We start from the raw sequence: 56,195 nt of genomic DNA on the forward strand, positions 1-56,195 counted from the left end.
GGGCGAACAGCGGCACCACCGACAGCGGCAGGTAGAAGCCGATCGACGAGCCGAGCATGGACACCAGGCGCAGCAGCAGCGGCCGGGTCACGAGGCGGGGCCGGGCCGGGGCCGGGGCGGGTGCGGCGGGCCGGTAGGTCGTGGTCATGGACATGACGCTATGCGCGAACCGGCACCCTGGTAAGGTCCAGTTCCGTGCCTGTCGAGTGGGCCGGTTCCGGGCCGGGGCTGCTGGTGACCATCGACCGCGGCGGCGGCGCCGGGCTGCGGACGCAGCTGGAAGAGCAGCTGCGGACCGCCATCCGCGCCGGGCGGCTGGCGGCGAACGAGCCGCTGCCGTCCTCCCGCGAACTCGCCCGCGCGTTAGGACTCTCGCGCGGACTGGTGCAGGACTGCTACGCGCAGTTGCAGGCCGAGGGGTACCTCACCAGCCGCCCCGGCTCGGCCACCCGGGTCGCGGCCGGTGTCGTCAGCCCGCACGAAGGCCCGGCCCCGGAGAAGAGCTCCGCCGAGCGGGTCCGGCATCCGGTCGCCGACTTCCAGCACGGCGTCCCCGACCTCGGCCTGGCGCCGCGCGAGGAGTGGGCCTGGGCGGTTCAGAAGACCCTGCGCACCGCCCCCAACGCGGCGTTCGACTACGGCGAGGCGGTCGGCGTCCGCGCGCTGCGCGAGGTCCTGGCCTCCTACCTGGGCCGGGTGCGCGCGGTCGCGGCCGGGCCGGACGACCTCATCGTGTGCGCGGGGATGCAGCAGGCGCTCGGGCTGGTCGTCGGCGCGCTGGCGGCGGCCGGGGTCCGGAGCCTGGCGTTCGAGGACCCGGGCAGCGGCGCGAACGTCACGGACCTTACCGCGGCCGCCGGGATTGCCGCGGTGCCCGTCACCGTCGACGAGTCCGGCCTGGACGTCGGGGCCCTGGCCCGCAGCGGGGCCGGCGCGGTGTTCGTGACCCCCGCGCACCAGTGGCCCACCGGGGTCGTGCTCACCGGGCCGCGGCGGCAGGCGCTCATCGCCTGGTCCCGCGCGACCGGTGGCGTCATCGTCGAGGACGACTACGACGCGGAGTTCCGCTACGACCGCGACCCCGTCGGTTCGCTGCAGGGCCTGGCTCCCGACTGCGTGATCTCCCTGGGTACGGTCAGCAAGTCCCTCGCACCCGCGCTGCGCCTCGGCTGGATCGTCGCACCGCCGCGCCTGCACCCGGCCCTGGCCCGCGGGAAGTGGCGCGCCGACCGGGGCAGCCCGGGCCTGGACCAGCTGGCCCTGGCCGCGCTGCTCGAGTCCGGGCGCTACGACCGGCACCTGCGGCGGGTCCGGGCCGAGTACGCCGCCCGCCGCGAGACGCTCATCGCCGCGCTGCACCGGCACGCGCCGCGCCTGGCGGTCACCGGGCTGGCGGCGGGCTTCCACGCGATCCTGCACTTGCCGCCCGGAACGGACGATGCCGCGGCGGTCGAACGCGCTGTGATCGAGGCCGCGGCCGCGCGTGGCGTGGGTCTGTACGGGATGGCGAAGATGCACGCACAGGCCGTACCCCCGAAGCCGCGTTTGATTGTGGGGTTCGGCAACACTTCCCGCTCGGCGATCGAAGCGGGAATCGAAGCGATCGCCGACCTCCTCAACCCCCCACTCCGGCGGGGCTGAGGAGGCCGGCTCGCATTGCGGTCAGGGCTTCTTCGGGTCCTCGCCGAAGCCGTTGCATTGACGGCCGCCGTTGATGCAGTACGACACCAGATAGGATTGGCGGGCGGCGTCCCAGCCATTCATGAAGTCGTAGTGGAACGTGAAGCTGCCGCCCGAGGCGTAGGCCAGGCCGCCGGTGTCGCCGTTGTGCAGCGGATACGGCAGCTTGATCTCCAGCATCGGCAGCGGGACCGGGTGGTCGGCCGGGCAGACGCCGTTGACCGGCCACGCCATGTGCGACTTGTGGTCGGCGGTGTCCAGGTGCACGCCGTCCCAGCAGCTCGGCGACGTCAGGCGGACCTGCAGCGTCGAGCCGGCCGGGCAAGAGGCCGGGAAGTCGGCGCCCTTGTAGCCGGTGCACTGGTAGTTGCCCTTGAATGCCGCCGTGTTCGGGGCCTTGGCGTCGCCGACGAGGAGCTTGAAGCCGGCCGGGAACGGCTTGACCGTGCGGTAGTCCTTGACGTCGGACTTGTAGTACACGGTCGGCTTGTCGGGCTGCAGCGGCACCCCGCGCTGGAGCAGGGTCGGGAACCAGTACCCGGAGGCGTCCTTCGTGTCCTCGCAGGACGTCGAGCCGCCGACCAGGGACTGCGGGGTGGAGTTCGCGTTCACCGTCGGGTTGCCGATGAACGAGTGGTTGTGGGAGGCGCCCGGCAGGCCGGGGAAGACGATCGGGTCGTCGCTGAGCGTGTGGTTGACGGTGCAGTTGGCGTGCATCTCGTGGTACTGCGCGCGCGGCGGATCGTCCGCGGCGAGCGCCGGTCCGGCCACCGCCACACCCGCGGCCAGGGCCAGCGCGAACGCGGCCGCGACCAGGATTCTGGGCAGGGTGGGTCTGATGCTCATGGTGACTCCTTGGCGGTTGAATCGAGCATCGCTGATAGGTAGTTGCGGACCGTAGCAGCGGTCGTTGACGCCGGGAAAGCGTTTGCCATCGAGTTGCCATGCCAATTCAAGGTCCAAAGTGGACCCGCGTTGATCGACTTGGCAAGTGATGGCAAGCGATTGCCCAAGCCGTCGGGCCGGTCCTACCTTGCTGTCATGCAGCGCAGACTCCTCGCCGTAGCCGCCGCCGCCACGGCACTACTGGCAAGCACACTCGTTGTGATCGGCCGCTCGGCGGAAGCGGCGGACGCGTGCGGTACCACCAATGTCGCTTTGAACCGTCCGGCCACGGCGTCGTCGTCCGAGAACGCGAGCCTCGGCCCCGGCAAGGCGGTGGACGGCTCGGCCACGAGCCGCTGGTCCAGTGCGCACGGCGTCGATCCACAGTGGATCCAGGTCGATCTCGGCAGCACGACGCAGATCTGCCAGGTGTCGCTCACCTGGCAGCGGTCCTACGCGAAGGCGTACCGGGTCGAGGTCTCCGCCGACGGCGTCAGCGGCTGGACCCCGATCTACTCGACGACGACCGGCGCGGGCGGGACGGAGACCCTGGCCGTCAACGGCAGCGGCCGTTTCATCCGGGTGTACGGCACGAGCCGCGCGACCCAATACGGCTACTCCCTCTTCGAGCTCGCCGTTTTCGCCGCCGACACGACGTCACTGCCGGGCGGCGGTGATTTGGGCCCGAACGTGATCCTCTTCGATCCCAGCCAGTCCTCGTCGGCCATTCAGTCGCGGCTCGACCAGGTGTTCACCCAGCAGGAGAAGAACCAGTTCGGGACCGAACGGTACCAGTTCCTCTTCAAGCCCGGCTCATATAGCGGCCTCAATGCGCAGATCGGTTTCTACACGTCGATCAGCGGCCTCGGCCAGAACCCGCAGGACGTGCAGATCCACGGCGACGTCACCGTCGACGCGGGCTGGATGGCCGGCAACGCGACGCAGAACTTCTGGCGCTCGGCCGAGAACCTGTCGGTCTACCCGGTCAACGGCACCGACCGGTGGGCGGTGGCCCAGGCCGCGCCGTTCCGCCGGATGGACGTGCACGGCGGCATGACCCTGGCCAGCCCCAACTGCGGATGGGCGTCCGGGGGGTACATCGCCGACAGCCGGGTGAGCGGCCAGATCAGCCCGTGCTCGCAGCAGCAGTGGTTCACCCGGGACAGCACGATCGGGAGCTGGAAGAGCGCGCTGTGGAACATGGTGTTCTCCGGTGTCCAGGGGGCACCGGCCACCACGTTCCCCTCGCCGGCGTACACGACGGTCAACACGTCGCCGGTGACGCAGGAGAAGCCGTACCTGTACGCGGACGCGGCGGGCGCCTACCGGGTGTTCGTCCCGTCACCGCGGACGAACTCGTCCGGCGCGACGTGGATCAACGGCCAGACTCCCGGCACGTCGCTCCCGCTCAGCCAGTTCTACGTGGCCAAGCCGGGCGTGAGCGCGGCGACGCTCAACCAGGCCGTCGCGCAGGGCCTCAACCTGCTGTTCACGCCCGGTGTGTACCACCTGAGCCAGACGGTCAACGTCAACCGGGCCGGGACCGTGGTCCTGGGTCTGGGCTACGCGACGATCGTGGCCGACAACGGCGCGCTGCCGATGCAGGTCGGTGACGTCGACGGGGTCAAGATCGCGTCGCTGCTGTTCGACGCGGGCCCGACGAACTCCCCGGCGCTGCTGCAGGTCGGCCCGACCGGCGCGTCGGCGAACCACGCGGGTGCCCCGAACCTGATCTCCGACGTGTTCCTGCGCGTCGGTGGCGCGGGCGCGGCGAAGGTCACCAACGCCCTGGTCGTGAACAACAACAACACGATCATCGACCACATCTGGGCCTGGCGGGCCGACCACGGCGCGGGAGCGGGCTGGACGTCCAACCCCTCCGACACCGGGCTGATCGTCAACGGCCAGAACGTGACCGCGTACGGCCTGTTCGTCGAGCACTTCGAGAAGTACAACGTGATCTGGAACGGCAACGGCGGCAAGACCATCTTCTTCCAGAACGAACTGCCCTACGACCCGCCGTCGGCCGCCGCCTGGTCCCACGACGGGATCACCGGCTACGCCGCCTACAAGGTCGCCAACACCGTCACGTCACACGAGGCGTGGGGCATGGGCAGCTACTGCGTCTTCACGACCGATTCGACGATCGCGGCGTACCACGGCTTCGAAGCCCCGGTGAACGCCAACGTCAAGTTCCACGACCTGCTGACCGTCTCCCTCGGGAAGGGCTCGATCACCCACGTCATCAACGACACCGGCGACGCCGCGCTGCCCGACCACGTGACCCCGCACACCGTCGTCAGCTATCCGTAAAATGCCGGGTTAGTGTCTTTTCGCAGCACCCGACGGAGTTGTTTGTCCTCGGCGCGGTGGGGGAAGTCCACCGCGCTGAGGACCGGGGTGTCCTCGCGGCCGGTGCGTCGGTGCCCGAGGGGGGCGAAGAGCGGCGGGCCCGGCACCGGCCGCATCAACCCCGATACCGGCAAACGCCTTGCCCACCCTATTCCGGGATGAGGTCGCGCAGTGCCCGGCGGCTGTCCTCGTCTGAGCCCCACTCGGCGGCCGGCCCGAAGCAGCGTTCGGCGATCAGGCGCAGCAGCGCGAGTTGGGCTGGATCGAGTGGACGGGTCGGCGGGAAGCCGTCCGGGAAGGCCTTCGCGCGCAGCCCGGTGCCCCAGTCGCCGGCGTAGGTGCCCGTCGGCGCGACGGGCAGCAGCACGGTCAGTGCCGCGACGCATCAGCACCGCCATGACCCGCACGCCCCGGTCCGGCGGCGCGAATGTGGCGGGACCGGTGTCAGCGTCCGCGGATCGTCGAGGATGGCGACCACGAACTCCATCGCCGGTGGCGTCGCCGGGTAGACGGTGTCCTGGTGGTGCACCAGGACGTACAGGTCGCTGAGCGCCCGCGCCTGCACTGCGGCATCCCGGCTCAGCAGCGCCGCGAGGATGTCCGGGGTCTGCGGCACCTCCGGGCCCGGCCCGTACGCATGGTCGACCGCTGTCCAGTCGGTCTTCGCTACCAGGTCTTCGGGCCGCATGGAACAAGTATGGGCAGCGGCGCCAAGACCGCCCCCGGCGTGGGCGTCAGCATAGTTTTCGGGCATCGCGGGCATCAGGCGGCATGGATGAGGATCGCACCGCCACGACGTATACGTTCGGCAGTCTGTTCGTGCGCACGGCCGCGGTGCTCGCGGCGTTCGTCGCGCCGGTGGCCTTCGGTATCGCCGGGGCGGCGGGGGTGTTCGGCACCGAGAGTATGTGGCAGCGGGTGGCGTTCGTGCCGCTCGGGCTCGTCGTCGGGCTTGTCTACGGCTACCTGGCCCTGTTCAAGATCGTGTACCGGCTGCGGATCGACGGCGGGCGGCTGTACTGGCGAGCGGTGCTGCGCGGGGGCAGTGCACCGCTCGCCGATGTCCAGCAGGTCGTGCCGCATCCGAAGAACTACACGACCGTGGTCCTGGCCGGCGGGCGGCGGGTCCAGGTCGCCGGCGTCAACGACGTGTGGCCGTTCCTCAACGGGCTGCGGCAGGCGGCGCCGCACGTCGAGATCGAGCAGCCGCTGGGCCTGGTGAAGCCGCGCTGGTTCCAGGCCCGGACCCCGGAGAGCTAAGGCGTGTTTGGAAGTTCGCGAGGTTTGTGGATGAGGTGTATGCAGCCGTTGTCGTGTCGGGGTGTCCTGGCTCGGTTTGACCGTGGGGCCTTGTGGCTCTACGGTGGTGCGCATGGCGGACGGCATGGTGCAGCGGCGGCGTGGGCCGGGCCGGGGTGTGTCGTGGCGCTACGACGGTCCCCGCTCGGTGCTGCGGCTGCCGCTGGATGTGCACGATCCGCGGGTGCGGCGGCATCTGGAGCGGGTGTTCGCGGCCGGGTTTCAGGTGCGCCGGGCGGTGCAGCGTGATGCGGTGGCCCGGCTGGCCGCGTACCGTCGTACGCTCGCCGGTCCGGCTGCGCCCGGTCCGGTGGCGGTGCGGGAACGGGTCGGGTTGACGTTGGGCGGGCTGGAACGCGCCGCCTACCGGCACCTGGACGCGGCCCCGCACCTACGCCGGTATGTCACCAAGGCTCTGGCGATGCATCTGGCCGACGGGGTGTGGCAGCCGGTGGACCGGCACCTGTTCCCCGACACGTCGGGCCGCCGGTCCGGCCGGCCGGGGGTCGGGTCGTGGTGGGATTTCCGGACCATGCCGGGCCGGGCCCGGTCCCGCACCACCGCGCGGAAGTGGGAGACTTGGCGGCTCGTCGGCAGCCTGCCCGGCCACCGCCACGCCTACGACCACGGCGGCCGGCTGCGCCAGCCGCGAGCGCTGCGCCCGGTGGCCGCGACCGGGCACGGCGTGCCGGTGCGGTCCTGGTGGGAGCACGACGGGGCGTTCGCCGTCATCCTCACCGGCACCGGAGACTAGGATTTGGTCCTGCCGGTCCGGCTCCCACAAGGCCCCCGGCCGCCAGCCCGTGGTGGAGCATTACCTCGCCAACCCCGACCGGTGGCACAAAGTTGACGTGGTCCGGTCCCGCGACCCCGGCCGGCCCGGCGGCTGGCGCTACGAAGCCCACTTGAGCATCCTCGGCCCCGGCCACACGTCACCCGCGGTCGCCGCCCGCCGCCACGCCGCGACGGGGTTGCACCGGCGTGGCGGGATCGACGTCAACGTGTCCAGCCTCGCCGTCGTGTCCGTGCCCATCGACCCGGCCGGCCCGGTCGGACTCGTGGCCACCTACCTTGCCAAGACGGGTGCTGACCGGGAGCGGCTGGCGGCGCAGCAGTTGCGGCAGCGCCGACGCAACCGGGCCCTGGACCGCTCCCGCCGCACCAGCAACCCCGCCCAATACCGGCTCTCACCACGCCAGCAACGCCGCGCCGACCGCCGCCACGCAGCCGCTCTGCCACCCGTCACCGTGACCACCCCGGGCGGGCCACGGCTCGCGAACGCGGCCGGAACACCGCGGCAGGCCTACCGCCGCGACACCCTGTCGGATCACTACCGGCACCTACGTGCGCACGCGGCCGCCGCCGGCGTGGCCCGCACCCGATCCGGGCATACCCGCGCCCGCATCGCCGCCGCCGGGATCGTCGCCGTCCACGGCCCGCACCTGACCGTCGAGGACTGTGATCTCAGCACTTGGGCGCGGCGGTGGGGCCGCGGCATCCACGCCTTCACCCCCGGCATGCTGCTCCACGCGATCAGCCACGAGACGCCAAGGTCGCCGAAGTTGCCGGGGGTGGCGGGCTGCAGCGGGCCGGGACCCGGCACACCGCCTGGACCCAGCACTGCCTCTGCGGCACCCGCGTCCCCAAACACTTGCGCCACCGCCGGCACCACTGCCCGGCCTGCGGCCTGACCGGCGACCGGGACCTCACCGCCGCCCTCATCGGCGCCCACACCGTCCTGACCCAACCCGGCACACCCGGTTCCGCGCGGGTCGACTGGGACGCCGCCCACCACACCTTGGCCACCCACGGGGTGGCCGCCATCAACCACGGGCTGCAAGGAGCCCGGACCGAGTCAACCGGACACCACCGCCCCCACCAGCACAACGCTGGTGGACCGCGGCCGCAACGCAGCACCAGCCAACCCACCCGGGACGGCCGGTGCCGGCGTGCTCGGCGAAGTACCGGCACGGTGACCCCGACAACCCCGGACCGCCCCCACACTCAGTGCGGGGCCACACCGGAACGACGAGGACCACGAACCGGACTGTTGCCTAACCCAGACCCAAATCCTGGATTACCGAACAGACCTTAGATCGGCAGGCGGAGCATGGCGTTCTGGCGCTTGCCGCGGAAGACGGCGATCGGCCGCTGCCCCAGGGGGTCGCCGATGTAGGACCAGGGCACCTCAGTGGCGTACCCCTGCAGCAGCTTGAAGTGTTTGTTGGCGCGGCCGGGCTCGCGGGTGAGGGCGAACCAGCCCGCGGCGTAGTTGTGGGCGAGGAACTCGTCCGGGGTCCGAGCCGGGCCGGACGGGAGCAGGTCGGCCATCCGGACGCCCTCCTCGCGGGTGGCGGTGTCGCGGGTCAGGCCGCGGCCCTCCTGCAGGAAGCGCTGGAACTGCACGATGAAGAACAGCGCGGGCAGCGGCGAGCCGGCCGGGGCCTGGGTCAGCCAGGTGCGGACGACCTCGAGGGCCAGCTGGGTCGAGCCGCCCCACATCGGGCCGAGGGCGATCGCCGCGTTGGCCTGGCTGCGCAGGTGGTGCGGCGCGCGGGCCTGCAGCTCCTCGCGGAGGCGGAGGACCTCGGCGGTGTCGAGCTGCTGGCCGCGGGCCATCCGCAGCAGGAACGCCCACGGGGCCGGATCGCGCGGGTCGGCCTGGGCGGCGGCGCGCAGATACCGCTCGGCCTCCGGGAGCGCGGCCCGGAAGGCCTGGAGCCGCTGCGGCTGGGTCTCCCGGGCCACGGCGGCGCCGCGCAGCTCCCAGGCCCGGGCGATCTCGGCGCCGCCGCGCAGGGCGAGAGCGGTCGGGTTGCCGGGCTCGGCGCGTAACCAGTCGTCGAGCCCGGCCGGCACCGCGGTGCCGGTCCGCTCGGTCAGGGTGTCGACGGCGGTCAGCATCCGGTCGAGGCGGTCGTGGGCGCTCGTCAGCCCACCGTTGAGCGCGGCATAGAGGGTTCGCAGGTCACCGCGGGCGGCGGCGTCGCGGACGGCGACCAGCTCGGGGCGGCCGAATGTGCTGTCGATGCGGGACACGGGGGCTCCAACCAGGTGCGGGACGTCGGCTGAAACATGATCACCTACCGCTCCCCGTTTGTCATGTCACCGACATACTCATCGCATCACCGGCAGGCTCCGCGTTCGGCCAGCCAGCCGGTCATGGCGTGGACGCCGTGGGCGATGGCCCGCTCGTCCGGGTCGAACGAGCCGTGGTGCGGGTAGGAGGTGTCGAGCGCCCGGTCGGGGTGGCGGACGCCGAGGTAGGTCCAGGTCCCCGGGAGCCGTTTGAGGAACAGGGCCATGTCCTCGCCGTTGTACGGGTTCGACGCGTGCAGCCGGGTCACGCTGTCGGCGGCGCGGCGCAGATGGCGCTCGACGGCCAGGCCCTCCCGCTCGCCCACGACCATCGCCGGGAACGGGTCGCCGGGGTAGGCGACGGTGCCGGGGGCGGCCAGGCGCTCGATCTCCTGGCGGATGCTGGTGTAGCGCTCCTCGGGCCAGCAGCGGTAGGAGACCCGGACCTGGGCGTCGACCGCCGACGCGTTCATGAAGACGAACTCGGCGATCGGGCTGCCGGGCGTCCGGAGGTACTCCACGAACTGCGCTCGAAGCTCCGGCGTCCGCGGAAACCTGGTCGTGCCGAGCGCGTTGATCGCGGCCGCCACGGACTGGGCGGTCGCGGCGTCGGGCAGCGTCACCAGGGCCCGGTCGAGGCCGGACATCCCGTACCTGGGCATCACCGCGAACTGGCCGGCCGGGAACGGGCCGCAGTGCAGGGCGTGGATTTCGGCCGGCGCGGCCCGGTCGAAGACATGATCGGCGAGCATCGCCGAGGCGCCCGTCAGCGTCTCCTCGCCCGGCTGGAACACGAATACGAACGTGCCCTCCAGGCTCCGGCGGCGACGGGCGAGGGCCTCGGCCACGCCGACGCCGACGGTGGTGTGGATGTCGTGCCCGCAGACATGGGCCGTGTCCGGTCCGCCGTCGATCTGGCCCTGTGCGGGTACCGCATCCATGTCCGCCCGATAGGCGACCGTCCGGCCCTTGCGCGCCCCGCGCAGGACCCCGACGACGCCGTAGCCTCCGACCCCGGTGGTCACGTCGAGGCCGGCGGCGAGCAGGCGCTGCGCGACGACGCCGGAGGTGTACACCTCCTGCCCCGACAGCTCCGGATGAGCGTGCAGATCGCGGCGAAGGTCGATGAGGTCACCGGAGCCGGTGAGATCTCCGGAGCCGTCGAGGTGGAGGCGGCCCGCGAGGGGCAGGAATGCGGCGGCGCCGAGCAGGCCGCGTCGAGTGATAGCCATGCATCACAGGGTCACGAAACGCGCACGCGGACACAGACCCCGTAGCACCCCCTTTACCCGGAGAGGTCAGCCCTACCCCGATGCGCGAGCCAGGCCGACATCGCCCGGACGCCGTGCGCGATGGCCCGCTCGTCCGGGTCGAAGCCGCCGAAGTGCGGGTAGCTCGTCTCGATCGACGCGCGTGGCCGCTGTACCCCCAGGAAGCTGTATGTCCCTGGCAGTCTGTCGAGGAACACGGCGAAGTCGTCGCCGTTGAAGGGGACGGAGGCGTGCAGCCGCAGCACGTCGCCGGGCAGCGACCGGGCGGCGTCGAGGGCGAGGCGTTCGTCGTTGACGACGGCCGGGAACGGGGCGCCGGGGTAGGTGACCGCGGCGGCCCCCGCGAGCCGCTCGATCTGCTGCCGGACGGCGGTGTAGCGCCGCTGCGGCCAGCAGCGGTACGCCACCCGCACCTGCGAGCCGGTCGCGGCCGCGGTCATGTACACGAACTGCGCGAGGGGGCCGTGCTCGATCCGCAGGTCGAGCACGAGCTGCTTGATCTGGTCGGGGCTGCGCAGCGCGGCGACGGTGCCGAGCGCGTTGACCGCGTCGGCCAGGGCCCGCGCGGTCTCGGGGTCGGCCGCGGTGATGGTGGCGTGGTCCTGGCCGGGCAGGCCGTAGCCGGGCAGGACGGCCAGGGTGCCGACCGGGTACGCCATGCAGTGCAGCGCGTGGATCTCGGCCGGCCGGGTACGGTCGAGAAGGTGATCGGCGATCATCGCCGTCGCGCCGGTCAGCGCCTCCTCGCCCGGCTGGAACACGAACACGAACGTGCCCGCGAGGACACGGCGGCGGCGCGCCAGGGCCTCGGCCACGCCGACGCCGACGGTGGTGTGGATGTCGTGCCCGCAGACATGGGCCGTGTCGGGCCCGCCGTTGATCTGAGCCTCCGGGGGTACCGCATCCAGCTCGGCCCGGTAGGCGACGGTCCGGCCGCTGCGGGCGCCGTGCAGCACGCCGACGACACCGTGGCCGCCGATGCCGGTCGCCACGTCGAGGCCGGCCGCCCGCAGCCGCTGCGCGACGACGCCGGCCGTGTACACCTCCTGCCCGGCGAGCTCGGGGTGGGCGTGCAGGTCCCGGCGCAGGGCTATCAGGTCCCCGGGGTCCGCGGAGCGGCCGTGGCCCAGGAACGGGATGAGTGCGGCGCCGAGCACGGCGCGGCGAGAGATCGACATGTCCGTCAGCCTCCCGGACGGCCCCGGCGAGCACAGACCTGCTGACCCCCGGACTCGGGGCCGGGCCAGCCCTACCACCGCGAGCCGGCGGCGAGTCAGCTGCGGGCCCGCGGGTCGGGCATGATGTGAATCATGACGCGTGGAGCCCGGCTGTTGCGACTGGCCGGGCTCGTCGTCCTCGTCGGCGGGGTGGTCGCGGTCGCGGTGTTCGTCGGGCTGCCGGGGCGGGACGAGCTGCGGGCCTGGGCCGACGCGCTCGGCTGGTGGGCGCCGGCGGCGTTCGCCGGGCTGTATGGGGTGGTGTGCCTGTCGCCGCTGCCGAAGACCGTGTTCACCCTGGCCGCGGGGGCGTTGTTCGGGATCGCCGGCGGGCTGGTCGCGGTGGTCGTCGGTGCGCTGCTCGGGGCGGTCATGGCGCTCTACCTGGGGCGGTTGCTGGGCCGGGACGCCGTGCGGTGGCTGGCCGGTGGCCGCCTGGAGGCGGTCGACGCGGTGCTGGCCAGGCACGGCGTGCGGGCGATCCTGGTCGCCCGGCTGATCCCGGTGGTGCCGTTCACCGCGGTCAACTACGTGGCCGGGGTGACCAGTGTGCGGCTGCGGGACTTCCTGGTCGGGACCGCGATCGGCATCCTGCCGGCGACCGCGGCCTACGTGACGGTCGGCGCGTACGGCTGGCAGCCCGGGGCCTGGCCGCTATGGGCGGCCTTGGGCACCCTCGTCGTCCTCACGGCCGGGGGCCTGCTGCTGCAGCGCCGCCGCCGGGCGCACCCCTGAGGTTCAGGAGCGGCGGATGGTGATGTCCCCGTACGAGGTGCGGCCGCGGACCTGGACGGTCTCGTCGGTCGGCTCGGGGCGGGTGGCGTTGTGCAGTTCGTTGCGGACGTGGCCGAAGCCGGTGTTGACTTCCAGCCAGGCGGCGGAGCCGTCGGCGATGCCGATGTCCAGGTCGCCCAGCGCGCTCTCGGTGACGACCGAGCCCCGGATGACCGCGCCCAGGCGCACGTTGCCGAGCGCGGTCTTCGCGTCCACGCCGGAGCCGGCCCGGCCGACCGCGATGCTGCCGTTGGCGTTGCGGATGCGCACGTCACCGGAGACGGCGTCGACCGTGGACTCGCCGTTGGAGTTCTTGACGACCGCGGCCCCCTGCACGGCGCCGAGCTGCACCTTGCCGGTCCCGGTGGCGATCTCGGCATCGCCGGCGACGTCGAGCGCGGTGACGTCCCCGGCGCCCGAGTCGACGCGCAGGGCGCCGGTCTGCTCGACCCAGACGTTGCCGAGGCCGGTCTTGAGCCGGCAGTCGCCGAGCCGCCCGGTGAACCGGTAGTCGCCGAGCTCGAGCTTGCCGGTCACCCCGGAGCCGCTGGGCACCTCGACGACGACGTCGACCGAGCGGGTCGTGCGGGAGAAGTCGAACATCCGCGACTTCGGGCCGGTGATCCGCAGCTCGCCGCCGGTGTGGTCGACCCGCACCAGCCCGGCCGCCTCGACGTCGGAGCGTTCGCCGGGGTCGGTCGGGCGGATCTCGACGTTGGTGGTGGTGCGGTCGGGGGCGGCGGCGATACGCACATGGCCGACGGCGAGCTCGAGGCTGATGGTGATGGGTTCGGGCGTTTCGTACGTGGGCATGATCGTCCTCGCTTCGGGAGGTGGGTGGGTGGGTGTCAGCGGACCCAGCCGGAGAACCGCTGCGGCGTCCGGGTCGGGCCGGCCGCCGGTCCGGGGCGCTGGTCGCGTTGCAGTGCCGCGGCCGCGGCCCGGGCCAGCCAGGCGTTGACCGACCGGCCCTCGCGGGCCGCGGCCTCCTCGATGGCGGCTTTGAGCTGCTCGGGCAGGCGCACGTTGATCCGGGCGGCCGGACCGTCCTCGCCGGGCAGCGGTTCGCTGTCGGACGGGTCCGGCGCGGTGTCGTTCGCGGGCGCGGCCGGCTCGGCCGGTGGCGGGGTGACGACGAAGCTGGGGTCGCGTCCGCGGAGGCGCAGTTCGACGGAGCCGGGAGCCAGGTCCCGGGTGATCTCGTCGGCGGCCGCCGACAGCGTCTCCAGCAGCGTCATCCGGATCGCCGAGTCCAGCGCCCCGGTCAGGCGCTCGACCAGCGCACGCGACTCCTCGCCGCCGGCTTCGGCCAGGCCGGCGAACTCGCGGCCGAGGTGGTGCACGTGTGCCGTCAGATCCATGTGTGCCATCGTGGCACACATATGGCACACAGACAAGCCTTGGTGGCACAACGGCTGTGCCAAAGCGAAACGGCAATCGGGCAACTACTGTGCGTTATGATGCGGGGGCGGGCTCCGGGCGGTGCACGCCACGCGGGCGGTAGCCGAGCTGGTCTGACGCATCGACCAGATCGGCCAGCAGCCAGACGATGGCCAGCCACATCTCGGTGCCCTGCAGACCGGGCTCCGCGCCCGCGCTGAAGCCGAAGCCGCCGGACCAGTGGCCGAGCGCGTCGCGCAGCAGGGTGCGGGCGAGTGCTTCCACTTCGGCGCTGCGGTAGCCCAGCGACCGGGTGAGCCAGAGGGGGTGCGCGATATCGAGGATGTTGCACGCGTTCTGCCGGTCCCGACGGACGATCCGGGGGTCGCGCGCGTGGGCCAGTACCGTGTCCACCACCCGCTCCGGGTAGGGCAGGGGCAGCCCGAACTGCGCGAACGTGCCGCGCGAGGCCCGGTAGAAGCCGTTGACCAGCAGCCGCCGGTCGTCGTGCGGGGCGGTGCCCCACATGCCGGTGCGCGGGTCGGCGTTGCTCAGCAGCCACCCGAGGAGCGCCTCGAACGCCCCCGGCCGCCCTGGCTCGCCGAGGAGCCGGTTGCGATACATCGCGGTGGCCCGCACGTCCACCCAGTCCCCGGCCGTCCAGGGGTTCTCGGCCCAGGGCTGCGCGGCCAGACCGGCCATGACCTGTGCCGGCTCGGCCTCCGCGACGATCCGGATCGGCCCGGGGAGCCGGCTGCCGAGCAGCTCAAGCGCGTAGCCGACACACAGCACGTGGTAGTCGGCGACCTCGAACGGCACCGCCCGCAGCCGCTCGACCTGCACCTCGGCCGGCAGTTGCGGCGGCGCGCCCCCGAGGAGCAGATCGGCGATCTCGACCGCGTCACACTGCGCCCGCACGGTGGGCGCGGCACCGGGCGTGTCGACGAACGACCCTTCCGAAAAACAACGACGCAGCAGTGGTACAGCCTGAGCCCGCGCCCGATCCCCGAACGCCGACAGGTCATCCCTCGCCGGCCGCACCCGCCACTTGATCACCTTGGCCGGATTCCCGCCGACGACGGCACCCGCCGGCACATCGCGCGTGACGACCGCCCCGGCGGCCAGGACCGCCTTGTCACCGACGGTAACCCCGTCCAGCACGACGACATGGGATCCGATCCACACGTCATCGCCGATCCGGATGCCCCGGCTGCTCATCGGCTGCCGGAACACCTCCACGTCCGGGTCCTCGAACCCGTGGTTGAACCCGAGCAGCGAGGCGTGCGCCCCTATGCGCACCGCGTCGCCCAGCTCGACCGTCCCGCGCACGACCGCGTACGGGTTGATCGAGCAGTCCCGGCCGGCCCGCACCGAGTCGCTGACGTAGGCGTACGCGGCGACATAGCCGCCGTCGCCGAGTTCGAGCACCTCGTTGTCGACCGACGCCACCTCGGAGACGAAGCACCGTTCGCCGATGCGATGCCCGCGGCCGCGCAGCTCCTCCTGGTATGCGAGCTGCCGCTCCCGCTCGACCGGCGAAGACTCGGACCAGAACCGCCAGGGTGCGTAGTCGAAGCGCATGCCGATCATCATGGCAAAGCTCAACTCGGCCGCGCGCGTTCCGATGTTTGCGGCCATGAATAGCACCGAGGTCGCGGGCATCTCACTGTGCGCCCTGGAGCTCGTCGCGCTGGCACTGCACGTCCGCGCGGGCACCAGCTCCCGCCGGCCCCCGGCGGCCCGCCGGCCGTACCGGTTCACCGGCGCGGCCCTGGCCCTGCTGGTCGTGGCCGGGATCGGCTTCTCGGTCGCGTTCGGGACCGGGCACAAGGGCTGGGGCCCGGCGACCGTCCTCGCCGTCGTCCCGCGCCTGCTGGTCGTGCCGGTGCTGCTGGCCGGGCTGCTGGCGATGGCGGCCGCGACCCTGGACCGGCCCGCCCGCTGGAAGCTCGCCATGGACATGGCCACCGTGCTCGGCGCGAGCGTGATGCTGATGTGGTATCTGGTGCTCGGCCCGGTCCTGAGCGCCGGCGGCCTGTTCGAGCCGCTGCGGCTGGGCGCGGTGCTGTTCGCGTTCGGCGACCTCGTGCTGATCGTCGGCGTCAGCAGCGTGCTCCTGCGCGGCCCCGCCCCGGCCGCCCGGGCCCCGCTGGCGCTGATGCTGGCCGGGACCGTCGGCTACCTCGTCGTCGACACGGTCTTTCTCTACCAGACGGTGCACGGCACCGGCCCGGACGTGCTGGCCCCGGCCGCGCTGCACCTGCCGGTCCTGCTGATCCTGCTGGCGGCCGTCGTCCGGCCCGGGCCCGCCGCGGCCGGGGCCACCGCCGACCGGCCGCTGCCCGCCACCGCCTGGCTGCCCTACGCCGCCCTCGCCGGCGGCTACGCCCTGCTCCTCGTGGCCGCGGTCAAGACCGGCCTGCACCCCTGGGTCGGCCTGGTCGTCGGCGCGCTCGTCATGACCGGCGGCGTCGCGGCCCGGCAGTTCATCGCGGCCCGGGAGAGCTACACCCTCGGCGTCACCGACAGCCTCACCGGCCTCGCCAACCGCCGCGAGCTGCGCATCGCCCTGCGGGCCGCGGCCGACCGGCAGCGGCGCACCGGCCTGCCGATCGCCGCCCTGGTCCTCGACCTCAACGGGTTCAAGCAGGTCAACGACGACTACGGGCACGTGGTCGGTGACCGGATGCTTGTCGCGTTCGCCGAGATCCTGCGCCGCACCCTGCGCACCGGCGACGTCGCGGCCCGCCTCGGCGGCGACGAGTTCGCCGTCCTGCTCCCGCAGCTGCGCCGCGGCGAGGACGCGATCGCCGTCGCCGAACGGATCCTGGCCGCCTGCCGCACGCCGCTGCTCATCGGCGGCAACACCCTGCACCTGCGGGTGAGCATCGGCATTGCCTGCGCCGACAGCGCGGCCGACGCCCCCGACCTGCCGCACCGGGCCGACCTCGCGATGTACGCGGCGAAGCGTAGCGGCACCCTCGGCTGGGTGCTGTACTCGGCCGAGGCCGAGGAGGCCGACCGGGCCGCCGCCGCCCTCGCCGAGGACCTGACGCGGGCCGTGCCGGAAGGGCAGCTGCGCTTGATGTACCAGCCGATCGTGGCCCTGGCCACCGGCGAGCTCATCGCCGTGGAGTCCCTCGTGCGCTGGCAGCACCCGGTGCACGGGCTGCTCGGCCCGGACCGGTTCATCCCCGCCGCCGAGCGCACCGGCCTCATCAACGCCATCGGCGCCTGGGTGCTGCGCGAGGCCTGCCGCCAGGTGGGGCAGTGGCAGGCCGCGCTGCCGCCGGGGCGCCGGCTGTACGTCAGCGTCAACCTGTCACCGGTCCAGCTGGAGCGCCGGACGCTCGCCGCCGACGTCCTCGCGGTCCTGGACAGCGTCGGCTACGACCCGCGCGACCTCGTCCTGGAGATCACCGAGAGCGCGCTCGTCGACGACCGGTCCGCCGTCCCGCAGCTGGAGGAGCTGCGCACGCACGGGGTCCGGATCGCCCTGGACGACTTCGGCACCGGGTATTCGTCGCTGCGGTACCTCACCCGCCTCCCGGTCGACATCCTCAAGCTCGACCGCTGCTTCGTCAACGAGCTCAACGGCGAGCGGGAGGGCGCCGCGGTCGCCGAGGCCGTCATCCGCCTCAGCCAGATCCTGCACATGGACACGGTCGCCGAGGGCATCGAGAACGAGGCCCAGGCGACCGAGCTGACGCTGCTCGGCTACCGCAACGCCCAGGGCTACCACTACGCCCGCCCGCTCCCGCCGGCCGAGCTCGAGGCCCGGCTGACCGGCTCCTACTCGATCAGTGGCAGCGCCGGGAACGCGTAGTCCTGCCAGATGCGCCGGGACGCCTCCTCCGGGTAGGCGGCGACCTCCGGTGTGATGTCGAACAGCCGCGTGCGGCGCTGCTCCGCGTCGTACTGCGGCCAGCCCGGGTCGCCGGTGACGGCGAACGCCGTCCAGGCGGTGCGCAGCTGCTCGGACAGCGCCTCGGCGTCGGCCCCGGCGTCGCCGAAGAGCATGGCGGGCTGGTTGCCCTCGAGGTTGCCGAAGACGAGGGGCACGTCGAGCCCGTGTGCCGCGCCGAGGCTCGGCGCGGCCCAGGTCAGCTCGTAGAGGTAGGTGCGGCCCCCACCGGCCGCGTGGGCCTCGGCGAGGCGCAGGCTCGGCATGCGGAACAGCCAGTCGCCGTGGACCAGCTCGTACAGCTGCTCCGGGGCCGCGTCCGGGAACGCCTCCCGGTAGCGGGCCTCGCCGTCCGGGCCGGGCGCGAAGATTCGCAGTGCTTCGGCCGCCTGCTCGGCGGTGACCTGGCCGAGCACGCCGGTCAGGGCGCTGAACAGGCGGTGCTCGTCGCGGGTGTGCCCGGCGATCAGCTCGACGGGCCCGCTCGCACCGGCGGCGATCGCCGTGAACGGGTGCGCCGGCAGGACGTCGCCGTCGATGACCGGCGCGAACTGCACCGCGCGGTGACCCACCCGGCCCCACTGCGCGGCCCGCGCGGGCATCTTCCCGGCGACCTCGATCGCGGCCTCGACCAGCAGCTCCGGGTCCACGTCGGCCAGCTGCGCGACCGTCGCGCCCAGGCCCAGCTCGGCGGTGCAGGCGGCGGCGATGTCGGCCGCGAGCTTCGGTGTGAAGAAGGCGCCGGGCACGCTCTGCGCGATGGCCCGCTGGAACAGCCCGGCGGCCCGGGGCATCGCCAGGAGGCAGGCGACCGAGCTGGCGCCGGCCGACTCGCCGAAGACCGTGACCCGGTCCGGGTCGCCGCCGAAGGCGCGGATCTCGTCGCGGACCCACTCGAGCGCGGCGACCTGGTCGAGCAGTCCGCGGTTGGCCGGCGCGCCGGCGATCTGGGCGAAGCCCTCGAACCCGACGCGGTAGTTGAACGTCACCACCACGACGCCGGCCTCGCGGGCCAGGCGGGCGCCGTCGTACTCCGGGTTGCCGGACTTGCCGATCGTGAACCCGCCGCCCTGAATCCAGACCATCACCGGCCGCGCCGCGTCCGGCGAGGGGCTCGCCGTCCACACGTTGACCGTGAGCCAGTCGTCGCCCGCCACCGTCTCGGTGCGGCCGAACGGCGCCGGCTGCGGGGGCGGCGGGCCGAACGAGAACGCCTCGCGCACGCCGTCCCACGGGGCCGCGGGCCGCGGGGCGGCGAAGCGCAGGGCGCCGACGGGCGGCGCGGCGAACGGGATGCCGCGGAACACCGTCACGCCCGCCTCGACCCGGCCGCGCAGCGCACCGGCGGCAGTACGGACTGCTGATGACATGGTGCTGTCTCCTTCAGGTCTCGCGCTGCCCGGCCGCATTGTCGCGCCGACCCGGCCGCGCGAGCCACCGAATTTCGGCTCAGAGATCCAGCACCACGTCCGTCGCCGGGCGGGCACAGCAGACGAGGGTGTTGCCGGCGGCCGGGGGCTCCAGGGGCTCGGGGGAGTAGGTGACCTCGCCCGACAGCAGCGGGGTCTCGCAGGTGTGGCAGACGCCGGTGCGGCAGCTCCAGCGGGTCGGCACGTCGCACGCGTCGGCCAGGTCGAGGAGGCTGCCGGTGGCCGGGAACGGGACGGTGAGGCCGCTGCGGGCGAACGTGACGCGCGGGCCGGTCCCCGGCTCGCCGTCCGGCTCGTGCGGGGGCCGGGCCGGCCGGGCCACCAGGCCGGGGTTGACGGCCGCGCGGGCGGCGAACGCCTCGGTGTGGATGCGGGCCGCGTCCAGGCCGGCCGCGGCGAGCGCCGTGCCCATGTCGGCCATGAACGCGTCGGGGCCGCAGACGTACGCGTCGGCGCAGGACGGCAGCGCCAGCTCGGCCAGCCGGGCGGCGGTCAGGCGGCCCGTCGTCGCGCTGTAGAAGACGTGCACCCTGGCGTTGAGCGCGGCGGCCAGCGCGTGGGCCTCGGCCCGCAGCGGGTGCTCGGCCGGGCTGCGGGCGGCGTGAATCCACCAGACCTCGCGGTTCGCCGGCGCGGCCGCCAGGTGGTGCAGCATCGCCAGGACCGGGGTGAGGCCGATGCCGGCCGAGAGCAGCAGGACCGGGGCGTCGCCGTCGGCGAGGAAGAAGTCGCCGCGGGGCGCGGCCGTGTCCAGCGACGCGCCCGGGCGCACGTCGCCGGTGAGGTAGCGGCTGGCGGGGCCCTCCCGCTTGACGGTGATCCGGTAGGTGTCCTCGCCCGTCGTGGACAGCGAGTAGCTGCGGACCGGGCCGTTGCCGGGCAGACGCAGGGTGAGGTACTGCCCGGGCCGCGCCACCGGCAACGCGGAGCCGGACGGGTCGGCCAGCCGGATCGACGTGACCGACGCGTTCTCCGGCACGACCGCGGCCACCCGCAGCGGCCGGAACCCGGTCCACGCCGGCGGTGGCGTCGCGGCCGCGGTCAGCATGTCCCGGAACGAGCCCTGCCAGCCCGGGCTCAGGGCGGCGATGCCCGTGGCCACGCGCACTCTGGCGAGGTCGGGCTCAGGGAGGTACAACAGGGAATCGGCTTCGGCAATTGACAGCGTGCCGGGGCCCGTCCCGATCCGGACGATGGCGTCGCCGGCCCGGACGCGGCCCTCGCGCAGCACGCGCATGTAGAAGCCGGGGCGGTGGTGACTGACGAGCAGGGCCGCCATCTCCGGCACACCGAGCCGCAGCCCGACGCGGTAGCAGGTCACGCGGGGCTGGGTGACCTCGAACTCGGCTTCGCCGATGCGGTATCGGTCGCCGACGCACACCTCGGCGTCGGGCAGGCCGTCGACGGTCAGGTTCTCGCCGAACTGCCCGTAGTCGTCCGGGGCGAGGCCGAGCCGGTGGTGCCAGTGCCGGTAGGAGTCGAGCTGGTAGACGAGGACGGCCCGCTGCTCGCCGCCGTGCCCCGCGGTGTCGCCCTGCCCGTCGCCGTCGAGGTTGTGCCGCCGGGCCGTGACGGGGCCGCTGACGGGGCGTTTCCAGACGCCGGTGAAGATGGTCCGGCCCTGCCACGGCACGTCCTTCGGCCGCCCGACGTTGACCGACACCAGCGTCGCCATCCGGTCAGCTTGCCATCCCGGGCGCCGGGGCGGCATCGTTCCCACAGAGTGAACGGCGGCCGACCGGATTCGGTGCCACCTGGCATAGTGAGCGGTCGCGATCGATGGAGCCCGCAGACCAGGGGGAGGTGCCGGGGCGTTGATCCGCCTGCTGCTCGTCGACGGTGACCCGCACTCCGCCGTCCCGCTCGCCACCCTGCTGCGGGGCGAGGGCTTCGAGGTCCGGGTGGCGGTCACCGCCGGTGAGGCCGTGCGCACGTTCGACGAGTCCGGCGCCGACCTGGTGCTCCTCGACGGCGGCCTGAGCCTGTGCCGGGCGCTGCGGACCCGCTCGAAGGTCGGGATCATCGTGCTGAGCGGCCGCGACACCGAGGACGACAAGGTGGCCGCGCTGGAGTTCGGCGCCGACGACTACGTGACCCGCCCCTACGGCCAGCGCGAGCTCGTCGCCCGCGTCCGCGCCGTGCTGCGCCGCAGCTCGGGCCGCGGCCGCGGGGCCCGCCCGGCCGTCATCACCGCCGGCCCCGTCCGCCTCGACCCGGCCGCGCACACGGCCAGCATCACGGGCCGCCCGCTCGACCTGCCGTTGAAGGAGTTCCAGCTGCTCGAGGCCCTGGTCCGCAACCCCGGCCGGACCCTGGCCCGCGACCAGCTCCTGGACACCGTCTGGGAGGGCGCGGCCGGCGACAGCAACACGCTCAACGTGCACATCAAGCGCCTCCGGGCCAAGATCGAACCGGACCCGGCGGCGCCGCGGCACCTGGTCACCGTGCGGGGGATCGGCTTCAAGTACCTCCCTTGAGCCCGGCGGCCCGGGGTATGAGCGGGGCATGCAGACGTTCCTGCCGTATCCGGACTTCGCGGCCAGCGCCCGCGTGCTCGACCCGCGCCGGCTCGGCAAGCAGCGGGTCGAGGCGCTGCAGGTGCTGCGCGGCCTCGTCGTGCCCGGCTACGGCTGGCGGCACCATCCGGCGGTGAAGATGTGGGCCGGGTGCGAGGAGGCCCTGGTCCGCTACGGCCTGGAGATGTGCGACGCCTGGACCGCCCGCGGGCACGCCGACACGGTCGCGGCGACCCTGATCGCCTCGCGCGACGGCCCGGCCCGCACCCAGGAACAGCTCGCCCGGGTCGTCGCGCTGCCGGTGTGGCTGGGCCGCGACGACGTGCACCGCAGCCACCGCTCGGCCCTGGTCCGCAAGGACCCCGCGTTCTACGGCCCGCTGTTCCCGGACGCCGACCCGGACGAGCCCTACGTCTGGCCGGCGGCAAGCGCTTGATCGGCGAGCGCTAATCGATCAGTACCGTCCGGAACGTGAGCGAGACCCGCCGCCCGCGCGGCACCACAACCCCGTCCCACCGGTCACCCTTGCGGGCGGCGATCCCGTGCCGCCAGTCATACCGCGCCGCCCCACTGAGCACGAACAAGCTCCCGACCTCGAGCAGCACATCCTCACGGCGCGCCTCCTGGCCGTCACGCGCGGGCAGCGTCATGGTGAGCACGCACGCCGACCCGAGCGACACCGACAGCACGGTCCCCCCGAAACACGGCACGCAGTCGACGTGGGCCGCGATCCCTTGCCCCGGCTGATACTCGTTGACAATCATCTGATCCGGCACGGCGGGCGCATACCCGTCGTCGTGCAGCCGCCGCCCCAGCGCCGCGGCCCACTCGGGCAACGGCCCGAGAAAGAGATCGGCGTCGACCCGCTTGCGCGTGTAGTCGTAGCGGTAGCCGTAATGCTGCACCCGCCGCCGCAGATCCTCCCGCCACGGCTGCCCGTCGATGGTGGCGAGCAACGCCTCCTGCTCACCATCGGCCAGGTATCCGCCAACGTAGCGCAGCCCATCAACGCGACCGGCAACCGCCTGCACATCACCCACGCCGCCACCCTACCCACGCCGGTACTACCTCGGGTCGCCCGTCCACCGCCGGTCAGCGGAGCGGCAGCTCGGCGAACAGGTGGCCGGGGCCGGCGGTCGAGTGGTCGAGGGCGGCACGGCAGGCCGACAACCGCGCAGCCAGCCGCGGAGCATGTCGTTGGAGCCGGGCCAGATCGGTCCGGCTGTCCAGCAGCTGGGCCCAGAGCACGTTGCGTCCCAGTTCGAGCAGCTCAACGGCGAGCCGGGCCCGGTCACCGGCGACCGCCGAGGCCCCGCCGTCGACGGCGAGCGTAGCGCCGTAGGTCTCGAGCAGGTGATACTGGTCGTCCCGGCCGATACCGCGCCACGCGAGCAGCGGCAGCAGGTTGAGCGCGGCGGAGTATGCGCCGATCGCCGCGGCCGGACCCCGGGCCCAGGCGAGGCTGTCGGCCGACAGGCGGGCGGCCACCATCCTCGTCGCCGTCGCTGCCATCGGCATCGCGATGGCGGCCGACCAGCTGGTCACCGCCGCATCCAGGTCGTCGGCCGATCCGGTGCCGAAATGCCGGGCGAAGAGCGACTGGCCGACCAGATCGAGGTACGCGGCGCGATCCGGATGGTCGACCGGCGTGTGCGCCACCGCCTGACGCGCCAGATCGATCGCTTCGTCGAGGGCGGTCCGGCTCCCGGTTCGTCCATGCTGGCACAGCAGAACGGAGCTCAGCGTCGCGAGACTGCCAGCACGCGCCGGATGATCGGCCGGAATCGCCCGCACGCTCTGTCGGGCGGCGTCCGTCGCATGGTCGAGGGCCGACGCGTCGCTGCTGTGAACAGCCCGCGCCAGCAGCGCATCCGCGAGGTTGTACAGGTACGTGGACCGGTCGGGGTGGTCGGCTGCGGTCGCCGCCAGCGCTTCGCGCAGGACGTGGACGGCCTCGTCGAGAGCGGCCACATCGGCGCTGCGCCGGTACCGTTCCCGCAAGACGCTGCTCATGGTGGCCAGGAAGCCGGCGCGGTCAGGGTGGTCGAGCGGGCACTCGGCCGCGGCTCGGCGGATCGCTTCGAGCGCCGCGTCCAGATCGGCCATCGCTGTGAACTGTCCATACCGGACGAGGAGCGCTCCGGCCACGGTCGACAGGCAGACCAGCCGATCGGGCCGGTCGGCTGTGGACGCGAGCACCGCGCCCCGGCTGGCCTCAATCGCTCGATCGAGGTCGGCGCGCCGGCCGGTGCGTTCATGTCGGATCAACAGCGCGGTTGCAAGACTCAAGAGGTATGCGTCTCGCTCCGGGTGGTTTGCGTCCGTGGAATCCACGGCCTGTTGGGCGGTCTCGATGGCGGTCGACAGATCCGTCGTCGCCCCGGTCCGCTCGAACCTGGTCTGGAGTGTGACGCTGAGGCTGGATAGCAGGTCCGCCCGCCCCGGATGGTCCGGCGGTACGACCTCGGCCGCGCGCCGCCCGGCGTCGACAGCCTGGTCCAGATCCACTGTCGACCCGGTTCGCTCGAACCGGACCCGAAGCGACCGCATCAGCGCCAACCAGATACCGGCATCAGCGGGCCGGCCGCTGGTCGCCGTCGTGACGGCGCGCCGCTGGGCGTCCACTGCCTCATCCAGGTCGGCCGGGTCGCCCAGCCGGCCGTATCGCGTCTGCAGCGCGCTGCCGAGCGTCGACAGTCCCACGGCCCAGTCAGCACCCCCGGCCGGGGTGCGGGCGACGGCTTCGCGACCGGCCTCGACCGCCGCAGTGAGATCCGCCAGCCTTCCGACGCGTTCGTATCGGGTCGACAACGCCCGGCTCAGCGTGGTCAGGTAGCCGGCCGACCGGCGATTGCCCGCACCGGCTGTCCGCACCGCCCGCTGAGCGAGATCGATGGCCTCATGGAGGTCGACCAGTGCACCGGCGTGGAGGTATCGGCTCCACAGGAGGACGGCAACGCTGTGCATGCGCTCGGCGGTCGACGAGGACCCGGACGGCGTCGTTGACAGCGCCCGCCGTGCGGCCTCCACCGCCGCGTCAATGTCCGCCGCCGATCTGGTGATCTCATACAGGGATTGCCGGGCACGCGCGGCGTAAGCCCAACGCACCGCGTGGTTCGGATCCGAAATCCCGGTCGCCCCGGCGGCCGATCGCCAAGCCGCCGCGGCGGCACCGATGTCAGCCACGGCGCCCACGAGCCCGTAGCGCCGCTCCAGGGAGGTGGCGAGGTTCGCGTGGCGGAGGGGGTATGCGGCGTCCTCGACCGCGGTGAGCAGCGCCGCCTGCCGGAGGGCCGCGATCGCAGCGTCCAGTGCGCCGGCATCCGATGCCTGCTGGAATCTGTAGCTTTGCGCGACACCGAGGTTCGACAGGCGGCGCCCTCGATTGGGATCGTCTGCTGGGGTGCGGGCCAGACATGCGTCGAAGGCGTCGATGACGCCGTCCAGATCCGTCGGTCGGCCCGTCCGTTGGTAGCGGTCCAGCAACATTCGCTCCACGGCGGCGGGGTCGCCGGCGATGGCGGCCGGCTCCAGCGCGGTAGCCTGCGCCAGAGCCGCACGGACCGTGGAAGGGTCGGTGGGAGCCATCAGGAAAAGCTACTCGCCGTTCGGGCCGCCGGAGGACTTTCGCCGCGGCCCGGGACGATCGTCAAACTTCGACGGACGCCGGCTGAGGCTCGGGTCAGCGCAGGAACGGGGGGAGGGGGGTGGTGTGCAGGACGGTCAGGCTGGCGACGGCTCGGGTCAGGGCTACGTACAGGCGGTTGCGGCCGCGGGGTTCGGCGGCGACGATGGCTGCCGGTTCCACGAGGATGACGTGGTCGTACTCCAGGCCCTTCACCAGGCTCACCGGGATCACGGGGCCCGGCAGCGTTGTGGCCTGCTCGTCGGCGGCTATGACGGCTGTTGTCGCTTCGGGCGGGAGGTCGGCCAGAGCCGCGTGGATCGCGGCCGGCACATCGTCGACCTCGCGGATGGTCAGGGTGCCGCCGGGGCGGTAGGAGCGGGTCGGTTCGATGCCGGGGGCGAGGGCGCGGGCGGCGTAGTCGGCGATCGTCTGTGGCACCCGGTAGCCCGTCGGCAGATCCAGGGTGCGGACCTCGCGTTTGCCCAGGCGGGCCAGGAGGGCCGGCCAGGACCCGGCGGCCAGGGGGTGGGTGGCCTGGCCCAGGTCGCCGACGATCGTCATCGACGCGTACTCGGCGCGGCGGGCGATCATCCGGCACTCCATCGGGGACAGGTCCTGGGCCTCGTCGAGGATGACGTGGAGGTATGGGTCCTCGACGCTGGGCCCGTCGTCCGGCTCGGGCGCCGGGAGCGGGTCGGCCAGGAGGGGGACGTAGCCCTCCTCGCCGTGCGGGTCGTAGCCGTCGGTCCAGCCGGTCACGTGGTGGCCCTCGCGGAGGATCACGGCCTCGGCCCAGCGTTGGGCGGCGCCGATGGCGTCGTTGTCGATGCCGGGGCCGGCCAGGGCCATGGGGGTGGCCAGGCCCGGTGCGTACAGTTCCCAGCCGTCGCGCAGGCCGCACGCCAGCACGAACGTCTCGACCAGGCGGGTGCCGGTGCTCAGCTCCCGCAGCTGCCACTCCGGCGGCGGGGCCTTCGGTGCCACCGGCGGGTCGCCCAGCAGGACGGACAGCTCGTCCAGCAGCGGGATGTCGTCGACGGAGCGGTCCGGGCCGAAGCGCCAGGACAGGACCGCATCCGGGGTCAGGACCGGCCACCACGCGTCCAGGAACGTCAGGAACTCGGGGCGGGCGACGACCTCCTCGGCGTCGAACTCGGTCACGGTGCGGGTTCGCAGCGTCCCGAGCAGTACCGCCGCCGCCGTTTTGCGGGAAGCATTCAACAACGTGCCGTTGCGCTCGCAGCGGGCGCGGATCCGGCGGCGGGCCTCGGCCAGGTCCGGCTCCCGCAGGACGAGCACCTGCCCGGAGTACACCAGCCGCAGTTGCTTCGGCGCCTCGGGCGATGCCTGCCACATCAGGTCCTCGAGCACGGGCCGGATCGACTCGGAGCCCTTGACCGCGGCGATGTCGGCCGGGTCGCGGCGGGTGGCGCAGACGCCGTCGACGAGATCGCCCAGGGCGCGCAGGTGGACGCTGTCCTCGCCGAGGGCCGGCAGGACGCGGGCGATGTAGTCGGTGAAGACCGCCGACGGGCCGACGACGAGGATGCGGCCGCCGGTGAAGCGGGCGCGGTCGGTGTAGAGCAGGTAGGCGGCGCGGTGCAGGGCCACCTGCGTCTTGCCGGTGCCGGGGCCGCCGGTGATGACCGTGACGCCGCGGGCGGGGGCGCGGATCGCGGCGTCCTGCTCGTGCTGGATCGTGGTGACGATGTCGCGCATGTGCGGCCCGCGGGAGCGGCGCAGCGCGGCCAGCAGGGCACCCTCGCCGAGCACCTGGAGCCCTTCGGCGGCGTCCGGGTCGAGCACGTCGTCGTCGAGGTCGAGGACCCGCTGGCCCCGGCAGATGATGACCCTTCGCCGGGCGACACCCAACGGAGCGCCGGGCGTGGCCCGATAAAAGGCTTCGGCGGCCGGCGCGCGCCAATCGATGAGCAAAGGCTCCAGGCCGTCGCGGACGCCGAGTCTTCCGATGTGGTACTGCTCCCCGTCATCGAAGTCCAGACGCCCGAACACCAGGCCCTCCTCCGCGGCGGCCAGGGCGGCCAGCTGCCCGGCGGCGCGATGGACCATGGCGTCGCGCTCCACGAGCCCGGTGAGCGGACCGGCGGCGGCCCGGCGGTGGCCCTCACCCGCGAGCGCGCCCGCCTGGGCCCGTTTCGCGTCGAGGAGCCGGTAGACGTGGTCGACGACCTGTTGTTCGGCAGCGATCTCCCGCATACGCAGATCAGGCACGGTACCCGAGCGTAGGCGCAGCTCAGGGCCGGAAAATCAGCATTCGCGACGATTCGTGCGATGGCTTCGACCGGTACAATGAATCTGAGAGGCGCTGGAGCACGGCCCGGGCCATCCGGTTCGGCCCGGTCACCACGGTGCACGGCACCGGGCAGGCGTGCGTGGCCTCGATGAGCAGCCGGGCCCCCGCGACCGCGAGGACGTCGAGCCCGCGCAGGTCGACCACGAGCTCCTCGTGCGGGTCCAGCTCGGCCAGGACCTGCCAGAGCACGCGGGCGCAGCCGGGGGCGGTGCTCGCGTCGAGCGCGCCGCACACGGTCAGCGTGACGACGCCGTCGGCGGTGCGGGCGACCACACTGCTCGCGACCGGGGCCGGCGGGGACGTGCCGCGGGCCTGCGACCGGCTCATCGCGGCGGCCGCCGCCGACGCGAGGCGGTCCTGCCCCGCCGGCCGGCGGTGCGGTAGAGCAGGGACAGCAGGCCGAGGACCCGGCGGTCGCCGTCGCGCAGCGGATAGGCCTGCGCGGCCCGGAACCCGGCGGCGAGCGTCACGTCGAGCGTCGGCTGCCCCGCGAAGATCGGGCTCGTGGTGACGTCGTCGACGACGACCGGCGCCCCGCCGGCGAGGGCCGCCCCGCACACCGACGGGCAGGTCGCGTCGACGGTCGCGAACGCGTCCACGTATTCGGCCGGCAGCCCGCGGTGCCGGGCGATGCGCAGCACCCGGGTGCCCGGGTCCCGCGCGTAGAGGGCGCAGGCGTCGGCGACCCCGGCCGCGGCGACGATGATCGCGCTGCGGACCGTCGGCCGGTCGGCCAGCACCATGAAGTCGTCGGCGACGAGCGTCTGCGGCTCGGCCGACAGGCGATCGTGGAACACCGTCAGGAGATCGCGGCGGCTGGTCCGCACCTCGGCGTCGATGAGGTCCTGCTGCATCCGGCGCAGCTCCGTCATCGCGACCACCTCGGGTGGGACGGCTTCCGTGCGGCTCACGCTACTCCGGCGGCGTCGGGAGCGCCCGTTGACCATCACCTTCGTGGCGCCAATCGTCAGACGATCCAGTGTGACGTGATGGTGTTTGTTCATAGATCACCATCAACCCTTGCCGTCACCCTTCTTCGATTCCGCGGGGTTCGGCCCCGCTTTCCCGGCCGGTCGGTGCGATGAACGATCGGGCGTGAACGCGCCGGTCGACCGGCCGGCGTTCGTCACGGAGGGGGCGGGCATTGGGGCCCAGAATGCACCGACGTGTGTCCATGGTCGCCGGGTTGTCGGCGACGGTTCTCATCCTCGGCGGGCTGCCCGCCGGCGCGGCACCCCCGGGGGCACCCCGGCCCGCGCACGCCACCGACCGCGCGGCAACCGCGCATCGCACCGGCACCGTCGCGAGTCTCGCTCCTGGCGACGACGACGAAGAGGGCTCCAGCGACATCATGGAGCAGGCCGACCAGTGGAACGAAGCCCGCAGCGCACCCGGAGTCGTCGCGCCCGGTGCCTACTCGGCGGCCTGGGCCCAACTCCAGGCCCTGCCGCGCACGGGCGGGCGGTGGAACGACGAGACGGCGCTGCCGTACAACTCCGACGACCCGCGGTACCGCGACATCAACTCGAACTCCTCGGGCGGGGCCGGCCGGGTGACCGGCCGGGTGGTCGGCATGGCCGCCGACGACCGCGGCTACGTCTACGCCGGCTCGGCCAACGGCGGCGTGTGGCGCTCCTCCACCGGCGGCGGCCGCTGGCAGCCGATCTCCGACAAGCTGCCCGCCCCGGCCACCGGCGACCTGCGCCTCGACGGCCGCGGCCGGCTGTGGTTCGCCACCGGCGAGGCCAACACCAGCGCGACGAGCTTCGTCGGCACCGGCGTGTATGTCCTGGCCGACCCGCGCCACGGCGAGTTCCGCAGCTCCGACCGGGTCGGCGGCACAGAGCTGGAGAACACCACCATCCGGGCCCTGCGCTTCGGCGGCGACACCGTCTGGGCGGCGACCAGCCGCGGCGTGTGGACGCACTCGGTCAGCAACCTGTCCGGGCCGTGGCACCTCGAGTTCGCGCCGAACCCGTCGTTCCTGCCGGGCGGGGCCGACGCCGCCGACGACGACGCGGCGTACAAGAACATCGCCAACGACGTCGCCATCGACCCGCGCGACCCGTCGAAGGTCGTGCTCGCCATCGGCTGGCGCAGCGGCGACGACTACAACGGCTTCTACACCAAGGTCGGCGGCGCCTGGCAGCGCACCACCCTGGCCGGGGCCATCGCCAGCGACCCCGACAACGTCGGCGCGGTCACCTTCACCCGCTCCGCCGACGGCTCGAAGTACTACGCGATCGAGCAGTCCCCGGAGATGCTCAACACGAATCCCGACAGCAACCTGTACGGCGTGTTCGTCTCCGCCAACGGCTCCCCGTTCGGCCCGTGGACGCGGATCGCCGACTACCACAAACTCGCCGCGTCCGGCTCGGCGCTCACCGACGCGGGCTACATGCCCGGCGTCCAGGCCTGGTACAACCAGTTCCTGCAGGTCGACCCCAAGGACCCCCGGCACCTGTACCTCGGCCTCGAGGAGGTCTTCGAGACCAAGGACGCCGGCGCGACCTGGACGACGCCGGGGCCGTACTGGAACTTCCCGTTCCCGTGCTGGAGCATCGACCCGTCGAAGCAGACCGGCGACTGCCACCAGACCGTCCACGCCGACCAGCACGCGGCCGCGGTCGGCAGCAACGGCGGCCAGCCCTACCTGCTCGTCGGCGACGACGGCGGCATCTACCGGCGGCCCGTCAACGGCCGCGCCGACACGACCGGCCACGCCACCGACTGGGCATCGCTCAATGACGGCACCATCGACGTGCTGCAGTACTACTCCGTCGGCGTCGGCGCCGACCGCCAGGGCCACACTCCCGGCGTGGCGATCAGCGGCGGCCTGCAGGACAACGGCGAGTCGATCCTGCGCCCCGGCGATCGGGTCATGGGCTCCAACTTCGGCGGCGACGGCGGCGACACCATCGTCGACCCGGCCAACGGGTGCAACATCGCGGCCGAATACGTGTATCTGGCCCTGTCCGTGACGAACAACTGCGCGGTCAACGACGGCTCCTGGACCACGGACCCGTCGAAGGTCTCCAGCCGCAACATCGCCCCGCCCGACAACGCCCTCGGCTCGGCCGGCGCCCGGTTCATCGCGCCGATCGCGGCCGGCGGCAACGACTGGGTCGCCGGCGGCACCCACGTGTGGATCCAGCACAAAGGCTTCGCCATCCAGTCCGGCGCCGACTGGATCAACGTGTTCGACCTCGGCGCCGGCCACGTCGCCACCGGCGTCGCCATCTCCGGCGGCCAGGTCTACGTCGGCTGGTGCGGCCCCTGCAACAACCAGGGCTTCACCCGCGGCATCGCCGTCGGCCGGGCCGACGGCACCGGCTGGCACCAGCTGGCCCTGCCGGTCGACGGCGTCATCCCCAACCGGTACGTCTCCGGCTTCGACGTCGACCCGGCCAACCCCGACCACGTGTTCGTCGCCATGAACGGGTACTCCCGCAAATGGACCGAAGGCCCCGGCGCCGGCGTCGGGCACATCTTCGAGTCCCGCGACGCGGGCGCACACTGGACCGACATCTCCGCCGACCTCCCCGACATCCCGGCCAACGCCGTGAAGGTCAGCTGGGGCGGCGGCCTGATCGTCGGCACCGACCTCGGCGTGTTCTACCGCCCGCCGGGCCGGACCGGCTGGAAGGTCCTCGGCCGCAACCTGCCGACGACCACGACGATGGAGCTGCGGGTCGGGCCGACGGGGCTGCGGCTCTACGCGGCCACGCACGGGCGCGGCGTGCAGTCGTACGACCTGTGGCAGCTGCTGCTGTTCGGCTGAGCCACGTCATCCGGAACAGCGCCGCCGTCGGTGACGGCGGCGCTGTTCGCTGTGCCGGCCCTGGCGGCCGGTGCCACCCCAGGCCGCGGGCGATGGTTCGGGGTAGCGGTAGGGTGATCAACCGGCGGGAGGTGGGCGATGAGCTGGGTGGGCCGGTGGCGCAAGGGCGACGGTGGCACGTTGCGGGCGATTGATCTGCGTGTGCGGCCCGATTTCCGGCGGACCATCGTCTACGGCGTCCTCGCGCTCGCCTTCCTCGTGACCGGGCACGACATCGGCGGGGTGCACGCGGAGTCGCTGCGCACCCGGCTGCTGGCCTACGGGTGTGCGCTGCTCACGCTGGTGTTCGGGGTGGCGGCCAGCCGGACGGCGGCGCGGGAGGTGCAGCGGATCGCCGTCGCGCGGGCCGGGAACGCGGCCGGGACGCCGTTGCGCCTGTTCGTGCTCCTCGGCGGGTATCTCATCGCGGTGCTCACGGTCTGTGACCTGCTGGGGGTACAGCTGCGGCAGCTGCTCGTCGGCGGGGCGATCACGGGTATCGTCGTCGGGCTCGCGGCGCAGCCGGTGCTCGGCAACCTGTTCGCGGGGCTCGTGCTGCTGTTCGCGCGGCCGTATGTGCCGGGGCAGCAGGTGCGGGTCCTGTCCGGCGCGATCAACGGGCCGCACATCGGTGTCATTGTGTCGGCCGGGCTGCTGTACACGATCCTGGAGACCGAGGACGGGCCGCTGAACATCCCCAACTCGGCCCTGCTCGCGGCGGCCGTCGGGCCCGCGCCGGCGGACGCCGGGCCCGAGGAGGAGAAGCCGGACGAGTCCGTCTCCGACCCCAACGCCGACGGCGCCGCCCTGGCCACCGTGGTCGCGGGGGCCGAGTCGGGCGCGGACCGGAAGCTGCCCGGCACCTGATGAACAGGTACGACGGGGTGGTGCGGTGGGCCCGCGCGCGGCCGCCGACGGTGGTCGACGCGGCACTGGCCGTCGCCACCCTGATCGCGCAGCTGGCGCCGTTCGTGTCCACGGACCGCGACTGGCCCCTGTCCGCGTACCTCGTCTGCGTCGCCGTGTCGCTGCCGGTGATCTGGCGCCGCCGGGCGCCGTTCGCCGTGCTGATGGCGAGCGAGCTGGCCGCCGCGGCCTACGCGTTCGTGCCGGACGGGCCGCGCCAGCCCCTCTGGTACGGGGCGCTCATCGCCATGTTCACCGTCGCCGCGCAGGCGCCGCGCTGGCAGCGGGTCAGCGCCATCGTGATCATCGCGTGGGGCGCGTTCCTGCTCACCGGCTCGTTCGAGACCGCGGCCCGGGGCGCGCTGCTGTGGACGGCCGCCTACGTGATGGGCCGGGCCTGGGCCAACCGCCAGGAGCACCTGCGGACGCTGCGGGAGCGGGCCCGGCACCTCGAGCGGGAGCGGGAGCTGGAGGCCGAGCGGGAACGGTCCCGGATCGCCCGCGACATGCACGACATCCTCGCCCACGCGGTGAGCATCACGATCGCGCAGGCGGAGGCCGGGCCGGTGGCGATGCGACAGGGCCCGGAGCGGACGGAGGCGGCGTTCGCGGCGATCGCCACGGCCGGCCGGGACGCCATGGCGCAGCTGCGCCGCATCCTCGGCGTCCTCGACGACGGCGGTGCGGCCGACCGCGCCCCGCAGCCGACCCTCGCCGGCATCGCGGACCTCGTCGCCCAGGTGTCCCGGGTCGGCACCACCGCGGTCACGCTGACCGTCTCCGGACGGCCCGGCACCGTCGCGCCCGACGCCGAGGTCGCGGCGTACCGGATCGTCCAGGAGGCGCTGACCAACGTGCTCAAGCACGCGGAAGCGGAGACGGTGACGGTGACCCTCGACTGGCCGGACGGTGACCTCGTCGTCACCGTGACCGACGACGGCCGCGGACCCCGGGCCGGCAATCCGGGGCACGGCCTCATCGGCATCCGGGAGCGGGCCGCGTCCGGCGGCGGGTCGGCCGAGGCCGGCCCGGGCCCCGGCGGCCGCGGCTTCCAGGTCACGGCCCGGCTGCCGGCCGCGGCGGCGGAGCTGACGAAAGGGAACGGGGTGACGCGATGACCATCCGGGTCGTGATCGCCGACGATCAGGAACTCATCCGGGGCGCCTTCGCGATGATCCTCGACGCCGAGGACGACATGGAGGTCGTCGCCGAGGCCGCCGACGGCGCCGAGGCCATCGCGGCCGTGCACGCGCACGCCCCCGACGTCCTGGTGCTCGACATCCGCATGCCGGGCATGGACGGCATCGAGGCGACCCGGCGGCTGAGCGGCGAACCGGTGCGGGTGCTCATGCTGACCACGTTCGGCCAGGACGACTACGTGTATGACGCGCTGCGCGCCGGGGCGAGCGGCTTCCTGCTCAAGGACGTCCGCCGGGCCGAGCTGGTGCACGCGGTGCGGGTCGTCGCCGCCGGCGAGTCGCTGCTCGCCCCGTCCGTCACCACCCGGCCGATCGAGACCGCGGTGCGCCGCCGGGCCCCGGCCACCGCCGCCTGGCCCGGCCTGGACCGGCTCACCCCGCGCGAGCGCGAGACCCTCGAACTGCTCGGCCGCGGCCTGACCAACACGGAGATCGCGGCCGCCCTCGTGGTCAGCGAGCACACGGTGAAGACGCACGTCAGCAGCGTGCTGGCCAAGCTCGGCCTGCGGGACCGGGCCCAGGCGGTCGTCGCCGCCTACGAGTCCGGCCTCGTGGTCGCCGGCGGGCCGCCTCCCTCCGCGGAGTGAGACCGGGGCCGCTCGCGCGGCCCATCCAGGTCCACTCGCGGCGGCGATGGCGGCAACCGTCGATTCTTCGATGATCGTGGCGTGAACGCACGCATCGCCCGAATCGTGAGCCTGGCGCTCGTCGCCCTGGCCCTGACCGCCGCCCCGGCCGCCGCCGCACCGGCACCGCCCGCCGTGCCGGCCGACCTGACCACCACCGACGTGGCCATCGCCACCGCTGACGGCAAGACCCTCGCCGGCACCGTCTTCGCCCCGCGCGACACCCCCGGCCCCCTCCCGGGACTGGTCCTGGTGCACGGCTCCGGCAACGGCAAGCGGGCCGGCGTCACCCCGGAGGCGATCGTCTTCGCCCGCCAGGGCATCGCCGTACTCGCCTACGACAAGCGACCGCTCGCCGACCCGGTGTACTCGCTGCTCGCCGACGACGTCATCGCCGCCGCGCAGACCCTGCGCCGCCAGCCCGGCGTGCAGCCGGATACCGTCGGCCTCTGGGGGATCAGCGAGGGCGGCTGGGTCATGCCCATCGCCGCGAGCCGGTCGAAGGACATCGCCTTCCTCGTCCTCGCCTCCGCGCCGGGCCTGTCCCCGCTGCGCGTGCAGAACTGGAACATGCGCAACAAACTCGCCGCGGCCGGGGTCACGTCCGGTGCGCTCACCGACACGCTGTCCAACCGGTTCTACCGGCTCGCCGCCGACGCCGGGCTGTTCGCCGAGGCCGGCCACGACCCGCGCCCGCCGCTGTCGGCGGTCACCCAGCCGGTCCTCGCCGTCTACGGCACCGCCGACACGCAGGTGCCGCCGGCCGAGAGCGCCGCCGTCCTCCGCGAGACGGTCCGCTCGCCGCTGAGCGTCCGGTTCGTCGCGGACGCCGGACACACACTGCGAGTCCTCGATGACTCCGGCATGTTCACCAACGAACTTTTCCGGGGGTACCCCCAGATCGTCGGCGAATGGGTCCGCGCGCTCGGCGCCGGGGCGCCCCTGCCACCGCGCATCGACCCGTCCCCGGCGCAGGCGGCGACCAGCGTGGCGCTGCCGCCCTCGGCCTGGTGGGAGTCCTGGCCGGCGCAGGTGATCGTCCTGGCCGCGCTCCTGGTGGGCTTCCTGTCCTACCCGATCGTCGCCCTCGTCCGCCGGGTCCGCCGCCGTCCGGCCCCCGCCGCCCGCCCGGCCCGCCCGGCCCGCCTCCTGGCCGCCACCGGTGCCGTCGCGGTCGCCGGCTTCGTCGCGTACTTCGTCGCCGTCGCCGACAGCGCCGACTGGCAGGGCATCTCGCCGGGCCCGGTGCTCGGCGGCCGGCCGGTGCTCTGGCTGGCGCTGCAGGCCTTCGCGCTGGTCACCGTCATCGCCACGGCCGTGACGGTCCACGCCTGGCGGACGTCCACCGCCGACCGGTGGCGCCAGGGCTTCCTGCTCGCCGCCGGCGTCCTGTTCCTCCCGTGGGCCCTGTACTGGGGCCTCCTCCTTCCGTAAGCAGCCCTTTTGTGAAAGGCCACCCCATGCGCACCCGGTTCACCGCCCTCACCGGCCCCGCCGTCGCCCTCCTGCCCGTCGCCCTCCTGCCCGTCGCCCTCCTGCCCGTCGCGCTCCTGCCCGTCGCGCTCCTGTCCCTCGCCGCCTGTAGTGAGCAGCAGCAGACCGCGACCCGGACCTACGACGTCACCGGCGCGGTCGGCACCCTGGCCGTCAGCAGCCTCGGCGGCCGGATCACGGTCACGGCCGGCACCGGCGACACGGTCCACGTCACCGAAACCGTCTGCTACACGGGCCCGAAGCCGGCGCCGCAGCACAACCTGGCCGGCTCCGACCTCACGTTCACGTCGGGCTGCCAGGGCCACCACGGCAACTGCGGCGTCGACTACCACCTCGAGGTCCCCGCCGCCGTCCAGGCCACCCTCGACAGCGCCGGCGGCACGATCTCCATCACCGGCCTCGCCGGCGAACTGCACCTCACGTCCGGCGGCGGCGCCGTCGACGCGACCGCCATCACCCCCGCCACGGTCACGGCCCGCACCGGCGGCGGCACCGTCCAGCTGACGTTCGCGAAGTCGCCCGACTCCGTCCAGGTGGACAGCGCCGGCGGCGACGTCACCCTCCGCCTGCCGAGCGACAAGTACAACGTCGACGCCCAGGCCGACGGCGGCACCACCACCGTCAACCTCCCGACCGACACCGCCGCCCCCCACAAGATCGACGTCCACTCCGGCGGCGGCAGCATCGTGCTCAGCGCTTCAGCGTGAGCCGGCCGGCCGTCACTTACACGTGGCCGGCGACGCCTCCGGCCGGGGGCCGCAAGGCGAGGTGCCGCGTGGGGCGAGGTGCCGCGTGGGGCGAGGTGCCGCGTGGGGCGAGGGGCGAGGGGCGAGGGGCGTGCTGCGGGGCGAGGGGCGAGGCGCCGCGTGGGGCGAGGCGCCGCGTGGGGCGAGGTGCTGCGGGGCGAGGTGCGAGGTGTCGCGTGGGGCGAGGTGCGAGGTGCCGCGTGGGGCGAGGTGCGAGGTGCCGCGTGGGACGAGGGGCGAGGTGCTGCGCGGGGCGAGGTGCTGCGGGGCGAGGTGCGAGGTGCCGCGTGGGACGAGGGGCGAGGTGCTGCGCGGGGCGAGGTGCTGCGGGGCGAGGGGCGAGGCGTCGCGTGGGACGAGGGGCGAGGTGCTGCGGGGGCGAGGCGAGGTGCCGCGAAGCGGGGGCCGCGGAGCGGGGGGCGAGGTCAGTCGGTGTCGGTGGCGGCCAGCAGGGCGAGCCGCCGCCCGTCGGCGGTGACGGCGGCGATGCCGATGTCCCACGCGACCCGCTGGAACCATTCGCTCGCCCCCGCGAACCCGTACCACGCGCACGCCCGCACCGCCTCCTCCACCTCCGCGGCCGAAGCCGCCGGCGGCGCACCGGCCAGCGCCGCCACCGAACGCCACGCGGCCAGCCGCCCGTATGCCCCGAACTCCCCGGCGTTGTATGCCCCGCCCGACGACGCCGCGACGAACAGCTGCGCCCACACGTTCTCGGCGGTGCCCGCCCCGACGCCGTCCAGCCCGCGCAGGCACTCGAGCTCCAGCCCGCGCAGCGTGGCCAGGACGGCGCCGGGGCGAAGGGCCGAGCTCAACGAGTACACCCGGGAGAAAATATGGCCGTTCGATTCGTTGGCCCAGTTCTGCACCGCGCCGCCGATGACCGCGGCGAGCTGCTCGGTCGTCGTCTCCTCGGCCGCGGCCGCCTCGCCCACCCCGCCGATCGCCACCGTGCGCTCCGCCGGCCGGCCCCCGCCCCCGCCGCCGAGGCTGTAGCGGTTGACCTCGGGCCGCCCCTCCAGCGGCGTGAGCGACACCGGCAGCCAGGCGAGCGGATGCCCGCCCCACCACGGCTCCCCGCCCCACTCGACGTCCACGGCCGCTCCGCGCAGCACCAGCTCGTGCAGCAGGCAGGCGCGCAGCTCCGGCGGCGAGGTCGTCGCCAGCGCCGCCCGCAGCTCGCCGACGGGATGCCCGGACGCGAGCAGCGCCGCCCCGAACCGCACCGGCCGCCCACCCTGGACCGCCCACAACAGCCGCACCGCGTCCCCGACCGCCCCGGCGGAGAGGGTCAGCACCCGAAGGATCCGATCGAACAGGCTGCGATACTGCCACGGCGCCGACAATCCGCCCGACGAATATCGCCGCCAGAGCCGGACCCCGAGCTCGGCGACGAATGCCGAGTCGCCGGCGGCCATGCGCCGATCTACGAGCTCCCACAACGCGGTGGTGTCCGCCACCTCCGCGATGCCGTCGACGATGTCTTCGAGGTTCTCCCGCACGCCTGGGACAATATCGGCCGGGTACGACACTTTTCCGAACCGTGCGCCGTGTCTACGCGCTGAGCGGGAGTTCGGCGTGCAGGCAGGTGCCGCGGCCCGGTGGGCTGTCGACGGTGAGGGTGCCGCCGAGGGCCTCCACCCGGTCGCGCAGGCCGGTCAGGCCGGTGCCGCGCCGCGGGTCGGCGCCGCCGTGGCCGTCGTCGCTCACGCAGAGGTACAGGCCGCGGTCGTGCACCTCCACGCCGACCGTCGCGACCTCGGCGGCGGCGTGTTTGGCGACGTTCGTCAGGGCCTCGGCGACCACGTAGTAGGCGGCGACCTCGAGGGCGTCCGGGAGCCGCCCGTCGACCCGCACGTCGATGTCCACGGCCACGGCGCTGCGGCGGGCCAGCGCGCGCAGTGCGGGTCGCAGTCCGCCGTCGGTGAGGATCGCCGGGTGTACTCCACGCGAGAGCTCCCGCACCTCCTCCGCCGTCCCGTTCAGGCCGGCCACGATCGCCGAGAGCTGGTGGCGCAGGGCGGCCAGCTCCGGTGGCACGTCGGCCTCGGCCCGGCGGACGTCCAGGGCCAGGCTGATGAGCCGCTGCTGGACGCCGTCGTGCAGGTCGCGTTCGAGCCGGCGGCGGCCCTGGTCGGCGGCGAGGACCAGCCGGGCCCGGGACGCGACCAGGTTGGCGCCCTGCACGAGGGTGACGGCCTGACGGAGCACGACCAGCACGATGACGGCCGACGTCACGGCGGCCACGACGGGGTCGCTCGGCACGTGCAGGATTCGGCGCACGACCAGCAGCGCGCCCATCGCGACGACCGGGAAGTACGGCAGCAGCAGGTGTCCCCAGTGGACCTCGGGCCGCACCGCCGGCGCGGGGGTCTCACCCGGCGGGGTGAGCGCGGCCACGGCGATCAGCGCGAACCCGGCCACGAACCCGGCGTCGGCGAGCGGCGGCATGCCGTCGGCGCCGATGGAGACCTGGTAGGCGAACACGCTGTCGGACAGCGACAGGGCGAACAGCCCGCAGCCGAGCAGGATGAGCTGCGCCCGGTTGGCCGGCGACGAGGCCGCGGCCAGCAGCAGGATGACGATGACGGTGAGCAGCAGGTCACTGAGCGGGTAGGCGATGGCGACCGCGTAGGCGACGGGCCCGGCCGCACGGTCCCGGGCGACCGACCCGAGCACCGTCCCCCAGCTCAGCACGAACAGCGCACCCACGATGATGAGCCCGTCGAGGACCGTCACGGCCCGCCGCGTCATTCCCGGCGGCGACCGGTCGGCGAGCGCCACGAGCGCCGGGATCACGAACACGGGCAGCGCGAGGTACCCGGCGTCGGCCGGCGACGGCGACGGCAGCCCGACCCTGCGGAACAGCTGGTACCACGACCAGATCACCTGCCCGATCGCCCACCCGCCGGCCGCGGCCCCCATCCACACCCGCCACCACCGCTGCCCGCCCCGATACCGGCGGGCGGTGCCCCAGCAGGCCACCGCGGCCGCGACCGCCGCCACCAACTGCCCGATGTCGTCGACGACCACCGACCACCACGGGTCCAGCAGCCCGCTACCGGCCAGCCCGACAACGATCGCGACGAGCACCGCGGCCACCACACCCGGCCGGACCCGTGCAAACGCACACGATAGCCACGGTACTGCGCGGAAAATACTTGCGTCAGGATGTCGAGGACGGCATCCGCGGCTCCGACTGGACGCCGACGCCCGGACGGCGGGCGCACGAACGGAAGGACCGGCATGAAGTACATGCTCATGATGTTCGGCGGCCTGGGAGCCAGCCTGGCCGACCGCAGCCCGGAGTGGATCACGGCCATGCAGACGGACATGATGCGGATGGACCGGGAGCTGCGCGCGGCCGGCGAGGTGGTGGAGAGCCGCCACCTGACCGACCCGACCCGGGCGACGACCGTCCGGTTCGCCGACGGCGCACCGGCCGCGACCGACGGGCCGTTCGCCGAGATCAAGGAGTCGCTGGCCGGCTACTGGATCGTCGAGGCGACGCCGGAGCGGGCGGCCGAGATCGCCGCGCGGGTGGTGGCGATCACGGAGTACCCGATGGAGGTCCGCCGGGTCATGGACGAACCTCCGCCCCAGGACTGACCGGTGCCGGAATCGCTCGAGGACCTGCTGTGCGACCTGGCGCCGCAGGTCCTCGGCGCGCTCGTGCGGCGGCACGGCCAGTTCGACGCCTGCGAGGACGCCGTGCAAGAGGCGCTGCTGGCCGCGGCCGTGCAGTGGCCGGACCGGGGCGTCCCGGACCGGCCGCGGTCCTGGCTGCACACCGTGGCCACCCGAGCCCTGGTCGACCACTGGCGCGCCGACGGCGCCCGTCGCCGCCGGGAGGTCACGGCCGCGCTGGACCCGACCACCGAGCCGCCGCCGCACCCCGACGACACCCTCGCCGTGCTGTTCCTGTGCTGCCACCCGGCCCTGTCGCCGCCATCGCAACTGGCGCTGACCCTGCGGGCGGTCGGCGGCCTCACCACGGCCCAGGTGGCCAGGGCCTTCCTGACCCCGGAAGCGACGATGGCCCAGCGGATCAGCCGGGCCAAGCAGCGCATCCGCGACGACGGCGGACGGTTTGACCGGCCGGCCCGCCTGCCCGTGGTCCTGCACGTCCTGTACCTCATGTTCAACGAGGGGTACACCGACCTGGAGCGCACCGACCTGGCCACCGAGGCCGTGCGGCTGGCCCGGCTCCTGCACCGCTTGCTCCCGGCCGACGGCGAGGTCGCCGGGCTGCTCGCGCTGATGCTGCTGACCGACGCCCGCCGCACCGCCCGCGCCGAGCCGGACGGCTCGCTGATACCCCTGGCCGACCAGGACCGCAGCCGCTGGGACCGGGTCGCCATCGCCGAGGGGCAGGCGCTGCTGGCCGCCGTCCTCGGTGCCACCCCGATCGGGCAGTACCAGATCCAGGCCGCGATCGCCGCCCTGCACGACGAGGCCGTCACCGCCGCGGACACGGACTGGCCGCAGATCCTCGCCCTCTACGACGTCCTCGGCCGCGTCGCCCCGGGGCCGCTCGTCACCCTCAGCCGGGCCGTCGCCGTGGCAATGGTCCACGGCCCCGCCGCGGCTCTGGCCGAGCTGGGCACCCTGGACGCCGACGGCCGGCTCGCGCATACCCATCGCCTGGAGGCCGTCCGCGCCCACCTGCTCGAACAGGCCGGCCGCCACGAGGCCGCCCGGGCCTGCTACCTGCGCGCGGCCCGGATGACGGCCAGCCTCCCCGAACAGCGCTACCTCACCCGCCGCGCCGCCCGCCTGTCCAACTCCGGCGTCGGCCGGTGATCACCTGAGGCCTCCGCGGGTGCGGAGCGGAATGCCTGGCGGTAGGCCTGGGGGCTGGTGCCGACGACGCGTTTGAAGCAGTCGCGGAACGCGGTCGGGGAGCCGAAGCCGACCTGGCCGCCGATGCGGTCCACGGTCACGGCTGTCGACTCGAGGAGGTACTGTGCCCGCCGCACCCTGGCCCGGTGCAGCCACTGCAGCGGTGTCGTGCCGGTCTGTTCGCGGAAGCGGCGGTTGAGGGTGCGGATGCTCATGCCGGCGTGGGCCGCGATCTTGCGGGTGGTGAGGTCCTCCGCCACCGACTCCTCCAGCCAGCGCAGCAGGGGCTCCATCGTGGCGCCGCGCGGCACCGGCGGCTGCTCGTGGACGATGAACTGGGCCTGGCCGCCCTCGCGCTCCAGCGGCACGACCGACAGCTTCGCCGCCATGGTGGCCGCGGCCGAGCCGTAGTCGCGGCGGATGAGGTGCAGGCAGAGGTCGAGGCCGGCGGCGGCGCCCGCGGACGTGGCGAGGTGGCCATGGTCGATGTAGAGGACTTCGGGGTCGACGGTGATCTGGGGGTACCACCGCGCAAGTAATTCGGCGGCGACCCAGTGCGTCGTGGCTCGCAGTCCGTCCAGGAGGCCCGTGGCGGCCAGGATGAACGCGCCCGAGCAGATGGAGGCGATCCGCACGCCCCGCTCGGCGGCCCCGCGCAGGCTCGCGATCACCTCCGGGGCGATCGGCGTCGTCACGTCCGCGCAGCCCGGCAGGATGATGGTGTCGGCGTCGTCGAGGGCGTCGAGGCCCCATGGCGCCCGGATGGTGAACGCGCCCGCTTCGACGGTCGCCGATGCCGCGCAGACCCGGACCTCGTACGGGTTGGCGCCGTCCTCGAGGCTGACCCGGGCGAACACCTCGAGCGGGGTGGCCAGGTCGAACGGCACCACACCCGGCAGCGCGAGGACCGCGACGACGTGCATGCGGCCGAGCGTAGACCCGCGCTGGCCGGGATCCGTTGACATGTGGCATTCCCGCCACTTTCCCGGCGGCGGGAACCTTCCTAGGTTCGGTCATCGTGACGAAAGCGCTTCTCAGCATCCACGTGCTCGCCGCGATCATCGCGATCGGGCCGGTGACGGTGGCCGCCAGCATGTTCCCGGCCGTGGCCCGGCGCGGAGACGGCCGCGCCCTGAGCCTGCTGCACAGGATCTGCCGGGTGTACTCCCTGATCGCCCTCGCCGTGCCGGTGTTCGGGCTGGCCACCGCCGGCAGCCTCGGGGTGCTCGGCGACGCCTGGCTGCTCGCCTCGATCGCCCTGACCGGGCTCGCGGCCGCGCTGCTCGGCCTGGTGATCCTGCCGCAGCAGGCCCGGCTGATCGCCGACACCGGGAACCCGTCCCGGCTCGGCCTGGTCACCGGGGTGTTCAACCTGCTGTGGGCGGTCGTCGTGGTCCTCATGATCGTGCGGCCCGGCTCCACGACCGGGGTGTGACCGTGCGACTGCTGCGCGCCGCGGCGCTCGTCGAGCTGTGCACCCTGCTCGCGCTGCTCATCAACCTGGCCACCGCGCACGTCCCCGCGGTCGCATCGCTGCTCGGCCCGATCCACGGGTGCGCCTACCTCGTGGTCATCGGGGCCACGTGGCACCTCACCCGCTCGGGCCGCACGACGCTGCTGGCCGCGATCCCGGTGGTCGGCGGGGTGGTCGCCCTCCGCCAGGTTCGGTGACCGGAGGGCGACCAGGGCCGCTACGGCAGCGTCGCCGCGACCGGGGCCGAGCGCTGGGTGGTGGTACCGTCGCCCAGCTGTGCATTGCCGTTGTTGCCCCAGCACCACAGGCTGTTGTCGGTGCGGACACCGCAGGTGTGGTAGCTGGTCGCGAAGCCGGCCGACCAGGTCGTCAGCGTGCCGACCCGGGTCGGGGCGGACCGGTTCGTCGTCGTGCCGTCACCGATCTGGGCGGTGATGTTGTTGCCCCAGCACCACAGGCTGCCGTCGGTCCGCGACCCGCACGTCGTGTCGACGCCCGTGTTCACCTTGTTCCAGGTGGTGACCGAGCCGACCTGGATCGGGGCGCTCTGCAGGGCGCCGCTGACGCCGAGCTGGCCGTAGCCGTTCTCGCCCCAGCACCACAGCGTGCCGTTGGTCCGGGTGGCGCAGGTGTGCGCGTAGCCGGCGGCCACGCCGTTGTAGGTGTTGGCGGTACCCACCTGGGCCGGCGTCGTCGAGTAGGCCACGCTGCCCAGGCCGAGCTGGCCGGCCGAGCTGTCGCCCCAGCACCAGACGGTGCCGTCGGTGCGGGTGGCGCACGTGTGTGCGTAGCCGGTGGTGACGCCGTTCCAGGTGGTGGCGGTACCCACCTGCTGCGGCGTGGTGAAGGTCCAGGCCGCGGAGCCGTTGCCGACCTGGCCGAGCCGGTTGTAGCCCCAGCACCACAGGGTGCCGTCGGTGCGGGTGGCGCACGTGTGCGCGTCGCCGGCGCTCACCTTGGACCAGGTCGTGGCGGTGCCGACCTGGGTCGGGGTGGTCTTGTTGATGGTGGTGCCGTCACCGAGCTGGCCGCGGAAGTTGCGGCCCCAGCACCACAGGGTGCCGTCGGTTTTCGTGGCGCAGGTGTGGCTGCTGCCGGCGTCGATCGTGGCCCAGTTGGTGCCGGTGCCGATCCGGGTGGGCGTCGACTTGTCGGTGCCGCTGCCGTCGCCGACCTCGCCGCTCCAGTTGCTGCCCCAGCAGAACAGGGCCGCGTTGGTGCCGATCGCGCACGTGTGCGCGTAGCCGGCGGCGACGCTGGCGGCCGGGGTGGCGGCCAGCGCATTCGCCGGGCCGATCGTGGCGCCGACCCCGACGCCCGCGATGACCATCGCCGCCGTAGCGACGAACCTTCTCAGTTGGCTCATGCGCTGCGACGCTAAGATCGCCCCGTCGCACACGGCAACGCCCACGTTACCGAAACAGCCCCTGACCTGCCCTTGACCGGGAAAGTTACAGCGTCACACGCCCCGTGGCCTTTGCCGTTGCGGCAAAGGCGCTGGCCGCCGCGGCCGGCACTGCCGCAGGGTGGGCCGATGGATGCACAGGAGTGGGACGCCCGGTACCGCGCCCAGGACCGGCTGTTCAGCGGCAACCCCAACGGCGTGCTTATCACCGAGGTCACCGACCGGCCACCGGGCCGCGCGCTGGACGTGGGCTGCGGCGAGGGCGGCGACGCGCTCTGGCTGGCCGGCAACGGCTGGCAGGTCACGGCCGTCGACATCGCCCCGACCGCGCTGCGCCGCGCCGCCGCGGCCGACCCGTCGGCCCGGGTGCGCTGGACGGAGGCCGACCTGAGCCGGACGCGGCCGGAGCCGGCGGCCTATGACCTGGTGAACGTGCAGTACTTCCCACTCGCGGTCACACCGGACCACGCCGCGCTGCGGGGCCTGCTCGACGCGGTCGCGCCGGGCGGCCTGCTCCTCTACGTCGGCCACGACCTCGCCGACCTGGCCAAGCCGCCACCCACCACCTACTACCAGCCGGCCGACGTGGCGAAGCTCCTGGGCGACGGCTGGACGGTGCTCACCGACGAGACCCGCCCGCGTACCGCCCCCGCCCCGCCCGGCACCCATCACCGCCACGACACGGTCCTGTTCGCCCGTCGAACCGGCCGCTGACGGCGGCCCTGCGGCTCCACAACATGTCCACAGGATCGTCCACGGGTTGTGGACAACGTGAGGACCGTTCGACTTGACACCGGATCACCGCGGGTGTCGGCTGGGTGTCATGTTGGCTGCGCGGGCGCCGGAGCCGGAGCTGCTCGACGACGCCGAGCGGATGGGGGCCGAGCAGCTGCGGGAGTTGCAGCTGCGGCGGCTGCAGTGGAGCCTGCGGCACGCATATGCGCACGTGCCGCACTACACGCGGGCGTTCGACGCGGCGGGAGTACACCCGGATGATTGTCGCTCCTTGGCTGATCTCGCCAGGTTTCCGACGACGAGCAAGCAGGATCTGCGGGACAACTATCCGTTCGGGATGTTCGCGGTGCCGGAGGGCGAGCTGCGGCGGGTCCACGCCTCGTCCGGCACTACGGGCCGGCCGACCGTCGTGGGGTACACCCAACATGATCTCGATGTGTGGTCGGACGTCATGGCCAGGTCCATCCGCGCCGCCGGCGGGCGCGCGGGGGACCGGCTGCACAACGCGTACGGCTACGGGCTGTTCACCGGGGGACTGGGCGCGCACTACGGGGCCGAGCGGCTCGGGTGCGCCGTCATCCCGGTGTCGGGCGGGATGACGCCGCGCCAGGTGCAGCTGATCACCGACTTCCGGCCGCGGATCATCATGGTGACGCCGTCCTACATGCTCACGATCATCGACGAGTTCGAGAAGCAGGGCCTCGATCCGCGCGCGGCGAGCCTCGAGATCGGGATCTTCGGGGCCGAGCCGTGGACCGAGCGGATGCGCCACGAGATGGAGGAGCGGGCCGGGATCCACGCGGTCGACATCTACGGGCTGTCGGAGGTCATCGGGCCCGGGGTCGCGCAGGAGTGCGTCGAGACGAAGGACGGGCTGCACGTCTGGGAGGACCACTTCTACCCGGAGGTCATCGACCCGGAGACCGGCGCCGTGCTCCCCGAGGGCGAGCTCGGCGAGCTGGTGTTCACGTCGCTCACCAAAGAGGCGATGCCCGTCATCCGGTACCGTACGCGCGACCTCACCCGCCTGCTGCCGGGCACGGCGCGGCCGGGAATGCGCCGCATGGAGAAGGTCACCGGCCGCTCCGACGACATGATCATCCTGCGCGGGGTCAACCTGTTCCCGACGCAGATCGAGGAGATCATCCTGCGCACACCCGGGCTGGCGCCGCACTTCCAGCTGGTGCTCACCACCCGCGGGCGGATGGACCACCTCACGGTCCAGGTCGAGGTGCGCCCCGACTGCCCGGCCGAGCGCCGCCCGGCCGCCGGGGCCGAGGTCGCCCGGCACGTCAAGGACACCATCGGCACGAGCATCGACGTCGTGGTCGTCGAGCCCGAGACCCTGGCCCGCTCGTCCGGCAAGCTCCAGCGCCTGGTCGACCACCGCGAGCGGTCCTGACGGGCATCCTCGCCGCCGACACCCTCGACGGCCCCACCGCCCTGCGCGCGCCCGGTCATTATGAGTTACAGAATTTGTAATCTGTAACCAACGGGTCTAGCGTCGCGGGCATGCGACGGCTTGGCACCCATGGACCGACGGTTTCCGCGATCGGGCTCGGCTGCAACCAGATGTCCTCCAGCGACGCCGGTGACGACGTCGGCGTGGCCACCGTCCGGGCCGCGATCGACGCCGGCATCACCCTGCTGGACACCGGCGACTTCTACGGCAACGGCCACAACGAGTGGCTGATCCGCCAGGCCCTGCGCCCCGGCGACCGCGAACGGATCGTCATCAGCGACAAGTTCGGCGGCCTGCGCGACCCCGCCGGCCGGTTCGTGGGCATGAACATGAGCCCGGCGTCGCTGAAGAGCGCCCTCGCCTACTCCCTGCAGCGGCTCGGCACCGACCACATCGACATCTACCGACCGGCCCGCCTGGACCCGGCGGTGCCGATCGAGGACACCATCGGTGCCGCCGCGGAGATGGTGGCGGCGGGCTGGGTGCGGCACGTCGGGCTGTCCGAGGTCGGCCCGGAGACGATCCGCCGCGCCCACGCCGTCCACCCGATCGCCGACCTGCAGATCGAATACTCCCTGTTCAGCCGCGGCCCCGAGCGGGAGATCCTGGCCACCTGCCGCGAACTCGGCATCGGCGTCACCGCCTACGGCGTGCTCTCCCACGGCCTGCTCACCGGCGCCTACCCGGGCGGCGGGGAGATCGCCCACCTGCCGCGCTTCCACGGCGACAACCTGGCCGCGAACCTCGCCCTGGTCGAGCGCCTGCGCCCGATCGCCGAGGGCCTCGGCGTCACCATCGCCCAGCTGGCCATCGCCTGGGTACTCGCACAAGCCGACGACATCGTCGCGCTCGTGGGCGCCAGCCGCCCCAGCCGGGTCGCGGCCGCCCTGGACGCGGCCGACATCGTCCTGGACGCCGCGGCGATCGAAGCCATCGAAGCGGCCGTCCCCGCCGACGCCGTCGCCGGCACCCGCTACGGCGCACCGCAGATGGCGATGCTCGACAGCGAACGTTAAAGTCGCGCCGTGCTCGACGCCGAGACCATCATGCTGGCCACCGAGGACGTCCTGCGCCGATACGGCCCCGCGAAGGCCACCGTCGTGGACGTCGCCCGCGCTCTCGGCGTCAGCCACGCGGCCGTCTACCGCCACTTCCCGTCCAAGGCCGCCCTGCGCGAGGCCGTCACCAGACGCTGGCTCCACCGCGCCTACGACGACCTGGCCGCCATCGCCGCCGACACCGGCCGCGACCCGGCCGGACGGCTGCGCGACTGGATCTTCGCCCTGTTCGCGGCCAAGCGCACGGCGGCCGCGAACGACCCCGAGCTGTTCGCCACCTACGGCGCCCTGGCCCGCGAGCACAACGCGGTCGCCGCGGAGCACGTCGAGGCGCTGCTGGGCCAGCTGGAGCAGATCGTCGGCGACCCCGGCACCGCCCGGACGGTGTTCACGGCCACCGCGGCCTTCCACCACCCGGCCCACGCCGCCGAGTGGAACGACCCCGGCCGCGAGGCGCTCCTGGCCGACCTCTGCGCCGTCCTCGTGGCCGGCCTGCCCCCGCGGCCACCCGCGTGATCAGCACTATGGTGGCACCGGGACCGTCCACCAGCAGCGAGTCACTGGAGCCGTGCGTGCCGATCTACGCCCTGGGCGAGCATGAACCGACGATCGACCCGTCCGCCTACGTCCACCCCGACGCGATCATCATCGGCCGCGTGTCCCTGGGCGCGGACGCGTCGGTCTGGCCGGCCGCCGTCCTGCGCGGGGACAGCAACGACATCGTCGTCGGCGCCGGCTCCAACATCCAGGATGGCAGCGTCATCCACGCCAACGAGCTGCACGCCACCCGGATCGGCGCCCGCTGCGTCATCGGCCACATGGTCCACCTCGAAGGCTGCGTCATCGAGGACGGCGCTTTGATCGGCTCCCAGGCCACCGTCCTGTCCGGGGCCGTCGTCGGCGCCGGCGCCCAGGTCGGCGCGGCCGCCCTCGTCCCGCCGCGGTTCGTCGTCCCGCCCGGGACCATGGCCCTGGGCGTGCCGGCCCGCGTCGTCGACAAACCGGTCGACGCCGAACACCTGCGGATCAACGCCGAACGATACGTCGACAACGCCCGCCGGTTCCGCGCCGCCCTGCGCCGCATCGACTGAACCGGGGTCCACGGTGGGGGCTCAAGAAGGCGTCCCGGGGTCGTCCGGCCGCGCCGAAGCAGACGAACGGGCCGGGCATGCCCCGCGCGGCTGCGGCGAGCGCGGCGGCCGGCCCGAGCCCCGCGCCAATGTTGCGGTGAAACGGTCGTGCCGGCCATCGCGTCCTCGCGCCGACCCGGGTCGTGCTGGCCACCCGGGTAGTCCAGGCAGTTGATCCGCCGCACCGGCACCCCACCATCGGGCGTGCGGACCAGAACTGCCGGGTTGCGCCCGACGGCCACGAGCACCGGCATCACTACGCTCACGCCCGGAGAAGGGCCGCCACCGCCCGCTCGGATACCCGTTACGCCGTCTCCTGTTCGTCGACGTTCTCGCCGTAGCCGAAGTCGGGGACCTCGGCCGACAGGAGGAACTCGGCGCCGCCCTCGGTGGCCTTCTGCATCTCGGCCGCGCGCGGGAACATCGTCGACTCGTACGCGCGGACGGCCGCCTCGATCGAGGCGGACTCGGCTATGGCGACGGCGAGCTCGGCGGCGTCGAGCATCGCCAGGTTGACGCCGACGCCGAGCGGGGGCATCAGGTGGGCGGCGTCGCCGAGGAGGGTGACGGCCGGGTTGTGCTCCCAGGTGTGGGGGACCGGCAGGGCGTAGATGGGGCGTTGCACGTAGTCGCCGTCGTTGTCGGTGATCATGCGCCGCAGGCGCGGTGACCAGTGCGTGTAGGCGGCCAGCAGGCGGGCGCGGATGCCGGCGGTGTCGTCGATGCTCAGGCCGCTTCGGCCGAGCCAGTCGACCGGGACGCGCTGGATGATGTAGACGCGGATGTGCCCGCCGCTGTTGCGCTGGGCGAACAGGCCGCGGTCGCCGTCGGCGGCGGCCGCGCTGCCCGCACCGACCAGCTCGGCGATGTCGGGGTGGCGGCGGTCGGCGTCGGCGAAGCGGGCCTCCAGGAACGTCACGCCGCTGTACTGCGGGGTGGCGTCCGAAACCGCCGGCCGGACCTTCGAGAACGCGCCGTCCGCGCCGACGACGAGGTCGCACTCCACAACGTCACCGGTTGAAAAGTGCAATCGGTTCCCTTTTTCCACCGAGTCCAGCGCCTGCCCCCACCGCACGGTGCCGGGCGCGAGCGATTCGAGGAGCAGGTCGCGCAGCTGCCCGCGGTCGATCTCGGGCTTGAAGCGGTCGTCGGGCTCGGGGACGCTGTGGAACAGCACGGCGCCGTGCCGGTCCAGCTGCCGCATCTCCTGCCCTTCGGGCCGGGCGAGCCGGAAGAACTCGTCGAGCAGGCCGGCCTCGCGCAGGGCCAGCTGCCCGTCGTCGGCGCGCAGGTCGAGGGTGCCACCTTGGTTGCGGGCCTTGGGCCCGGGCTCGCCGTCATACACGGTGACGTCGATGCCACGCCGCTGCAAAATCCGAGCGCACGTCAACCCGCCCGGCCCGGCGCCGATGATGCTGATACGGGCCATGATTCCAAATCCCTGCTTCGGGTGTACCTCTACAAAAGCAGATCCAGTGCAAAAGTGCAACGAGTCCACTTATTGCCTCATGCAACCTTAGGCTATGCTGCACCCATGACCCGCCCCACCCCGCCGCCGTCCGCCCCACCGGCGTCGTCGTCCGCGCCGTCCGCCCGGCTGGCGTCGCCTTCCGCGCCCGCTTCGTCGTCCGCGCCGCCCGCCCCGCAGGCGTCGCCTTCCGCGCGGTCCGCCCAGCCGGCGTCTTCCGCGCTGGCCCCGTCTTCCGCGCCGCACGTCCAGCCGGCGTCGTCTTCCGCGCCGCCCGCCCCGCAGGCGTCGTCGTCCGCGCGGTCCGCCCGGCTGGCGTCGTCTTCCGCGCCCGCTTCGTCCTCCGCGCCGCACGTCCAGCCGGCGTCGTCTTCCGCGCCGCCCGCCCGGTCCGCCCCGGCGACGGAGGCCTCCGCGCCGGCCGCGCCGGCTTTGCCCGCCGTCGGGCGCCGGGACCGCAAGAAGGCCGCCACGCGTCAGGCGATCGCCGACGCCGCGCTGCGCCTGTTCCTGGAGCGGGGCTACGACCAGGTCAGCATCCGCGACATCGCCGACGCCGCCGACGTCTCCACCACGACCCTGTTCAAGCACTTCCCGGGCAAGGAGGCCCTCGTCTTCGACCGCGAACAGGGCCAGGGCGCCGCGCTGGCCACCGCGATCCGCGAGCGTCCACCCCAGCAGACCGTGATCGCCGCGCTGCGCGAGCACGTCCTGGCCAACTGGCTCCCCCTGGCCGCCGACCCGCAGTTGGCCGAGTTCACGAGGTTGGTGGAGTCGACCCCGGCGCTGCGGCAGCACTGGGAGCGCATGTGGACCCGGCACACCGAGACCCTGAGCACCGCCATCGCCGAAGCGGTCGACGCACCCGAGGACGACATCAGCTGCCGAGCCCTCGCCCGGTTCGTGCTGGAGATCCCCGCCCTCACCCGCACCCGGTCAGACCGCCGCGCTGCGGTCGAGGCCATTTTCGACCTTCTGCAACACGGCTGGCTCGCGCTGCGATGACTCGCCGACGCCGACGCCGACGCCGACGCCGACGCCGTCGCCGCGACGTCGCGGTGGGCGAAGAGCTCACCGACGAGCGGCTGGCCGAGCTGACCGACGACTGCGCCGCCACCACCGCCGGCCCTGGTTTCACGACGTCCTGCCGGTGTGCTGCGGCTCGGTGCCGTGGCCGCGGGATCGGGGACTACTGGCGGCGGGCCGGGCTTCGCCGGCGGTATCGGCGGCACAGGGTCCCGCGCTGCTCGACTTGATGCGGGAGGCTCGAAACTAACGCCGCGCGCGCCGCGTCACATGCCGTTCAGGACGCGAGCGAGGGCCGTGCGCCCGATGGGGCCCCAGTGCGGCTTGCCGCCCGGCCGGCCGCGGTCTCCGTTCTGGCCCATCAGGATCAGGAACAGGCACTTCATGGCGGCCAGCCCGCGTGCTCGCCGGACCGTCGCCTCGTCCGCCCGGGCGTAGCGGTCGAAGAACCGCGCGGCCTCGCCCTCGGGCAGCAGCAGCCAGGCCGCCCCGAGGTCCCAGGCCGGGTCGCCGGCGTGGAGCGCGCCGAAGTCGACGATGCCGGCCAGTGTGCCGTCGGCGGTGACGACGTTCGCGGGGTGCAGGTCGCCGTGCACCCAGACCCGTGGCCCCGGCCACTCGGGAGTCGCGGCCGCGTCGTCCCAGACCGCCTGGATGTCATCTTCGGCGAAGCCGGAGCCGTCCAGGTCGACGGCCGCCAGGAACTGCTCGAACCCGCCTCTGGAGTCCTTGGGGTGGGTGCCGAAGTCCGAGGCGCCGGGCGCGTCGGCGGGGGCCTCCACGTGCAGCGCCCGTAGGAAGGCCGCCAGCGTGTCGGCCGCATGGCCGCCGCGGACGATCGAGCCGTGATCCAGGGGCGTGCCGTGCACCCAGGTCATGACCGTCCACAGCTTCGGGAAGCGCGCCGACGGCGCGCCGCCGCGCACCGGGGTCGGGATCGGCAGCGGCAGGCGTGCGGCCAGCAGCGGGAGCCAACGACGCTCCTTGAGCTGCGGATCGGGGCTGGTGTCCATCCGCTGCATCCGCACCGCCAGGTCGTCGCCGAGGCGCCACATCTGGTTGCCCCAGCCGCCCGGCACCTCGCGAATCGACAGATCGGCCAGGTCCGGGTGCTGCTCCCGCAGCAATTCGCGGACCAGGTCCTCGCTGGCGTCGGGCTCGGGCTCGATCACGGGAAGCCACGGTACCCGAGATGTCCGGCCCGCAGCCCCCGGCCGGCGGGCCGCGCTACACCGTGGTCTTGGCCCAGCTGGCCAGGAGGCGGAGGCTGTCGTGGGTCGGGCTGCCCGGCTCGGCGTGGTAGGCGGTCATCGTCAGGCCCGGGTCGGCCGGCAGGGGCATCGCCTCGAAGCTCAGGCTCAGGCGGCCCACGACCGGGTGGTGGAAGTGCTTCACGCCGGTCTGGTGCAGCCGCACGTTGTGCGCGGCCCAGCGGGTGCGGAAGTCCTCGCTGCGGGTGACGAGCTCGCCGACCAGGTCGGTCAGGGCCTTGTCGTAGGGGTCGCGGCCGGCCTCGGTGCGCAGCAGCGCGACGGTGGTGTTGGCGGCGTCGTCCCAGTTGGGGTAGAAGTCCCCGGCGGCCGGGTCGAGGAAGCAGAACCGGGCCAGGTTCGGCGGGCGTTGCGGGGTCGCGAACGCGGGGGAGTACAGCGCGAAACCCAGCGGGTTGGCGGCGAGCACGTCGAGGCGGCCGTTGCGCACGAACGTCGGCGCGTCGGTCATGGCGTCGATGAGCTGCTGGATCGCCGGCCGGACCTGGTGGCGGACGGTGCGGCGGCGGGCCCGCGGGCTGTCGTTGGCGGTGCGGGCGAGGTCGTGCAGGTGGGAGCGTTCGGCGTCGTCGAGCTGCAGGGCCCGGGCGACGGCCTCCAGGACACTGTCGGACACGCCGGACAGGTTGCCCCGCTCCAGCCGCACGTAGTAGTCGGGGCTGACCCCGGCCAGCAGCGCGACCTCGGCGCGGCGCAGCCCCGGCACCCGCCGGCGCCCACCGTAGTCGGGCAGCCCGGCCTGCTCCGGCGTGATCCGCGCCCGCCGCGAGGCCAGGAATTCGCGCACCGCATCCCGGTTGTCCACCTGCCAACACTACGGCCGGCCACCCGCGGTTGAGAGGCCCTGGCGTTACCTCCCAACGCGCGTGCGCCGGCTACGGGCCGAAGCAGCGGTGCGGCTCGGCCAGCGACCGGGCGAACACCACCTTCGCCTCCGCGGTGAGCGTCGCCGCGAACGCCGACGAGCCCGAGGAGCGCGCAGGTCAGCACGGCGCCGGCCCGGAAGGTACGCTGCATCGTCGCACGTGCCAAGCCGTGCGGAACCCGGGTCGGCCCGCAGCGGTGGGCCGGTGAGCCGTCGATGAACAGCGGGCGGCATCGTGATCGCTCTGGACGACTGGCGTTCGCTTGACGTGGACCGGGCCGGCCGTTACGCCCGGGCCGTTGCCGCGGCGGTCGGCGCGGACGACGTCGAGCTGGGGCGGCCCGACTCGACCGGCCAGCCGATGCGGTTGGCCCGGTTCCGGATCTCGGGCCAGGTGTATTCGCTCGTGCCCGGCGGCGCCGCCGAGCTCGGCTACGACGCCACCCGCTACCAGCCGGTGAAGGCCGAGCTGGCGTCGTTCCTGGGCGACCACGACGCACTCCGCCCCCATCCCGACGACGCTGACGACGGCGGGCACGACGACGGCGAGGACCGGGACGTCGTGGACCCGTGGCGGACCCCGCTGCCGGTCCTGCCGGGCCAGCTCGAACTCCTCCCGATGGCCGCCGTCACCACCGGCCCGACCCCCGCCCCGCCGCCCTGGCGACCGGCCGCTGGCGACCTCGGCGACCTGCGCGCGTACCTGTCCGCCCGGCTCACCCCACCGCGCACCGCCTCGATGCCCACCCTGCTCGTCGCGGCCGAGTCGGCGACCGCCGGCCTGCTCGAGGTCGCCCCCGACCACCCGGACGTCGTCGCCTTCCTGGCCACGCGCGCACCGTGGAAGCCCGGCGTGCTCGGCACCTACGGCGACAGGTGCGTCGCCGACGACGACCGGAGCACGCACGTGCGGGCCGAGTTCGACGCGGCGGGCCGGGTCCGGCAGGCCTGGCTCGCCGTCCACGTCACCCACGCCGAGGTCGTGGCCGACCTCGCCGCCACCGGCCGGCGCCTGCTCACCCCGGACGAGTGGGAGTATGCGCACGGACTCGGCCCCGGCACCCTGTTCCCGTCGGGCGACCGCTTCGAGCGCCGGGCCGGCCCCGAGACGGTGACCGGCCTGCGCTGGGGCGACCCGTACTACCCCGAGCTCACCGCCGTCCACGGTGAGGTCCGCGGCAGCGACCTCGGCAACGCCTCCTGCGGCGGCGCCACCCGGTTCTACCAGGCCATGGTGCGCATCCCCGCCTTCCGAGACGCCGAGATCGTCGCCGAGGACACCGCCAGGACCGCCGTCCGCCGCCGCCGCTACCGTCCGGCCATGGAAGTCCCTCCCATCAGGTGGTGATCGGCCAGCCGCCCGATCCCATGCCGACCATCGTCCACCAGAGCCGGTGTCAACCAGGTGTCAACGACCGGCGTCAATCCCCGGCCCGTTCCCGGCGCAGCACGGTCAGCACCGCCGGGTCGATGGCCTCGACCTCGGTGAACCGGAAGTCGCCGGGCACACCGCCGGCAAAGAGCCGGTCACCGGCGCCGGTGACCGTCGGGAACGTGATCAGGCGGTACTCGTCGACCAGATCCGCGGCCGCGAGCGCGTGCACCAGGCTCAAGCTCCCGATCACGATGACGTTGCGCCGGACCCGCTCGGCGGCGGCCCAGGCCACCGGGTCGCCATCGATCACCGCCGAATTGGACCATGCCGCCGCGTCGATCGAGCCCCGCGTCGCGACCCGCTTCGGGACCGAGTTCATCACGCGGGCGTACGCGCTGTCCCGGCCCGGCCACAGCTGCGCGAACGCCGCCCATGTCCGCCGGCCGTAGAGCTGCACGCCGTCGCGCTCCATCCGCGCGCCGAGGCGGAACTTGTCGTCACTGACCGGGCCGGGGCCGTAGCGGAACGCCCACCCGCCATAGCCGGTACCCCCGCGCCCGTCCGGATCTGAGACCACGCCGTCGAGGGTGCAGAACTGAATCACGATGATGTCGCCCACCGGTGGGTTCCTCTCGTCGAAAACCGCTGTCACCCACCACATACCGGCGCCGGCGGCGAAACTCATCGCGTACGCTCCGGGCGTGCCGGACTTTGAGCCCTTCCGCGGTGACCTGCTCGCGCACTGCTACCGGATGGTCGGCTCCTTCGACGAGGCCGAGGACCTGGTGCAGGAGACGCTGCTGCGGGCGTGGAAGGCCGCCGACCGCTACGACCCGCAGCGCGCGTCGGTGCGCACCTGGCTGCACCGCATCGCCACCAACACCTGCCTGACCGCCGTCGAGGGCCGCGCCCGCCGCCCGCTGCCGAGCGGCCTCGGCCCGGCCGGCGACGACCCGCACGCCCCGCTCACCCCGAGCCTCGACATCCCGTGGCTGCAGCCGTTCCCGGACGCCCGCCTCGGCGGCCCGGCCGACGCCGCCCAGCAGCGCGCCGGTCTGCGCCTCGCCCTGGTCGCCGCGCTGCAGCTGCTCCCGGCGCGGCAGCGGGCGGCGCTGGTCCTGCGGGAGGTACTGCAACTGCCCGCGGCCGAGGTCGCCGACGTCCTCGACACCAGCGTCGCCTCCGTCAACAGCAGCCTCCAGCGGGCCCGGGCGGCACTGCGCGCGGCCGCGCCGGAGCTGGAGGACCTGCGCGAACCGGCGGACCCGGACGAGCGGGCGGTCGTCGAGCGCTACCTGACCGCGTTCGAGGCGGCCGACGTGCCCGCCCTCACCCGCCTGCTCGCCGACGACGTCGTGCTGGAGATGCCGCCGGTCAACCTGTGGCTCGCCGGCCGGGAGCACTACGCCACCTTCATGGAGCGCGTCTTCGCGATGCGCGGCCCGGGCTGGCACCTGCGACCCGTCGCCGCCAACGGCGCTCCCGCGCTCGCGGCCTACACTCCGGACCACAAACCACATTCACTGCAGATCTTCTCGGTGTACCGCCAGCGGATCCGCCGCAGC

Annotated in this window: 52 protein-coding genes (2 of these 52 cut by a window edge); 27 read left to right on the top strand and 25 right to left on the bottom strand. The window is 73.5% G+C overall.

What is annotated here, in order from left to right; genetic code table 11:
- Positions 1-148, bottom strand: the 5' portion of a protein-coding gene (locus ACIA8L_RS31480; RefSeq protein ID WP_395910213.1) for an MFS transporter. Its footprint begins 1,025 nt before the window's first position; the window shows 148 of its 1,173 coding nt (coding positions 1-148); the start codon lies at positions 146-148; its stop codon lies off the left edge, out of view.
- Between the two features lie 47 nt (positions 149-195).
- Between ACIA8L_RS31480 and ACIA8L_RS31485 the strand changes: the two genes are divergently transcribed.
- On the top strand, positions 196-1,641 hold the full coding sequence (locus ACIA8L_RS31485; protein ID WP_395910214.1) for a PLP-dependent aminotransferase family protein: 1,446 nt from the start codon (positions 196-198) through the stop codon (positions 1,639-1,641).
- Between the two features lie 21 nt (positions 1,642-1,662).
- On the opposite strand, the gene ACIA8L_RS31490 is transcribed toward ACIA8L_RS31485, so the two are convergent.
- Positions 1,663-2,526, bottom strand: a complete 864-nt coding sequence (locus ACIA8L_RS31490; protein WP_395910215.1) for a DUF1996 domain-containing protein — start codon at positions 2,524-2,526, stop codon at positions 1,663-1,665.
- A gap of 195 nt (positions 2,527-2,721) precedes the next feature.
- On the opposite strand from ACIA8L_RS31490, the gene ACIA8L_RS31495 reads away from it, so the two are divergent.
- Positions 2,722-4,878, top strand: coding sequence for a discoidin domain-containing protein (locus tag ACIA8L_RS31495; protein ID WP_395910216.1), 2,157 nt, complete (start codon positions 2,722-2,724; stop codon positions 4,876-4,878).
- A 187-nt stretch (positions 4,879-5,065) separates the two neighbouring features.
- Here the strand turns inward: ACIA8L_RS31495 and ACIA8L_RS31500 are convergent, their stop codons facing one another.
- Positions 5,066-5,284, bottom strand: a complete 219-nt coding sequence (locus tag ACIA8L_RS31500) for a hypothetical protein (RefSeq protein ID WP_395910217.1) — start codon at positions 5,282-5,284, stop codon at positions 5,066-5,068.
- An 18-nt stretch (positions 5,285-5,302) separates the two neighbouring features.
- On the bottom strand, positions 5,303-5,605 hold the full coding sequence (locus ACIA8L_RS31505) for a hypothetical protein (protein ID WP_395910218.1): 303 nt from the start codon (positions 5,603-5,605) through the stop codon (positions 5,303-5,305).
- Between the two features lie 83 nt (positions 5,606-5,688).
- Between ACIA8L_RS31505 and ACIA8L_RS31510 the strand changes: the two genes are divergently transcribed.
- The 3 genes from ACIA8L_RS31510 to ACIA8L_RS31520 all read left to right on the top strand — a co-directional run bounded on the left by ACIA8L_RS31510 (position 5,689) and on the right by ACIA8L_RS31520 (position 7,907).
- On the top strand, positions 5,689-6,177 hold the full coding sequence (locus tag ACIA8L_RS31510) for a hypothetical protein (protein ID WP_395910219.1): 489 nt from the start codon (positions 5,689-5,691) through the stop codon (positions 6,175-6,177).
- Between the two features lie 112 nt (positions 6,178-6,289).
- A complete protein-coding gene (locus tag ACIA8L_RS31515) occupies positions 6,290-6,970 on the top strand; it encodes a hypothetical protein (RefSeq protein WP_395910220.1) in 681 nt (226 codons plus the stop codon).
- Between the two features lie 52 nt (positions 6,971-7,022).
- The gene (locus ACIA8L_RS31520) at positions 7,023-7,907 is read left to right on the top strand and encodes a hypothetical protein (RefSeq protein WP_395910221.1); all 885 of its coding nucleotides are present in this window, start codon (positions 7,023-7,025) and stop codon (positions 7,905-7,907) included.
- Positions 7,908-8,307: 400 nt separating this feature from the next.
- Here the strand turns inward: ACIA8L_RS31520 and ACIA8L_RS31525 are convergent, their stop codons facing one another.
- From ACIA8L_RS31525 to ACIA8L_RS31535, 3 genes are all read right to left on the bottom strand, one after another.
- The gene (locus ACIA8L_RS31525) at positions 8,308-9,255 is read right to left on the bottom strand and encodes a hypothetical protein (RefSeq protein ID WP_395910222.1); all 948 of its coding nucleotides are present in this window, start codon (positions 9,253-9,255) and stop codon (positions 8,308-8,310) included.
- A gap of 86 nt (positions 9,256-9,341) precedes the next feature.
- Entirely contained in the window at positions 9,342-10,526 is a 1,185-nt protein-coding gene (locus tag ACIA8L_RS31530; protein WP_395910223.1) for a M20 family metallopeptidase, read from the bottom strand.
- 53 nt (positions 10,527-10,579) lie between these two features.
- Positions 10,580-11,743, bottom strand: a complete 1,164-nt coding sequence (locus tag ACIA8L_RS31535; RefSeq protein ID WP_395910224.1) for a M20 family metallopeptidase — start codon at positions 11,741-11,743, stop codon at positions 10,580-10,582.
- Between the two features lie 132 nt (positions 11,744-11,875).
- Between ACIA8L_RS31535 and ACIA8L_RS31540 the strand changes: the two genes are divergently transcribed.
- Positions 11,876-12,517 carry a TVP38/TMEM64 family protein gene (locus tag ACIA8L_RS31540; protein ID WP_395910225.1) on the top strand — a complete coding sequence of 214 codons (642 nt, stop codon included), beginning with the start codon at positions 11,876-11,878 and terminating at the stop codon, positions 12,515-12,517.
- A gap of 3 nt (positions 12,518-12,520) precedes the next feature.
- Here the strand turns inward: ACIA8L_RS31540 and ACIA8L_RS31545 are convergent, their stop codons facing one another.
- From ACIA8L_RS31545 to ACIA8L_RS31555, 3 genes are all read right to left on the bottom strand, one after another.
- Entirely contained in the window at positions 12,521-13,369 is an 849-nt protein-coding gene (locus tag ACIA8L_RS31545) for a DUF4097 family beta strand repeat-containing protein (RefSeq protein ID WP_395910226.1), read from the bottom strand.
- 35 nt (positions 13,370-13,404) lie between these two features.
- Positions 13,405-13,917, bottom strand: a complete 513-nt coding sequence (locus tag ACIA8L_RS31550) for a YlcI/YnfO family protein (protein ID WP_395910227.1) — start codon at positions 13,915-13,917, stop codon at positions 13,405-13,407.
- Between the two features lie 94 nt (positions 13,918-14,011).
- Entirely contained in the window at positions 14,012-15,517 is a 1,506-nt protein-coding gene (locus ACIA8L_RS31555) for an acyltransferase (protein ID WP_395910228.1), read from the bottom strand.
- Between the two features lie 55 nt (positions 15,518-15,572).
- Between ACIA8L_RS31555 and ACIA8L_RS31560 the strand changes: the two genes are divergently transcribed.
- Positions 15,573-17,762 carry a putative bifunctional diguanylate cyclase/phosphodiesterase gene (locus ACIA8L_RS31560; protein WP_395910229.1) on the top strand — a complete coding sequence of 730 codons (2,190 nt, stop codon included), beginning with the start codon at positions 15,573-15,575 and terminating at the stop codon, positions 17,760-17,762.
- On the opposite strand, the gene ACIA8L_RS31565 is transcribed toward ACIA8L_RS31560, so the two are convergent.
- Together ACIA8L_RS31565 and ACIA8L_RS31570 are read right to left on the bottom strand one after the other, a co-directional pair.
- On the bottom strand, positions 17,729-19,210 hold the full coding sequence (locus tag ACIA8L_RS31565) for a carboxylesterase/lipase family protein (protein WP_395910230.1): 1,482 nt from the start codon (positions 19,208-19,210) through the stop codon (positions 17,729-17,731). The genes ACIA8L_RS31560 and ACIA8L_RS31565 overlap by 34 nt on opposite strands.
- 79 nt (positions 19,211-19,289) lie before the next feature.
- The gene (locus ACIA8L_RS31570; protein WP_395910231.1) at positions 19,290-20,945 is read right to left on the bottom strand and encodes an MOSC domain-containing protein; all 1,656 of its coding nucleotides are present in this window, start codon (positions 20,943-20,945) and stop codon (positions 19,290-19,292) included.
- 139 nt (positions 20,946-21,084) lie between these two features.
- On the opposite strand from ACIA8L_RS31570, the gene ACIA8L_RS31575 reads away from it, so the two are divergent.
- Together ACIA8L_RS31575 and ACIA8L_RS31580 are read left to right on the top strand one after the other, a co-directional pair.
- Positions 21,085-21,747, top strand: coding sequence for a response regulator transcription factor (locus ACIA8L_RS31575; RefSeq protein WP_395910232.1), 663 nt, complete (start codon positions 21,085-21,087; stop codon positions 21,745-21,747).
- A gap of 28 nt (positions 21,748-21,775) precedes the next feature.
- Positions 21,776-22,222 (top strand): MSMEG_6728 family protein, encoded by a 447-nt coding sequence (locus ACIA8L_RS31580; protein WP_395910233.1) that lies wholly within the window; start codon positions 21,776-21,778, stop codon positions 22,220-22,222.
- 10 nt (positions 22,223-22,232) lie between these two features.
- Here the strand turns inward: ACIA8L_RS31580 and ACIA8L_RS31585 are convergent, their stop codons facing one another.
- The 5 genes from ACIA8L_RS31585 to ACIA8L_RS31605 form a co-directional block, all read right to left on the bottom strand.
- A complete protein-coding gene (locus tag ACIA8L_RS31585) occupies positions 22,233-22,826 on the bottom strand; it encodes an alpha-ketoglutarate-dependent dioxygenase AlkB (protein ID WP_395910234.1) in 594 nt (197 codons plus the stop codon).
- A 52-nt stretch (positions 22,827-22,878) separates the two neighbouring features.
- Positions 22,879-25,374 (bottom strand): tetratricopeptide repeat protein, encoded by a 2,496-nt coding sequence (locus tag ACIA8L_RS31590; protein WP_395910235.1) that lies wholly within the window; start codon positions 25,372-25,374, stop codon positions 22,879-22,881.
- Positions 25,375-25,468: 94 nt separating this feature from the next.
- On the bottom strand, positions 25,469-27,646 hold the full coding sequence (locus ACIA8L_RS31595) for a HelD family protein (RefSeq protein WP_395910236.1): 2,178 nt from the start codon (positions 27,644-27,646) through the stop codon (positions 25,469-25,471).
- Positions 27,647-27,668: 22 nt separating this feature from the next.
- Positions 27,669-28,055 (bottom strand): STAS domain-containing protein, encoded by a 387-nt coding sequence (locus ACIA8L_RS31600; RefSeq protein ID WP_395910237.1) that lies wholly within the window; start codon positions 28,053-28,055, stop codon positions 27,669-27,671.
- Positions 28,052-28,600 carry a GAF domain-containing protein gene (locus ACIA8L_RS31605; RefSeq protein WP_395910238.1) on the bottom strand — a complete coding sequence of 183 codons (549 nt, stop codon included), beginning with the start codon at positions 28,598-28,600 and terminating at the stop codon, positions 28,052-28,054. Before ACIA8L_RS31605 ends, ACIA8L_RS31600 begins: the two co-directional genes overlap by 4 nt.
- A gap of 302 nt (positions 28,601-28,902) precedes the next feature.
- Here ACIA8L_RS31605 and ACIA8L_RS31610 point away from each other — a divergent pair, with 302 nt between their 5' ends.
- The 6 genes from ACIA8L_RS31610 to ACIA8L_RS31635 all read left to right on the top strand — a co-directional run bounded on the left by ACIA8L_RS31610 (position 28,903) and on the right by ACIA8L_RS31635 (position 36,480).
- A complete protein-coding gene (locus ACIA8L_RS31610; RefSeq protein ID WP_395910239.1) occupies positions 28,903-31,509 on the top strand; it encodes a glycosyl hydrolase in 2,607 nt (868 codons plus the stop codon).
- Between the two features lie 138 nt (positions 31,510-31,647).
- On the top strand, positions 31,648-32,415 hold the full coding sequence (locus ACIA8L_RS31615) for a mechanosensitive ion channel domain-containing protein (protein WP_395910240.1): 768 nt from the start codon (positions 31,648-31,650) through the stop codon (positions 32,413-32,415).
- Entirely contained in the window at positions 32,415-33,572 is a 1,158-nt protein-coding gene (locus ACIA8L_RS31620; RefSeq protein ID WP_395910241.1) for a sensor histidine kinase, read from the top strand. Before ACIA8L_RS31615 ends, ACIA8L_RS31620 begins: the two co-directional genes overlap by 1 nt.
- The gene (locus ACIA8L_RS31625; protein WP_395910242.1) at positions 33,569-34,240 is read left to right on the top strand and encodes a response regulator; all 672 of its coding nucleotides are present in this window, start codon (positions 33,569-33,571) and stop codon (positions 34,238-34,240) included. Before ACIA8L_RS31620 ends, ACIA8L_RS31625 begins: the two co-directional genes overlap by 4 nt.
- 81 nt (positions 34,241-34,321) lie before the next feature.
- Entirely contained in the window at positions 34,322-35,713 is a 1,392-nt protein-coding gene (locus ACIA8L_RS31630) for an alpha/beta hydrolase family protein (protein ID WP_395910243.1), read from the top strand.
- 26 nt (positions 35,714-35,739) lie between these two features.
- Entirely contained in the window at positions 35,740-36,480 is a 741-nt protein-coding gene (locus ACIA8L_RS31635) for a DUF4097 family beta strand repeat-containing protein (RefSeq protein WP_395910244.1), read from the top strand.
- A 464-nt stretch (positions 36,481-36,944) separates the two neighbouring features.
- Here the strand turns inward: ACIA8L_RS31635 and ACIA8L_RS31640 are convergent, their stop codons facing one another.
- Entirely contained in the window at positions 36,945-38,021 is a 1,077-nt protein-coding gene (locus tag ACIA8L_RS31640; RefSeq protein ID WP_395910245.1) for a DUF6183 family protein, read from the bottom strand.
- 52 nt (positions 38,022-38,073) lie between these two features.
- Complete coding sequence (locus tag ACIA8L_RS31645; protein WP_395910246.1) at positions 38,074-39,612, bottom strand: sensor histidine kinase; 1,539 nt, start codon at positions 39,610-39,612, stop codon at positions 38,074-38,076.
- Between the two features lie 153 nt (positions 39,613-39,765).
- Here ACIA8L_RS31645 and ACIA8L_RS31650 point away from each other — a divergent pair, with 153 nt between their 5' ends.
- Complete coding sequence (locus tag ACIA8L_RS31650; RefSeq protein WP_395910247.1) at positions 39,766-40,128, top strand: YciI family protein; 363 nt, start codon at positions 39,766-39,768, stop codon at positions 40,126-40,128.
- 3 nt (positions 40,129-40,131) lie between these two features.
- On the top strand, positions 40,132-41,322 hold the full coding sequence (locus ACIA8L_RS31655) for an RNA polymerase sigma factor (RefSeq protein WP_395910248.1): 1,191 nt from the start codon (positions 40,132-40,134) through the stop codon (positions 41,320-41,322).
- Here the strand turns inward: ACIA8L_RS31655 and ACIA8L_RS31660 are convergent.
- Positions 41,271-42,284 (bottom strand): GlxA family transcriptional regulator, encoded by a 1,014-nt coding sequence (locus ACIA8L_RS31660; RefSeq protein ID WP_395910249.1) that lies wholly within the window; start codon positions 42,282-42,284, stop codon positions 41,271-41,273. The two genes, ACIA8L_RS31655 and ACIA8L_RS31660, sit on opposite strands and share 52 nt — an antisense overlap.
- Before the next feature lie 95 nt (positions 42,285-42,379).
- On the opposite strand from ACIA8L_RS31660, the gene ACIA8L_RS31665 reads away from it, so the two are divergent.
- Both ACIA8L_RS31665 and ACIA8L_RS31670 read left to right on the top strand, forming a co-directional pair.
- Positions 42,380-42,796, top strand: coding sequence for a hypothetical protein (locus ACIA8L_RS31665; protein WP_395910250.1), 417 nt, complete (start codon positions 42,380-42,382; stop codon positions 42,794-42,796).
- Between the two features lie 2 nt (positions 42,797-42,798).
- Entirely contained in the window at positions 42,799-43,032 is a 234-nt protein-coding gene (locus tag ACIA8L_RS31670) for a DUF3817 domain-containing protein (protein ID WP_395910251.1), read from the top strand.
- A gap of 20 nt (positions 43,033-43,052) precedes the next feature.
- Here ACIA8L_RS31670 and ACIA8L_RS31675 read toward each other — a convergent pair whose 3' ends face one another.
- A complete protein-coding gene (locus ACIA8L_RS31675) occupies positions 43,053-44,201 on the bottom strand; it encodes an RCC1 domain-containing protein (protein WP_395910252.1) in 1,149 nt (382 codons plus the stop codon).
- Between the two features lie 168 nt (positions 44,202-44,369).
- Here ACIA8L_RS31675 and ACIA8L_RS31680 point away from each other — a divergent pair, with 168 nt between their 5' ends.
- The 5 genes from ACIA8L_RS31680 (at position 44,370) to ACIA8L_RS31700 (ending at position 48,586) form a co-directional block, all read left to right on the top strand.
- A complete protein-coding gene (locus ACIA8L_RS31680) occupies positions 44,370-44,954 on the top strand; it encodes a class I SAM-dependent methyltransferase (protein WP_395910253.1) in 585 nt (194 codons plus the stop codon).
- Positions 44,955-45,063: 109 nt separating this feature from the next.
- Positions 45,064-46,377 (top strand): phenylacetate--CoA ligase PaaK, encoded by a 1,314-nt coding sequence (gene paaK, locus ACIA8L_RS31685; protein ID WP_395910254.1) that lies wholly within the window; start codon positions 45,064-45,066, stop codon positions 46,375-46,377.
- Between the two features lie 110 nt (positions 46,378-46,487).
- Entirely contained in the window at positions 46,488-47,453 is a 966-nt protein-coding gene (locus ACIA8L_RS31690; RefSeq protein ID WP_395910255.1) for an aldo/keto reductase, read from the top strand.
- Positions 47,454-47,462: 9 nt separating this feature from the next.
- Complete coding sequence (locus ACIA8L_RS31695) at positions 47,463-48,011, top strand: TetR family transcriptional regulator (RefSeq protein ID WP_395910256.1); 549 nt, start codon at positions 47,463-47,465, stop codon at positions 48,009-48,011.
- Positions 48,012-48,067: 56 nt separating this feature from the next.
- Positions 48,068-48,586, top strand: coding sequence for a gamma carbonic anhydrase family protein (locus tag ACIA8L_RS31700; RefSeq protein ID WP_395910257.1), 519 nt, complete (start codon positions 48,068-48,070; stop codon positions 48,584-48,586).
- A 343-nt stretch (positions 48,587-48,929) separates the two neighbouring features.
- On the opposite strand, the gene ACIA8L_RS31705 is transcribed toward ACIA8L_RS31700, so the two are convergent.
- Positions 48,930-50,054, bottom strand: coding sequence for an FAD-dependent oxidoreductase (locus ACIA8L_RS31705; RefSeq protein ID WP_395910258.1), 1,125 nt, complete (start codon positions 50,052-50,054; stop codon positions 48,930-48,932).
- A gap of 105 nt (positions 50,055-50,159) precedes the next feature.
- Between ACIA8L_RS31705 and ACIA8L_RS31710 the strand changes: the two genes are divergently transcribed.
- The gene (locus ACIA8L_RS31710; protein ID WP_395910259.1) at positions 50,160-51,098 is read left to right on the top strand and encodes a TetR/AcrR family transcriptional regulator; all 939 of its coding nucleotides are present in this window, start codon (positions 50,160-50,162) and stop codon (positions 51,096-51,098) included.
- A gap of 287 nt (positions 51,099-51,385) precedes the next feature.
- On the opposite strand, the gene ACIA8L_RS31715 is transcribed toward ACIA8L_RS31710, so the two are convergent.
- On the bottom strand, positions 51,386-52,291 hold the full coding sequence (locus ACIA8L_RS31715; protein WP_395910260.1) for a phosphotransferase: 906 nt from the start codon (positions 52,289-52,291) through the stop codon (positions 51,386-51,388).
- 55 nt (positions 52,292-52,346) lie between these two features.
- Positions 52,347-53,195 (bottom strand): helix-turn-helix transcriptional regulator, encoded by an 849-nt coding sequence (locus ACIA8L_RS31720; protein ID WP_395910261.1) that lies wholly within the window; start codon positions 53,193-53,195, stop codon positions 52,347-52,349.
- 295 nt (positions 53,196-53,490) lie between these two features.
- On the opposite strand from ACIA8L_RS31720, the gene ACIA8L_RS31725 reads away from it, so the two are divergent.
- Positions 53,491-54,603 (top strand): hypothetical protein, encoded by a 1,113-nt coding sequence (locus ACIA8L_RS31725; protein WP_395910262.1) that lies wholly within the window; start codon positions 53,491-53,493, stop codon positions 54,601-54,603.
- Between the two features lie 73 nt (positions 54,604-54,676).
- On the opposite strand, the gene ACIA8L_RS31730 is transcribed toward ACIA8L_RS31725, so the two are convergent.
- On the bottom strand, positions 54,677-55,249 hold the full coding sequence (locus ACIA8L_RS31730; protein ID WP_395910263.1) for a dihydrofolate reductase family protein: 573 nt from the start codon (positions 55,247-55,249) through the stop codon (positions 54,677-54,679).
- 82 nt (positions 55,250-55,331) lie between these two features.
- On the opposite strand from ACIA8L_RS31730, the gene ACIA8L_RS31735 reads away from it, so the two are divergent.
- Positions 55,332-56,195 carry the 5' portion of an RNA polymerase subunit sigma-70 gene (locus tag ACIA8L_RS31735; RefSeq protein WP_395910264.1) on the top strand. Its footprint extends 48 nt past the window's final position, so the window shows 864 of its 912 coding nt (coding positions 1-864); it begins with the start codon at positions 55,332-55,334; its stop codon lies beyond the right edge, outside the window.

This window comes from Dactylosporangium sp. NPDC051541, assembly GCF_044454505.1.
Classification (GTDB): Bacteria; Actinomycetota; Actinomycetes; order Mycobacteriales; family Micromonosporaceae; genus Dactylosporangium.

Coding starts and splice junctions, on each gene's coding strand:
- ACIA8L_RS31490 (WP_395910215.1), bottom strand. CDS start 2,526: ATGAGCATCAGACCCACCCTGCCCAGAATCCTGGTCGCGGCCGCGTTC.
- ACIA8L_RS31550 (WP_395910227.1), bottom strand. CDS start 13,917: ATGGATCTGACGGCACACGTGCACCACCTCGGCCGCGAGTTCGCCGGC.
- ACIA8L_RS31580 (WP_395910233.1), top strand. CDS start 21,776: ATGCAGACGTTCCTGCCGTATCCGGACTTCGCGGCCAGCGCCCGCGTG.
- ACIA8L_RS31495 (WP_395910216.1), top strand. CDS start 2,722: ATGCAGCGCAGACTCCTCGCCGTAGCCGCCGCCGCCACGGCACTACTG.
- ACIA8L_RS31540 (WP_395910225.1), top strand. CDS start 11,876: ATGACGCGTGGAGCCCGGCTGTTGCGACTGGCCGGGCTCGTCGTCCTC.
- ACIA8L_RS31505 (WP_395910218.1), bottom strand. CDS start 5,605: ATGCGGCCCGAAGACCTGGTAGCGAAGACCGACTGGACAGCGGTCGAC.
- ACIA8L_RS31625 (WP_395910242.1), top strand. CDS start 33,569: ATGACCATCCGGGTCGTGATCGCCGACGATCAGGAACTCATCCGGGGC.
- ACIA8L_RS31680 (WP_395910253.1), top strand. CDS start 44,370: ATGGATGCACAGGAGTGGGACGCCCGGTACCGCGCCCAGGACCGGCTG.
- ACIA8L_RS31675 (WP_395910252.1), bottom strand. CDS start 44,201: ATGAGCCAACTGAGAAGGTTCGTCGCTACGGCGGCGATGGTCATCGCG.
- ACIA8L_RS31635 (WP_395910244.1), top strand. CDS start 35,740: ATGCGCACCCGGTTCACCGCCCTCACCGGCCCCGCCGTCGCCCTCCTG.
- ACIA8L_RS31660 (WP_395910249.1), bottom strand. CDS start 42,284: ATGCACGTCGTCGCGGTCCTCGCGCTGCCGGGTGTGGTGCCGTTCGAC.
- ACIA8L_RS31600 (WP_395910237.1), bottom strand. CDS start 28,055: ATGAGCCGGTCGCAGGCCCGCGGCACGTCCCCGCCGGCCCCGGTCGCG.
- ACIA8L_RS31535 (WP_395910224.1), bottom strand. CDS start 11,743: ATGTCGATCTCTCGCCGCGCCGTGCTCGGCGCCGCACTCATCCCGTTC.
- ACIA8L_RS31545 (WP_395910226.1), bottom strand. CDS start 13,369: ATGCCCACGTACGAAACGCCCGAACCCATCACCATCAGCCTCGAGCTC.
- ACIA8L_RS31610 (WP_395910239.1), top strand. CDS start 28,903: ATGGTCGCCGGGTTGTCGGCGACGGTTCTCATCCTCGGCGGGCTGCCC.
- ACIA8L_RS31530 (WP_395910223.1), bottom strand. CDS start 10,526: ATGGCTATCACTCGACGCGGCCTGCTCGGCGCCGCCGCATTCCTGCCC.
- ACIA8L_RS31515 (WP_395910220.1), top strand. CDS start 6,290: ATGGCGGACGGCATGGTGCAGCGGCGGCGTGGGCCGGGCCGGGGTGTG.
- ACIA8L_RS31560 (WP_395910229.1), top strand. CDS start 15,573: ATGAATAGCACCGAGGTCGCGGGCATCTCACTGTGCGCCCTGGAGCTC.
- ACIA8L_RS31650 (WP_395910247.1), top strand. CDS start 39,766: ATGAAGTACATGCTCATGATGTTCGGCGGCCTGGGAGCCAGCCTGGCC.
- ACIA8L_RS31565 (WP_395910230.1), bottom strand. CDS start 19,210: ATGTCATCAGCAGTCCGTACTGCCGCCGGTGCGCTGCGCGGCCGGGTC.
- ACIA8L_RS31615 (WP_395910240.1), top strand. CDS start 31,648: ATGAGCTGGGTGGGCCGGTGGCGCAAGGGCGACGGTGGCACGTTGCGG.
- ACIA8L_RS31710 (WP_395910259.1), top strand. CDS start 50,160: ATGACCCGCCCCACCCCGCCGCCGTCCGCCCCACCGGCGTCGTCGTCC.
- ACIA8L_RS31705 (WP_395910258.1), bottom strand. CDS start 50,054: ATGGCCCGTATCAGCATCATCGGCGCCGGGCCGGGCGGGTTGACGTGC.
- ACIA8L_RS31605 (WP_395910238.1), bottom strand. CDS start 28,600: ATGACGGAGCTGCGCCGGATGCAGCAGGACCTCATCGACGCCGAGGTG.
- ACIA8L_RS31620 (WP_395910241.1), top strand. CDS start 32,415: ATGAACAGGTACGACGGGGTGGTGCGGTGGGCCCGCGCGCGGCCGCCG.
- paaK (WP_395910254.1), top strand. CDS start 45,064: ATGTTGGCTGCGCGGGCGCCGGAGCCGGAGCTGCTCGACGACGCCGAG.
- ACIA8L_RS31555 (WP_395910228.1), bottom strand. CDS start 15,517: ATGCGCTTCGACTACGCACCCTGGCGGTTCTGGTCCGAGTCTTCGCCG.
- ACIA8L_RS31690 (WP_395910255.1), top strand. CDS start 46,488: ATGCGACGGCTTGGCACCCATGGACCGACGGTTTCCGCGATCGGGCTC.
- ACIA8L_RS31590 (WP_395910235.1), bottom strand. CDS start 25,374: ATGGCTCCCACCGACCCTTCCACGGTCCGTGCGGCTCTGGCGCAGGCT.
- ACIA8L_RS31510 (WP_395910219.1), top strand. CDS start 5,689: ATGGATGAGGATCGCACCGCCACGACGTATACGTTCGGCAGTCTGTTC.
- ACIA8L_RS31570 (WP_395910231.1), bottom strand. CDS start 20,945: ATGGCGACGCTGGTGTCGGTCAACGTCGGGCGGCCGAAGGACGTGCCG.